Raw genomic sequence first — 57671 nt, 5'->3', positions numbered from 1 at the left:
TCATTGGCGCGGCGCTCATCATCCTCTGAGATCTCTTTTTCTTTGGCTAAATCTTTGATGTCATTCATCATGTCGCGGCGAACGTTACGGATAGAAACGCGGCTGTTTTCTGCCTCGCTACGAGCCAGTTTTTGCATATCGCGGCGGGTCTCTTCAGTAAGCGCTGGCATAGGCACACGAATCACATCGGCACTCATTGGGTTGAGCCCCAAATCAGCTTCGCGAATGGCCTTGTCTACTGCTTGTACCATAGTACGGTCAAATGGCTGCACGAGTAAGGTACGCGAGTCTTCGACGTTGACGCTAGCGACTTGATTCAATGGTGTATCAGCACCATAGTAGCTAACCATAATCCCTGATAGCATGCCAGGATGAGCACGACCAGTACGCACTTTACTAAAGGTAGTATCGAGGGCCTCTAGCGTCTTTTTCATGCGCTCTTCGCCGTCTTGTTTAATTTCTTTAATCATCATATTTCCTTAATTTATCTATACGACAATAGTCATAGTTACTTATTTTGAAGGTATACGGTTATAAATAGTGGACTGCCGATTAATGATAGACACGAGTGCCTTCGTTTTCGCCCATGACGACATTTAATAAAGCGTTAGGCTTAGTCATATCGAACACTTGTAGCGGTACATTATGCTCACGGCATAGGGCAATCGCGGTCAGATCCATGACGCCAAGTTTTTGCTCAAGCACCTCATCAAAAGTAAGGCCATCGTATTTAGTCGCGTCGCTATGCAGGCTTGGGTCTTTATTGTAAACCCCATCAACCTTAGTCGCTTTTAAAATAAGACCGGCCTCAATCTCAATACCGCGCAAGCAAGCGGCAGTATCCGTGGTGAAAAAAGGATTGCCGGTACCGGCTACAAAGATACAAACCTCGCCGTTTTTAAGATAACGAATGGCATTACGGCTACTGTAGCTCTCAGTGACTTCGCCAATAGGCAAAGCCGACATCAAGCGCGTTTTGATATTGCGGCGCTCAAGAGCATCACGCATGGCGAGGCCATTCATGACGGTTGCTAGCATGCCCATTTGGTCACCAGTCACACGGCCAACTAAGCCCTCTTTTTGTAGCTGTGCGCCGCGGTATAGATTGCCACCGCCGACGACGATACCGACTTGTACCCCAAGGCCACGCAAATGAGCAATTGACAGACTCATCTTGTCGAGTACCTCAGTATCGATACCCATGTCTTTTCCGCCCGCTAAGGCCTCGCCTGATAGTTTAAGCAAGATACGCGAAAAACGGGGATTTTTATCAGACATAAGAGCACCTTTTTATCATTAAATATTATCGTTAAATTACCGTCAGAACTGTCATCAAGTCGCCAATAGCCTGAGTAGCAGAGCAAATCGGCTAAATTGCGCTAATTGTAGCAAAAACTATCCCTTATTGGGCAATTTTCATTCACCGTCTCTGTCATTACCCATAATAGATATACGCTTCCGTTCCAAAAATCTTACTCAAACCTAGCCAATATTGACTATTAGATAGGTTTGACGTTTTCTTTCTGCTTCATTGTCACGCGCTATTTCTCATTTGAGACTTAGACTGACCACGACTCCACAGTCTTTTTTAATTGGCGATGGAACTCACCGTCCAACAAACAGGGTTATGCGGCTGTTAAGATGACAGTCGCGTTATTCAAAATATTGATGCTGGCATTAAGGTCACGGTTATGAGAAACCTGACAGTTAGGACAGATCCACTCACGCATTTTCAACGTCAGTTCATCTTTACCAAGGATATGACTGCAGTTTGAGCAAGTTTTTGAGCTTGGGTAGAAGCGCCCGACTGATTTCACAACCTTGCCTTGCTCATTGGCTTTGTAGATAAGCTGTCGCTTAAACTCAAAGAAACCCAAGTCACTGATCGCTCTTGATAGTCGTCTGTTCTTAACCATACCTTTGACGTTTAAATCCTCAATCGCAATCACATCGAACTCATTAATCAGACTTGTTGTGATTTGATGGAGAGAATCTTGCCTAATACACCTGATCTTATAGTGCAAACGAGAGAGCTTGGTTTTCGCTTTTTCTCTGTTTTTACTGCCCTTCTTGGTACGGCTTAGGTTTTTATTCAGCGTTCTTAGTTTTTTAAGGTTTGCCTTTAGCGGTTTTGGTGCTTTAATTTTAGTACCGTCCGATAAAACCAATAAGTCAGTAATACCAAGGTCAACACCCACATTTTTGCCAGTTCTAGCAATTTCTTTAACCCTGTTATCAATCTCAACAGCCACACTGACAAACCACTTACCGCCACGTTTAGAGATGGTGGCTGACATGATCTTGCCGTCAAAACGTAAAGCTTCTTTTAAGCGAACCCAGCCCAAGTTTGGGATACGAATGGATTTACCTTTGATGGCAAATTGGTCGTTGGATAAGCTGAATCTATCGTCACGGCCTTTTTTACGAGCGGTTGGATATTTTGCCAAGTTTTTAAAGAAGTTGTTATAAGCATCACCTAATTGCATGATTGCCGCTTGCGGAGCGCATTTGGTGACTTCCAGCATATAAGGAAATAATTCACGCTTAATAGCGTTCAATTCGCGTCTGAGCTTCGCCTGTGAAGGCTTGTTTAGCTTTTTGCTATCAACCTCAACGCCTGCGGCCAAACACGCATCACGGTACGCCTTGTCAAGCGAATACTGCCGTTGCCACTCATACAAAGCCCAGTTGTAGGCTTTTCTAGCCACGCCGCAAGCACGAGCAAAGTGATTTGCCTGTACGTTGTTTGGTTTGAGTTCGATTGAGTGACCACGGATCATAATAATTTTTTAACTGCCTCTATTAACTGTTGGTTTTTCTTGCTGCGAGAGCCGTATAGCCTCGCTGAAAATACGGTGATAATCTCTAATACATCTTGGGCTAATTCTTGCTCAAAACTCAGCTCCTCGCCCTTATTGATTATTACCACATCCACATCACGCGCCTCGCACAACATGAAAATCAGTTCAGCGCCAAATCGCAAAAGCCTGTCTTTATGGGTGATTACCAGGCGTTCAACTTTATTATCTAGTATGTCATCCAGCAGGCTTTTCAGGCCTTTTTTCTTATAATTCATGCCACTACCAAGATCGGTAATCGTTTCAAAAACCCAACCTTGATTGGCGCAATAAAGTTCCAAAACCTGAGCTTGGCGAAGTAAATCGTCTTTTTGATCACGACTCGACACACGAGCATAAGCAATGGTTTTTCGGTCTAATTTAGGTGGTGTATTTAAAGGATGTGGTCTGATTTCACTTAAATCATATCGCCTATGCCCGTTTTCGGTTCGCTTGGCGACTAACGTGCCGTCCTCATCCCAACGTCTTAGTGTGGATTGAGCAACTCCAAAATGTTTGGCTGCCTCGCCAATACTAACCAGCTTTCCCATAACCCTATCTCTACATCATGATATAATCTGTTTGTTATAAACATAAATGGATAGGTTTAGTTATATTTTAATTAACTGTTCGTAACCCCTTTTATTTAGCCTTAGCTTTGGAAGCTGGCAAATAAATCGTATTCGCTAGCGTCATCGATAGTCACGGTCAAGAACTGACCGACTTGTACCCCAGCGTTAATATTATCAACATAGACGTGACCATCAATCTCTGGCGCGTCCGCATAACTGCGGCAGATAGCGATATTTTCTTCAACATCAATCTCATCGACTAACACTTGCAGGGTCTTACCGATTCTCTCTTGTAGCTTTTGTGCGGAGATTTCTTGTTGGAGCGCCATAAAACGCTCGTAACGCTCTTGCTTCACCGCTTCAGGAACAGGATTGGGCAAGTCATTGGCTACGGCGCCTTCAACTTCTGAATAAGTAAATGCCCCGACCCGGTCCAGACGCGCCTCTTTTAGCCAGTCAAGCAGACACTGAAAGTCCTCCTCGGTCTCACCTGGGAAGCCCACCACAAAGGTTGAGCGAATGACAATCTCAGGACAGATCTCACGCCACGCTTTGATCCGCGCCAAGGTATTTTCGCTGTGCGCGGGACGTTTCATGGCCTTGAGGATCTTATGGCTGGCATGCTGGAACGGGATATCAAGATAAGGCAACAGCTTACCCTCGCCCATCAGCTCAACCACTTTATCGACATGCGGATACGGATAGACATAATGCAGACGCACCCAAATGCCCAACTGGTTCAGCGCTTGGCACATATCATAGAACTTGGATTTGAGCGGCATACCGTTCCAAAAGCTAGTCTTGTATTTTAAATCTAACCCATAAGCTGAAGTATCTTGCGAGATAATAAGCAGCTCTTTGACGCCAGCATTTTTTAGCGCCACCGCTTCATTCATCACCTGATCAATCGAACGTGAGACTAGATCACCTCGCAAGCTTGGAATAATACAAAAAGTGCAGCGATGATTACAGCCCTCAGATATCTTTAGATAAGCATAATGGCTTGGCGTCAGCTTGATACCTGCTTCATCGATCAAATCGATTTTGGGATTATAGTCCTTATCTTGCTCTCTACTAGGACGCGGTACATGCTGGGCGACAGCGGTAATGACTTCGTCATAAGCATGCGCGCCAGTCACTGACAATACGGCTGGGTGCATGGTTCTGATTTTCTCTGCCTCTTTACCCAAGCAGCCGGTGACTATCACTTTACCATTTTTGCTAATGGCTTCACCGATAGCGTCGAGCGACTCTTGTACTGCCGACTCAATAAAGCCGCAAGTATTGACCACTACCAAATCTGCGCCCGCGTAATCGCTAGCTACTTCATAGCCATCACGGCTAAGCTCGGTGATAATGCGTTCGCTGTCGACCAATGCTTTTGGGCAACCTAAAGATACAAAGCCGATCTTTGGCGCGCTTACTGGCGAGCTAGCGTTAACACTACTTGACTGCACACTACCGCTTTGTTCGATGCTACGGTTTTGGTTGTGATTGGCTTTATGGTGATAAGCTTTATTAGTGCTAGATCCTTGTTCACGACTCTCGCTACTAACTTGTGCGGGATTGAATAGGGTAGCAGTAATTTTTAGAGTGGCGTTAGCTGGCGATACTATTGCCGAATCGGCTAAAATAACATCATCTGATGGCGTAGAATTTTTGGACATAGCTGACCTTGCTTGAGATAAAATGGCTGAGCGCATTGTACGTTTTTTTTATGATAACTGCTAGTTTTGCCGTGCTATGCTGTTGATTTATGGTTAAATGTTGCTGATTAAACCACAAAGACGCAAAACGTCGCACCTATTCATTTATTAGGCGGTATCAATGACTACTAATTCAGTAGCCGCGACGGCTATGCCTGACTTAGACTTGCCCGACTTAGACTTGCCCGACTTAGCCTTTATCTCGCAGCAGCTATTCACCGCCGTCTTATGGGTCGATGACGCATTAGATGTCAAGTGGGTGAATGCTCAAGTAGAACAGCTACTGGCCATTAGCCGCGGTAGGTTGTTGGGACAATCCATACTCAGATTACTAGCGCCCGAAGAGTTAGAGCACGCAGCTACAAGCGTATCTATAACAACGGATAATACGCCAAACAGCCCACTGACTGAGCGTTTTTATCAAGCACAGCAGTATCAGCAGCCTTTTGTCACTCACGATCATATGATAGATTTTTCTTCTAATAGTCGTGCAGCCCTGCTCATAGACTATAGTGTAACTCCGGTAATTTATCAGGATAGACACTATTTTATCATTGAGATGTGGGGTAAAGATCGACAGAGCCGCATCACGGACGATCAGCGCCAACAGCAGCAATACGAAGTCGCTCGGCAAATGCTGCGCTCGGTTGCTCACGAAGTCAAAAATCCGCTGGCAGGTATCCGCGGTGCCGCGCAGCTACTCGAGCGGCAATTCAATAAGCTTCATAGCATTAAAGACTCATTACCCAATGAAAGCAATACTATAGAAACTGATGACAACAGAAAAAGTAAAGCTCTCAGCGAAAAGCTGCACGCTTATACCGATATTATCATCTCTGAGACCGATCGCTTAACGCAGCTTATCGGTCAGTTGTTAGGCTCTAACCAGCCTGCCGATTGGCAACTGCTTAACATCCATCAGCCTTTAGAACATGTATTGGCTTTAGTGCTTAGTCAATACCCTCAAGTGGCCGTACAGCGTGATTATGATTTATCTCTGCCAGAGCTTACAGCAGATAAAGATCAGCTGATTCAGGTGTTTTTAAACTTGCTTAATAATGCTTGTGAGTCGATGACAGAATTTGCCCAACGACAAAAAAATCCCAACTATCAGGCGCAGCTAGAGATTCAAACCCGTATCGCTTTTCAGCACACTATCGGTCCACGACAGCATAAGCAAGTACTGCAACTCTCCATCACTGATAACGGCGGCGGTATAGAGTCAAGCTTGCTCGGACAGATATTCTTCCCGATGGTGACGAGCCGCGCGGCAGGTACAGGACTTGGCTTATCGATTGTGCAAGATATTCTCAGCCGGCATCATGGTATGATTGAGGTGCGCTCTAAAAAACATGAAAACGGCAGTTCAACTTGCTTTACGCTGTATTTGCCTTTTACGCAGCCGTTGAACTAACTTGATTTTTAAACACTGTCTACTGCTAATGATGACAATAACGATGAGCTACATAATACTATGACGACTCTTGCTACCTTATGGCTTATCGATGACGATGCCGCGCTACGCTTAGTATTAGCCGACACTTTTACTGAAGCCAATCTGACGGTTATCAGCTTTACACAAGCGCAAGCGGCATGGACGCGCCTCAATGAGGTGTTACAAAAGCGCGCGCCTGCATCCCAGCTACCTGATGTTATCTTGACCGACATTCGTATGCCGATGATGGATGGTCTATCATTCAGCGATTGGGTGCATAAGCACTTCCCTGAGCTGCCTATCGTCATTATGACCGCACATTCAGATCTGACTTCAGCTATTAATAGTTATCAGGCAGGCGCTTTTGATTATCTAGCCAAGCCCTTCGATTTGGACGATGCTGTAGCGATTATTTATAAAGCGCTCAACTATCAGCCGAGTGGCGATACTCATCAAGAAAGCTTAATTGAGAATAATACGGCTATAAATGAAGAGCCTATAGAATCAAACCCTACTCAGAACACGAACAGCCAGCAAGATAATAAAACTCCCAGCCAGGCTAAGACCAAGCCCCCTTCTAAGCCAAGCGTCACTACTAATCCTAGCGGCATCATCGGGCAGTCGCAAGCCATGCAGACAGTATTTCGTGCTATTGGCCGTTTGGCGCATTCTCCGATTACCGTACTTATCACCGGTGAATCGGGCACGGGTAAAGAGCTAGTGGCTAGCGCCCTACATCAACACTCGCCGCGCGCCAATCACCCTTTTATCGCGCTAAACATGGCAGCTATTCCGCATGATTTGATCGAGTCCGAGCTGTTTGGGCATGAAAAAGGCGCCTTTACCGGAGCGACGACTCAGCGTCAAGGCCGCTTTGAGCAAGCCGATGGTGGCACGCTGTTCTTAGATGAAATTGGTGATATGCCGTTTAGTACGCAAACGCGGCTGTTGCGCGTGCTTGCTAATGGTGAGTTTTATCGAGTTGGTGGTCAGCAGCCTGTCAAAGTCGATGTGCGTATTATCGCTGCCACCCATCAAAATCTAGAACAGCTCGTTCAGCAAGGCAAGTTTCGTGAAGATCTGTTTTATCGCCTCAATGTCATCCGCCTACCACTACCACCTCTGCGCGCTCGTCGTGAAGACATTCCTGCCTTAGCCAGGCACTTTATGCAGCAGGCTGCCGAGCAAATGAACACCGCAGTCAAACAGTTAAGTCCTGATGCTCTGCGCATTATGCAAGCCTTTGACTGGCGCGGTAATGTGCGCCAGTTAGAAAACGTTTGTCTCTGGCTGACGGTTATGGCGGCTGGGGATATGGTGCTTACCCATGACCTACCTCCTGAGCTGCTAGCTCAAAAAGCGCCGGACCCAGCGTTTAGTGATAACTCTCAAGCTACTTTTGCGCCTCAAGAAAATCAATACGCGCAACCCTTAGATAATAGTTCGCCTATTCATTCGCATACCTCTACAGCGTTTGCTGAGCCTTCCCTTAGCTGGCAACAAGCCTTAGCAGACTGGGCTAAGCAGTCTTTGCAAGCGGGTGAAACTGACATTCTACAGGCAGCGACCCCAGAGTTTGAGCGAGTACTATTGAAAGCGGCGCTTAACCATAGCGGTGGTCGCAAGGTAGCTGCGGCTCAGCTATTAGGTTGGGGCCGCAATACGTTGACACGTAAGCTAACACTGCTCGATATATCAAAGCCTGACCCTGCTACAAAGGACTAAGCAAGTCTTTGATAAGCTTATCTTTCCTATAAAAAGAGCATAAATTATCATTTAAATACTAAAAAAAATTAAATTAATTTGCAAAAAGGGGTTGCCAAAACTGCCAAACTCTATATAATAGCCAACCACTGAGACGCACTACCGAATCAGTTATCTGTCTGTCAGAGGTTTGAATTTAAGCGCTGACGATGATAGAGTAACGATAATGGGGCTGTGGCGGAATTGGTAGACGCACCAGATTTAGGTTCTGGCGCCGCAAGGTGTGAGAGTTCGAGTCTCTCCAGCCCCACCATTTTCGGATAGTACATCTTAGACCAAATATTAAAGCCTGCTTTTTAGCAGGTTTTTTTGTGTCTGAAGGTTTATTTCATAATTTTAAATCATTCAAAACCTCCTCCATATTCAGATAGCGTTTCTCCACTCGCTTAGCCAAAGCCTTATCCACAATATCTTGATAATGACTATATTGAGAAGGCAATTTGGGAGTAGGCCGTTGGCAATGCTGAATCGTCCAGTCTCGCCATGGCTCATTAGTTGACGACTTAATATTATAAGGTCGCTCGCGCGCCAAAACCTCATACACCATAATCCCAAAAGCATAAATATCGCTTTGCACCGTCCCGCCCTGCCCTTGCCAGCGCTCAGGCGCAAGATAGGCGGGTGTGCCTGCGCTATTTTTAACTTGCACATTGTTTTCAGAGCTATGGTCAATGGGCTGTGCTAAAGCAAAATCCGTTAATAGTAAATCATGCTTTTTAATAATTAATAGATTACTAGGCTTAATATCATTGTGTAGCCATCCTGCTTGATGCAAACTATCGATAGTTTTTGCCGCTTTAACGATAAGTCGGTGCTTTTGTTCCGTAGTTAGTGATTGCTTGAAATACTGCGCCAAACTGCCTTGTGAGTAACAAGGCATGGCTAGCAAAGTTAACCACTGCTTTTGCTCTAGTATGTTAAAACTTAAGGTTTCGTAAGCTAGAACTGGAGGAGCAATAGCGGTTTCATAACTACTTTGCAGCCTGTTCAATACCATCAAAACTTTTATTTCGTGATTCAAAGACGCTAAACCTAATGAGCTATCGGCGCTAAGTTGCCATTTAATCATCACCTTACCAAAGAGATCGTGAGTGGCACGGCTTAAGCCTTGATAGGTTTTTGTAGAATCGTTTTGTTGGCTAAGCCGTTGATGCACTATATCAAGATAGCCTAATTGCGCTAGCTCATTAGCTATCGTAGGTAATAGCTTGTCAGCCTGTCGTTGCAACCCTTGTTTTTTTGACCAATGACTTTCCTCATTTTTCATAGTAAAGTAAAGCCCTTATATTGCTATTGCTTGCATTAAATTTAACCTAAACGATTAGAAAACCTATGTCTGAATCAACGCCGTCCGATCACTACGCCCTACCCGAACCGTTACTGAAATTACTCGGCCAATATCTACAAGAGCGCGTCACGCCTACTATCCAAATCAACCCTGAACAATTGGCCTATCGCTGGGTCGGTGGTCGTACAGGGCACCTTGAGCCGCTAGCGGTCAATTTGTTTTTGAGTTTAGACGATTTGCAAGGTATTGAGACGCAAAAAGCAAAGCTGGTACAAAACACGCGTCAATTCTTAAAAGGTTTTCCTGCCAATCACGTACTGATGACTGGGACTCGCGGTGCCGGTAAATCATCCTTGATTCGTGCCCTATTGCAAGAATATCATAGCGAGGGTTTACGTATTATTGAGATTGCCCGTGATGATCTACAAGTGCTCGATAAGATTCGTGCCGCTATCAATGAGCTGCCTACTGACAGCCAGTGCCGCTATGTGGTGTACTGTGATGATTTAGCGTTTAATGGGCAAGACGAGAGTTATAGAGCGCTCAAAAGCGTGCTTGATGGCGCGCTTGATTCTGAGCAAGATAAGCTACTGGTCTATGCCACTAGTAATAGACGTCATCTGTTGCCACAATTGATGAAGGATAATATCAGTATTTATGATGGACAGACCGATGAGGTCAATCCCTATGAGACGGTGGATGAGACCGTGTCTTTGTCGGACCGCTTTGGTCTCTGGTTATCCTTTCATCCGATGGATCAAAATACTTATTTACAGATTGTGCAGCATTATCTGAGCTTAGAACAAGCGAAAATATCTGGCACTTTAGGAAGTAATAGCGAGGCTAAAATGACTACCATTAGCAAAGAAGATGACCCTATAGCCGATGATATCAGAGCCGCGGCTCTACGCTGGGCATCAGAGCGCGGAGGCCGCTCAGGGCGGGTTGCTTATCAGTTTAGTCGCTACTTTAGCGGCAAAGCACTATTGGCTGCGGCTGATAATCAGGGCTAATATCGGGTCATTTAAAGAGGCTGATTTATTGGCTATTTATTTGTGAGACCTAAATACTGAACGCTGGATTCGGCAGTGTGCTCACTACCTTTGTTATTAGCAATTGAATCGCCTTCGACCGTATATTGTGCAAAGTCCTCAGCTAACCATAAATGACCTTGATAATACCTCTGCGCTTCTAAGCGAATATGGCTCATGTTAGCGGTATCGCTATTAGGATTATCAAAGTTCTGATAACGAGCGCTAAAATGGGTAAGAATTAAATGTTGTAAACCACTATCCTGTGCAAATTGTGCCACTTGCTGAGCGCTACTATGCATGGGATCGAAGCCTACCTTGCCAGAGTTTTTGGCTAAGATACGCGCTTTTACCTCATTAGTATAAGTCGCTTCATGGACAAGTAGATCTGCGTTTTTGACAGCCGTACCCAACAGCTCTGGTCTATCGTTATCCCCTGCCACCACTATCCGTGTGCGCCGCTTATTATTAAGCACATAATCTTCCGATAATAACTGCTGCTCATCGTCCAGATGCACATCATGACCTTGCTGCAATTGCCCCCATAACTGGCTAGCAGGGATGCCCGCCGCTTTGAGCTTCTTCGTATCTAACATCCGCTGACTAATCGTTTGCGTCACCCCAAAAGCATGCGAGGTAACTCGGTGCGACAGTTTCGTGATATCAATCTCGAGCTGTTGCTGATTATCTAAAGCTAGGGGGATTTTAGCTACGTTATCAGACAACACCTCTTCTATCGCTATAAAGTCGATCGCAAAAGGAAAATGTAATTCAGTGGTTGATTTTACCGCGTCAAGAAAGTCGTGAATGGCTTTGGGCGCAATAATGGTTAAGGGTGCGGTGCGTCCTGACATCGCGGCGCTCGCAAGCAAACCTGGCAGGCCATAACAGTGATCGCCATGTACATGAGTGATACAGATAGCCGTCAGCTGATGCAAAGACAGCTTAGTCTGAAGCAGTTGCTGCTGGGTGCCTTCGCCGCAATCGATAAGTAGCCAAGGTCGTGATTTTTTGCGGGACTGATTTCGACTAGACGAATAAGGATTTAGACATTCGATAGCGAGCGCAGTGACATTACGCTGCTTAGTAGGTACACCAGCTGAAGTGCCCAAAAAGGTGAGTTGTAGCATAGCTCGCTGCTTACTCCTTAGAAACAAAAAAGCTAGGGTAACTCACAAATAAACGTGCGTTTTCCTTCAATGATTTGCCCGCCACTAGCGTAACATTCGTTCGCCATATTAGACTCATATGACTTCCAGCCGCCATAAAAGCTTGCAATACAAAGCAGCGCGACGAGTAATTTTTGGCCCCAGGTCTTTAGCGAGATTGGCTGCTGCTCGATAATATCTTGCTCAAAAGGCTCGTCAGTTATTTTATTTGGCTCTTTCATTATCCTACCTTTTTGAAGCGTTTAATTGTATTTTGCTATTAAAAAGTCTACTAAATAGAAAATCATTTGCTAGCCATTATAACCAAAAAGCGCATCATCAACGAATTGAATGACGCGCTTTTTGCTTCTACCTAAAAATCCATTTTACGAGCTTAACCGCTTAGAAATTAAGACGACCGCCCTTCTCTTCGCTGCGTTTAAAGGCAGGACGCTCTTCACTACGCTTTAGCCAGTTTAAGATATTGGCATATTTTTTTCTATTTAGACCTTCACCTGCATTAGCGCCTAATATGGGCAGATGCATTTGAATATCGGCAGCACTGAACTCACTACCCGCAAACCATTGGTTATCTTCTAAGTGCTTCTCCACCATTGCAAATATTGGATCTAAACTTGATTGGATCATGTTTTTTTCGATTTGCGCTTGAATCTTTTTACTCACTGGTTTGATCAGCATTGGCGATTGCTGCACCACTTTGGTAAATACCAAGCGCATCACTAGCGGCGGCATCACTGACGCTTCTGCAAAGTGCAACCAAAAAGTATAATTCTCCCAAGCGGCTTCGTTGTCATCTGCAGGCTTAAACTGCTGCTCTTTATCATAGTGCTTGAGCAAATACTCAATGATAAATCCTGACTCTATCAGCGTCCGTCCGTCTGCTTCTAGTATAGGAGCATGACCTAGTGGATGGACTTCTTTTAGGCTATCTGGGGCGCGGTAAGCTTTGGTTCGATTATAACAAGTGAGCTGATAATCAGCCTCCAACTCCTCCAATAACCATAAAATACGAAAAGAGCGCGAGTTTTCTAAATGATGAAGATGCAACATAAATTCTCCTAATAATATTCTGATAAATTGAGCGAATAGTAGCTTGATGGGTTCTGATGGTAATTGATAACTATAGAGACCAATGACTTAATTTTTACTACCTTAAGATTATCATATCTCAGTCAACTCCCCTTTAATACCAGCAAAGCCCATTACAGTTACCAAAAATAATATCTAACCGGTCAAAGTCTCGCAGCACTAGAGTCTATCTATAAATACGGCATGCGCTCGAAAGACTTGACTTACTTAGTATTTAATTTATCAATCTTGCGCGACATCTTCGCGATTTTTTGTTGATAGCGGCTAATTTTTCGAAAACGCCTAGCTGCGAATATCCCTTCAATACGGCGATTTTTGAGACGTTGACGCGACGGAAAACTATGCACTAATGGCTCATTATAGCCATGTAATCGATCCTCACGGCGACGATATAGATAGCCTCTAGCGCTGTCTATAATCATAATCGCTAAAGCCACTATAATCATGCTATACATAAATAACGAGCCGCCCTCATCAAGACCTTGACTCAATACTGTAATAGAGAATATAAATAAGAAAATCGGCTCTAAATAGCTCAAAGTTCCAAATAATGACACCGGCAATTTACTACTAGCCACCATCGTCAGCGACATTGCAAGCGCGCTAAATATCCCCAATAGCGGCAAGAAATACCAAAACTTATTATCGCTTAGCGCTACACTAAAGCCGCCACTGCTATACAGCGCAAAAAGCACCACCGGCAAAAGTAAAGTCAGATCTGACAATAGACCGGTAATCGGTGGCACGGCAAGCTTGCGGCGCATCAAAAAATATGGCGGATATCCTAAACAGACAAATAAAGTCGCCCACGATATCGTACCGTATTGATAAACATCATACGCAACGCCTAGTGCCGCTATTAACGCAGCTAGCCACTGCAGAGCGCTCATATATTCTTTATAAAAAAACCGTCCTACCATGATCATTACTAATGGTAATAAAAAATAGCCCAAAGTGACATCGAGTCCTAAGCCATTGACCGGTCCCCACATAAATAGCCAGATCTGCCCGCCCAAAATCGGCGTAGGTAGAATAAATATTAGCCACTCTTTTGGGGTTTTTAGAGTTTTTAGGTAATCAAAAACATGCTGCCACTGTTTAGTCAAGCTGACCAATATGCTCAAGCTGATAAGCATCATAATGACCCGCCATGACGCTACTTGCGTGCCCGTTAAAGGCTGCATCAATAAACCAAATAAGAATAATAGCGAGAATAAAAAGCTCGCAAGCGCTCCGGCGATAGTTCCTTGTACGGTTTGATTGGTCTTGAGCATAACAGCAGCCTTACAAAATGAGCTGATACAGAAAACAGCAGGTAAAAAAGATTTAGAACTATAGAAAAAATAAATACCTTGTTAATGAAAACAGTAAGAGCCTCTAACAAGGGTGTCAGAGGCTCTATATAAGAAGTCGTGAAATCAGCAAATTAGTCGCTGAGCGTGAGTGATTATATAAAACAGTTGGAGACTAAAACGAGCCTAATTTAGCAAATATCTAATCGCTACAAGGCTAGACGGCCTCCTCTATTTTCAGCTTGCTTAAACCCATCTCGTTGTTGACAGCGCTTGAGCCAAGCGCTTATTTTAGGGTAACCGCCCTCTGCCAATGCAGTACGAGACTTTGCAGCAATAGCCACAAAGTATACTTGAATATCTGCCGCGCTAAAACTCTCGCCTGCAAACCAAATGTTATTTTGCAAATGCGCTTCCATCATAGTCAAAATAGCGTCAATACTATCCGCTATCATGCTTTTTTCGACCTGCTTTTGAATGCCTTTAGCGACAGACTTTATCAGTCGCGGCGATCTCTCTACGATTTTATTAAACACCAAACGCATGACCAGTGGCGGCATCGCTGAAGCTTCGGCAAAATGCAGCCAAAAAGTATAATGCTCCCACGCCGTCTCATCGCTATCGTCAGGTTTGAAGCGCCGCTTGTCATCATAGTGCTTAAGCAAATACTCAATAATAAAAGCAGACTCCACTAAGGGCCGACCATCGACTTCCAATATCGGCGCATGTCCTAGCGGATGCACCTTTTTTAGGCTATCCGGTGCTAGATAAGCTTTGGTACGCTCATAGCTAGTCAACTCATACTCAACATTCAGCTCTTCTAAAAGCCAAACAATACGAAAAGAGCGAGAATTTTCTAAATGATGTAGATGTAGCATGAGTTATCCTAATTTGAGTCAATTAGCAAAGCGCTATAACACCTTATTATAAGCTAACGACTAGCGCTTATAATTTAAAGCCTATTAATAATAGCTTAGTTATTTAAAATTTGATACTCATAGGCGCTCTGAAATACTGGTATCACTTTATAACTTTCAGGCTTTTTCAGGCTTCTCTTTTAAAGCTGCTGAAACTAACTTTTATAATATTTGAATAAAAAAGTTAAAAACCTCCAACGTTATCGTTGGAGGTTTTTTTGAAAATGTAAAATTAGAATGACAGCTCTTAAGCTAGCGGTTTAGTCCTCGCCCTTAACCTCGCCATCCTCATCGATGCCAGTTTCTATATCATAGTCGTTAGCGATATCGACAGTATCGCTAATATCATCGTTTACGTTGCTGGCAGTTGTCGCATCGATATCTGCCTGCTCCTGACCTTCAACGTCAAAAGTACCATCCTCACGCATAGCCTCAATCAGCTCATTATCTTCTTCTTCGTGCTCGACCCTAGCCATAGCGACTAGCTTCTCATCTTTAGACAGACGAATCAATGTTACGCCCTGCGTATTACGACCGGCACTAGCGACATGCTCGACAGGGGTACGCACTAAGGTGCCTTTGTCAGATATTAAGATAATATCGTCTTCTGGATCGACCTTGGTTGCACGAACTAAAGCGCCATTACGCTCACTGGTTTTGATAGCGATAACGCCGCCACCGCCGCGATTCTGGGTATTGAATTCTTCAATAAAGGTACGCTTACCAAAGCCGTTTTCACAAGCTATCAAAATCTCGCGAACATCATCTTCGATAACGACTAAGGATTTAATAAACTCGTCATCTTTTAAGCGCATACCGCGCACGCCTTTGGCGGTACGACCCATAGCACGGGCATCGTTTTCATCGAAGCGTATAGCTTTACCGCTTGAGGCAAATAGCATCACCTCTTGGCTACCGTTAGTGATACGCGCGCTCACTAACTTATCGCCTTCCTCTAAGCTTACGGCAATCAAGCCATTGGAGCGAATAGTGGCAAACTGCTTGAGCTCTACGCGCTTCACCGTACCATTAGCCGTCGCAAAGAACACAAAAGGCGGCTCGGCAGTAGTGCTGCCTTCTAACAAATCCTCGTCGGTCTCGTTTACCGTAAGCTCATGTTTTGCGGAGGACTCTTCTACCATCTTCGGAATAGGTAGTATCGTCGTCACCGATTCATCGCCACTTAGTCCAATCAAGTTCACTAAAGGACGACCACGCGAACCGCGACTGGCAATCGGTACTTCAAAGCCACGTAAACTAAAGACGCGGCCGGTATCCGTGAAGCACAATACCGTAGAATGCGTTGAGGTCACTACTAAATGATCAATAACATCATCTTCTTTCATCGCCGTAGCAGACTTACCCTTACCGCCACGTTTTTGCGCGACATAATCATCGATAGGCTGGGTCTTAGCGTAACCGGTACGCGAAACCGTCATCACGACAGTTTGCTCTGGGATTAAATCTTCGCGGCTAAAGTCAGTACGCGAATCGATGATATCAGTACGGCGTTCGTCACCAAAGTTTTCACGAATCTCAATCATCTCATTAGAGATAATGGTCATCAGCTTGTTAAAATCACCTAAAATAGACTCTAAATTAGCGATTTCACGTAACAAGTCTTGATACTCTTCGGTCAATTTATCTTGTTCAAGGCCGGTCAGACGATGCAACTGCATCTCTAAAATCGCATTGACCTGCTCAAGCGATAAGCGATAACTTTGCTCGCCTTTAGTCGTATCATCGATAAGACCAAACGGCGCTTTAGGATCTTCGCCTTCGATGTATTCAGGGCGTACCGATTGGCTACCGGCTGCCTTTAGCATAGCGACGACGCTACCTGAGCCCCAAGTATTACCAAGCAAACTCTCGCGTGCTTCACCGCGGCTAGCAGATGCTTTGATCGTGGCGATAATATCATCGATATTAGCTAGCGCTACGGTCAAACCTTCAAGCAGATGACCGCGAACGCGAGCTTTATTGAGCTCATAAATAGTACGGCGCGTTACCACTTCTTGGCGATGACGCACAAAGGCAGCAATCAGTTGGCGCAAGGTTAATAGCTTAGGCTGGCCATTATCGAGCGCCACCATATTGATACTAAAACTAGTCTCAAGCGGTGTCTGCAAAAACAAGTTATTGACGATAACTTCAGCGGTTTCGCCGCGGCGCAAGTCAATAGCGATACGCATACCGTCTTTGTCAGACTCATCACGTATTTCAGTGATGCCTTCAATCTTTTTGTCACGAACCAGCTCTGCAATACGCTCAATGAGCTTGGCTTTATTGGCCTGATAAGGCACTTCGGTGAAGACAATACGCTCACGATCACGGTTGACACCTGTGTCGCTCATCGGCTCAATATGATAGCGACCGCGCACATGTAAGCGGCCTTTACCAGTGCGGTAAGCGTCTTGGATTCCCGCGCGGCCATAGATAATGCCGCCCGTCGGGAAGTCAGGACCTGAGATATGCGTCATCAGCTCCTCGCCCGAGATTTGTGGATTCTCAGCGTATGCTAAACAAGCATTAATCACTTCGGTCAGGTTATGCGGCGCCATATTGGTCGCCATACCGACCGCGATACCGGTCGCACCATTCACTAATAGGTTCGGTACACGAGCGGGCAACACACTAGGCATACGCTCGGAGCCATCATAGTTATCTTCCCAATCGACGGTGTCTTTGTCCAAATCGCCTAGCATCTGATGGGTCAGCTTGGTCATGCGCACTTCGGTATAACGCATCGCCGCCGGTGGATCATCATCAATCGAGCCAAAGTTACCTTGGCCATCAACCATCGGATAACGCAAGCTAAAGTCCTGCGCCATACGTACGATCGCATCGTAGACTGCGCTGTCGCCATGCGGATGGTATTTACCGATGACGTCACCGACCACACGCGCCGACTTCTTATAAGGCTTGTTGTAGTCGTTAGAGAGCACATGCATAGCATACATAACGCGGCGATGGACCGGCTTGAAGCCATCACGGACATCGGGTAGCGCACGCGAGACAATCACACTCATCGCATAATCCAGATAGGACTGCTTTAATTCATCTACAATGCCAATAGGACTGACCGACTCGCTCATATACACTCCTTCACTCATATTCGCTATATTAATTTTGCAGGCTTTATAGATAACTTTATGGGCTAAGCAGATTTTGATAAACGTTACATCAACGCGCAAAATTGCTAGGCAAAGCAACACCATAAAGCGTGAAAAATCTTGGGAAAATGATGATCGTTTTAGTGGTAAATAAAGAGGACTATTTTAGCACAAATCTGCAAGCTTAGGGGTATCTATATGCCAATAAAATCAAGCAAAACAGCTGATTAGCTGGCTTTATTTTATAATAGAAAAATTGTCGTTATATACCTTTCATAAACTGCCATTTTTTTATAAAAATCGGCGGTCCATAAAAAAACTGCACCCTTTTGAATGCAGTTTTTTGTTTACGCTATTTAATAATTACCAACCACTATCTTTTTCAGCTTAAGAGCGCTCAAAGTCTTGCTTAAAGAATTCACGAGTCGCCTGCGTACAAGCTGAACTCACTAAGCTACCATGGTAGTTGCTATAAAATGCTAATAGCGGATTGGCACCTTGTGCCGTAGCATCGTCTTTGACTTTTTGCACGCTATTGCTAAACCTAGTTTGTACGCTATCCACTACGTCGTTAATATCCCACGTATTCATCGATGCTTGTCCAATGGTGATCAGAGTTGTATTGTCTGGGCGACTCTTTTTATTGTCTCTATCAACATCTAGCACAGTAATATTCAGTTTAGCAGCTGGATTACTAGCACTTGCTGCTTGCAACAAGCCCGCCATAGACCCAGTATTAGTATCAAAATAGACAGTCGGATCTTGGTTACCGCCACAAAGTAGTGTCGGCATAGTCGGTACATAGCCACGCAAATCATTGTCTTTTAGCGCTTTACGTAGATTATTTTGCGGATTGGCCGCTGGCAAATTATTACTATCAGCTATTATCAAACCATCAGGTATCAAACCATCAGGATTATTGACAGCATCGGTCACGTAAGCGGCACGAAAATCTGTTTTGATAAGATAGTCACTATCATCATATCCGCCCAATGCGGAAAATATTGAGCCTTTACTCAACCCTGCCAAAGCTGGATCGGTTGGATTGTTTTGGAACAAGGCATTATTGGGCACTTCGCCCGCTGCCACTAAGTCGCCAAACGCCGTATTACTAGGTAGCCGTACGTCAGCATACTTATCTAAAAAGATATCTGAAGGTTGCTCATAAATGTTGCTGTATTTCTCTTTTAAGCCGATACCTAACAGGGGCGCAAATCTAGAAGCGCCGATGTTGACGTTACCTTTAAAGATTTCGTCACCAAAAGCTGCTAGAGCATAAGGCCCTGATAGCGGCGCGATTGCCGTTACTGTTTTGTTTTGCGACTCCAGCAATCTAGCTGTTGCCATAGCGACATGACCGCCTTGTGAGTAGCCTGAGAGGTATAATTTACCCGAATCCTCGATATTGGTGTAATTGACATTGTTCGCCACTTTTTGCTCTTCGATTACTGAGCGAGCACTCTCTAGCGCATCGACCATGTCATTTGATTGCTGCTCAGCGACTAGATACGGATGGTAATCAAGCTCTGAGTCGTCATAACCAGCATAGTTCGGTGCTACGACAATATAGCCTTGGGCGGCAAAGTTGGCTGCTATTAGCGTTGACTCGCCGACAGCAGGATTATTCACATTACCCACTTGCGTGAAGTCATAACCTCTATCGGTAGTAGTACCATGAGCATAAAGCAGTACAGGACGCTCGCCTTGACACTCGTCGCTATCACCCATTGGTAACATCAACGCTGCCGTAGCGTTAGTGGCCTCGCCGGCAGCGCCAACAGTCGGATAGCTGACTTTTTCAACGGTGACGCCGCACTCAGCATCAGGGGTGTCAGCATTCTCTCCAATAAGAGTATCAATCTGATCTGGGTTAAATGTCTTTACAAACTCTGAAGTGGTTGAGGATTCTGTTGATACTTGCGTACTAAAATCATTATCATCGTCGCCACAAGCTGTCAGTAATAAACTACTTGCTACGGCTACTGATAACAAGCAGCGAGACCGCGTTAGATTTTTGGAGAAATTAGAATGGGAGAGAGACATATTCGCTATCCTTAGCAGTAAATATAGAAGTTAGACATCATCAATAGTCGTTGTTATGGTCAGTAAAAATGGCCGTTGTTGATGCTATTACCTTACTGTTTATACCGTATAATAGCCTGAAAAGATACTCTGAAATTTGCAATACAAAGTCATTTGACTAGAGTCTGTTTGATATTTAGCATGCTCTATATTCAGTCAACACTCACTATTTTAATAAAAAACGAGCTTTTATGAGCCAAACCCCAAAACCTTCAGACGATCAGCTTACAGCAGCTCGGGTAGATCGCAGTTTTGAGCCGATTGCCGATCACTTCGAAAAAAAAGTCTATGGCGGCTTAAAAGGAGAGATTAGGCTCGCGGTACTGCGTCGCGATATTTTTGAATATGCAGAAAAACAAAGTCAAAGCTTAGGACGTCCGCTGCGTATCTTAGACGTAGGTGCAGGACTAGCGCAAATCGCTATAGAGCTGGCGGCGCAAGGTCACACGCTTGTCATCAATGATATCTCAACCAGTATGCTATCAAAGGCGCAAACGCAAGTAGTCGCTTTTGAAGCGAATAATAAGACAAAGCTAGATATCACCTGGCTGGTTTGCCCTTATCAGCAGCTACCGGATAAGCTTGCTAAGCAAAGTACTACAGAAAAAAATTTAGTAGAAGAAAGCTTTGAGAAAAGCGATTTTAAAGGCGAGAGCTCTGAAGAAAAGAGTTTCGCAGAAAACAGCGCCGATAAGTTTGATTTAATTCTTTGTCACGCGCTGCTCGAATGGCTTGCAGAGCCGGCTGAGATAATGGATTTTTTTGCGGCGCAGCTAAGTCCTAAGGGCGCGCTATCGCTATGCTTTTACAATCCTGCCAGCTTCGATTATCGCAATCTGATTATGGGGAACTTTAATTTGCTTGATCGCTTACTCGAAGGAAACTATGAGGCCGACAATAAAAAAAGCCTGACGCCCAATCATCCAGTCGCTAGACAAGAGGTCGCAGCGTGGCTACAACAACATGAGTATAAAATTTTGCTAGAAAGTGGACTGCGAGTCTTTCATGATTACGCGCCGCTTAAACGTGGCGGTCATAACGACGCTGAGGCGGTGATAAAGATGGAGCTGCGCTACTCACAATTAGAGCCGTACAAATGGCTAGGTCGCTATTTGCATATCTTAGCGACCGCTGACACTTAAAGTTTTTGTTAAGTCCTTGAGCGCTTAGTCTTGGGCGCTTAATGTGATCTATCGTATTCTGACCACGTGGTTGCATTGACGTCTTTTTCATCAAATACCACCACATGCTCAAGTAACGGCAAGATACCGATATGGCTGCCAACCGCATGGTTATGATGGCTCGCCACTAACGATAATACGGTTTGACCATTCTCTAATTGTAAGCGATACAGGTAGTTAGCACCGCGAAAGACGCGCCCGACTACTAATGCGGTCTGCTGGCTATCATCATCATGAATGATATCATCGGGCCGCACGAGGACTTTGATAGGTGTGCCATTAGGATAGTCATACTCGCAATATTGCGGCTGACCTAATTCATCATACACTTCCATGCGCCGATAGATATCGCCAAGCGCCGTCTCGACATGACCTTCTTTGATAATGCCGTCTATCATCGCCCCTTCACCAACGAACTCAGCGACAAAAGGACTAACGGGTTCATGATAGAGCTCGCTTGGCGTTGCCCATTGTACGAGTTTGCCTTGATGCATAACCCCGACTTTATCCGCTAGCGCAAAAGCCTCGTTTTGATCATGAGTGACTAAGATAGCGGTGGTATTCGTGCGTTTTAGAATATCACGCACGCTCATCGCTAGTGATTCACGCAGCACCACATCAAGGTTAGAAAAAGGCTCATCGAGGAGTAATAATTTAGGCTTAGGAGCAAGCGCGCGTGCTAAGGCCACGCGCTGCTGCTGACCGCCCGATAGCTCAGCGGGGCGCTTATCAGCGTGTTCGCTCAATCCCACTAGCGCTAACATCTCCGCCACGCGCACTTTTTTATCAGCGCCAGACCATTTATTAAGACCAAAAGCGATATTTTTGGCTACGCTTAAATGACCAAACAAAGCGTAGTCTTGAAACACCATGCCCATACCACGTTTGGCAGGAGCCACTGCAAAAGAGTGGCGTTTATCTTGTTCGGTTAGGCGCTGATGGTTTAGCTCAATTTTACCTCGACGGGTGGGCTCAAGACCCGCAATAGCTCGCAGCGCTGTAGTTTTACCGCAGCCGCTATAACCCAAGAAACAACCAATTTCACCTTGTTGCAGGCTTAGCGATAGGCCATTGACGATAGTCAGATTATCATAACCAACAATCAAGTCTTCTACCTTTAAGAAAGGCTCAGTGTTGCTCCCTAAAGCGCGCGGGTCAGGGTAGCCGTCGCCTTGCTCATTACTTATATCGCTACCCACATCCGCTTGTCCAAACGCTTGCGCATTTTGCATAGATTGGCCTTTTTGGGATAACACTGATAAAGGAATCACGGATGATTTTTTGCTCGCTTCTAGTCTGGCTTTGGCTTTTATAAGCTTTGGATCTCGACCCTTTGTAAGTGGTTGACAACTTTTAGAAGAGGGCTGTTTTGCATAGTTCTCCTCGTTATCTAAAGCATCATTAGTCAAGTTGGTATACATAGAAGGTACTCGTAAGCTATAAATGAATAAGACTAGCGACTATAAATATTAGGGGTAATCGCTGCTATTTAAAGGTGCCGAATTTAAAAGGGTTAAACTCAAAGCTGACAAATTTAAAAGTGCTAATGCTAACATTTTAATAATTAACTATTGCCATTTATGCCGATTAGTTATGCTTTTCACTTTGACGTAGTAATATCCATACTGGTATTAACCCCACTAACACAATCAGCAAACTCGGTAGCGCCGCTCTCGCCCACATGCCCTCGCTGGTCATCTCAAACACTCGTACTGCTAGCGTATCCCAGCCTTGGCGACGCGTCATTAAGGTAATCGGCATCTCTTTCATCACTTCCACAAAACCCATTAGCAAGGCCGTCAGCACCCCAGGACTGAGCACAGGTAGCACAACTTGTCGCCAGCGCTGTAACGGGCTAGAGCTTAACAATTCAGCGGCGGCCTCTTGATTGACGGTCAAGCGCTGTAATTGCCGATCGACAGGCTGAAAGCTCACTGTCATAAAGCGTGTTGAAAGCGCCAGTAACATCACAATCACGCTACCGGATAATACTTGCTTGGAGGTAATACCAAAAGCGATCAGCTGATTGTCTAGCCAAGCAATAGGAATAAACACCCCAACTGCCAGCACTGTGCCCGGTACCACATAACCTAAATTAGCTAAAGTGGTCATCAGTTTCGTACTTTTATCGGCATACTGACGCTTAATCCAAGCGATAATAATAGCGAGAAAAGCAATCAGCACAGTCGTCATGCTGGCGATAAGCAGACTGTTGGTGACAAAATCAATGTAGCGTGCATCAAAGTCTTGCCGGTAGTTCATCGCCGTCCAATACAGTAGCTGCAAAAACGGCACTAAAAATGCCATTAAAAACAAAAGGCTACAGAGCAGCGTCATGCCCCACTTGGTCGCGGCGCTACTAGTCAAGCGCTTATTGCTACTTTGCGTACCCTCTTTGCCGCGTCGCGCCTGCCAATACTGCTCAAATATCACGACAATAAATACTACGCCAATGAGTAAAGCGGCTAATTGCGCGGCAGTAGTCAAACTAAAAAAGCCAAACCAAGCCTTATAGATAGCGGTGGTAAAGGTATCGACATTGAATACGGACACCGCGCCAAAATCTGCTAAAGTCTCCATACTCGCCAGCAACAAGCCGCCAATAATCCAAGGCAGCGCTTGCGGTAGTGCTAAACGAAAAAACACCCGGCCACGGCTTAGCCCAAGCATCTGTCCCGCTTCGATAGCGCGGTGACCTTGCGACAAAAACGCTTGGCGCGCTAAAAGGTAAACATAAGGATAAAAAGCAAGCGATAGAATGAAGCCTGCGCCCCAAACGTTGCGCACCGAAGGAACAGCAGTGGCCACGCCCAGCTCTCGCAAACTGGTTTGCAATGGCCCACTAAAATCAACAATACCTACGGTCACAAAAGCGAAGACATAGGCAGGTATCGCGAGCGGCAGCATCAAAGCCCACGAAAAAAACCGCTGGCCTGGGAAGCGGTACATACTGGTGACCCAAGCAAGCGAGGTGCCTAGGCTACCGGAGATGACAGTCACCATCGCTAATAAGATAGCCGTGTTTTTTAGTACTTGCGGCAGCACGTACTCGCCCATATGCGACCAAATATCAGCCATCGGCTGTGTCCATGATAATAGGACGATCAAAATCGGTATCAGCATAAACAACGAAATCAGTCCTAAGACTGATTTTGATAAAACACGCTTAAGAAGGGTACGATCCTTAACGACGACAAGGTCTGGAGATCCTATATCGTCTTGATGTTCGGACGCTTTTGGTATCGTTATCATAACATTACTACCATCTTGTACCCTTTATAGCGACTCTAATGATCAAAGTGATCAAGCCTTACTTATAGCCAGCTTTATCCATCATCTGAATCGCTTGAGTTTGCAGCGAGCCAAATTTTTGTACATTGATATCATCTTGTTTGAAGCTGCCCCAAGATCTTAGCATCTCTGATTCATCAACGCCTTCTTTGACCGGATACTCTTTATCGGAGCTGGCATAGATGCCTTGCGCTTCATCGGATGACAACCATTCCATCAATTTAAGCGCGCCATCTGGATTGTCTGATGCCGCTACTACGCCAGCGCCAGAGATATTGACGTGCGTGCCGGTAGTATCTTGGTTAGCCCAGAATATCTCTACTGGAAAATCAGGGTTCTCGTCTAAAATACGCCCATAATAGTAGCTATTGGCGATACCTACTTCACATTGACCAGCAGCAATAGCTTCTAGCATACTCGTATCATCACTGAACACATCAGTAGCCAAATTATCTACCCAGCCGCGAATGACCTCTTCAGTTTTCTCAGGGCCTAAATGCTCAATCATACTGGCAACCAATGATTGGTTATAGACCTTTTTTGAGGTGCGCAGACAAAGCTTACCTTTCCATTTTGGATCGGCTAGATCAGCATAAGTCGATAGCTCCTCGGCATCAACCTTGCTAGGATCATAAAAGATAGTGCGAGCGCGTAGCGACAGACCCGTCCAGTTACCCGCTGGATCACGGTACTTCGCCGGAACATTAGATTCTAGCACGGTAGAAGCCACAGGCTGCAATAAGCCTTGTTCCCCTGCTTGCCATAAGTTACCGGCATCAACGGTCAAGAGCATGTCGGCTGGCGTGTTATCACCTTCTGCTTGCAGACGCGCCATCAGTGGGCCCGTTTTATCAGTCACCAACTCAATCTCAACCCCAGTCTCTTCGGTATAACGATCTAATAATGGCTTAATCAGCTGCTCATTACGCGATGAATAAATCGTCACCGTTTGATCGCCACTGGCCGTCGCCGCCTCAGTCTCAGTCGTTGGCGTCTCACCTTCAGCCGTTTGGGTTTGATTACAACCGACCAAACCTAACATCATACTAAAGATAGCAACAGATAACGTGGTTTTTATGGGCTGACTTACCGCGACTGAATCATTGAGCGCTTGTAACGACATGGCTTTCTCCAAAGCTGGATTATAAATAAAAGAACATCAATAAAAGGATATAAAAACGAGATAAACGGCTTAAAACTAGAAACCACATACTAATAGAAATGAGATTAATTATCAATAACTTTATTCGACTCGCTCTGTCAGGTATATCCTATCAAAGGCTCGGTTTTACAGCATTTATTAGCGATGTAAAAGCCACTGTCCGACAATGACATTGACCGCCGCTTCAGTACGCAATATTCTTGGGCCGATAGTGACCGCTTGGCAGCCTTGCGTAGATAGCAGCTCTATCTCATAGTCGATCCAACCACCCTCGCTACCGATAAAAACCACCTTAGGCAAGCCGCTATCCATAGAAGATCGCTGTAAGTATGCTGACAGCGATAATGCGCCATAAGGATGAGCCACAATCGCCTGTCCCTTTGCGGCGGTAAGCAAACCTGGCAGCTTATCTTCCACAAAAGGTTTGAAGCGTTTCTCTAAAGTAATAGACGGTGCGATAGTATCGACACTTTGCTGCAATCCTGCTAGCACAAATTCATCAAGGCGATTGAGCATGGGGCTTTGCCAGTAGCTTTTTTGGCTGCGATAGCTGTTTATTAAGATGATGTTTGCCACCCCAAGAGCGGTCATATCCATAATCAAACGGCGCAGCACCTTTGGGCGTGGCAGCGCTAAAATAACGGTTAGATCTAACTTAGCAGGCGGAGCAAGGGTGAGCTTTACCTCGCGCAGATGAATGACTGTCGGCGTTATATTATCGATAATAGCGCTACCAAGCTTGCCGCCTAATTGCCCAATCTTTAGGCCATCGCCCACTTTCAGCCCTAATACTTTATCAGCATGAGCGATTTGTAGAGGCGATTCAATGCGGGCAAAAGCACCTAAAAACTGAGTTTCTGGCAATAAAATACTATTCATAAACTGCCTTATCAAGGCTCTGCTCAACGACCTGCTCAATCATTGCTAGCTGCTGCTCTAGCACTGATTGCTGCTTGGCGGTCATCTGCGCTCCTGCTTGTCCGGCCGACTTGGCAGAAGGCAGATGATTTAACCAAAACGTTAGCTGCTGATAAATAAGCTCATTATCAGTAAGCGTTTTAGAAGCTGAAGTAGATTTACTTTCAGCTTCTAAAAAGGGAAAATTGTCACTATTAGAGTGGAAAAAATCATTATTCGGCTGATATAGCGCGCCTACCTCTGCCAGCTTATCCACTACGCTTTGACAAGACTGCGTATATCTACCCATCAGTACAGGCGTTGCTACGCTCGCCGGCTCCACCGGATTGTGTCCGCCAATATCGACCAAAGAGCCGCCCACTAAGGCGACATCGGCTTGCTGATACCAGTGCATCAGCTCGCCCATCGTATCAGCAAGATAAACTTGCGTTTGTGCGCTAACAGGCTCATCTAAGCTACGCCTAGCTAACGTTAAACTGCCAGCTTTGATCAGATCAGCGACCTCATCGAAGCGCTCAGGATGCCGCGGCACTATGACCAATAGAGTATCGGCTAATTTGGTATCCGCTAATAAGCGCTGCTGCATAGATAAGGTAGCCTCCTCCTCGCCTTCATGGGTGCTAGCTGCTACCCATAACGGTCGATTTAACGCTTTAAGTGCTACAAGGTCGGTTGCGGCGGGCTCAGCTTGCTTAGCAGAGGTAGGCGTATTAATCACCCATTTTAGCGAACCGGCTACTCGAATTTGTGCGCTTGACGCGCCAAGCTGACGAAAGCGCTTTGCCGATTGATCATCTTGCGCAATGATTAAGCTTAAGTTTTGCATCATGCTAGCGCTGACAGCGCCGATCTTTTGATAGCTGTTAAAGGACGATAAAGATAAGCGTCCATTGACCAAAATACTCGGGATACGCCTTTCGGATAATTTGCTCAAAATAGTGGCCCACAGCTCGGTTTCTACAAATAAAGCGGCGATAGGCTGCACGTGCACCAAAAAACGCTCAATGACGACCGGACTATCGACGGGGACATAACTGTGACTCAAACGTCCTTGCGCGATGTCATCAGCGAAGCGTGTCGCGCCGCGGGCAAAGCCAGTTTGCGTAGTATTCGTCAGCCAAATAGTGTAGCCCTTTGCCATTAACGCGTCTAATAAAGGGGCAGCAGTATTGGTCTCCCCTAAAGATACCGCATGACACCAAATCACTTTTGGTGCTTGTTTAGCCGTCATCATCTGTGACGGCTGCGGCGGCGCAGGATACGCCTTGCCGAAACGCTGAGCGACCTCTTCTTGATAATTATCACGCTTGTGCGAACGGCGCCAAACTTGCATGCGATATAAGGGCTTAAGAGTGGCAATAGCCACTCGATAGTACCAAGGCGGCGCTACAAAAGAAGAGGACATGAGAGGGTCAGCTTGGGTCAATGAATAGTATAAAAAGCAGCAATATTACCGCAAATGATTAGAATAACGCTATCATTCAAACAAAAATAATCAATACTAAGGCGACTAACACCACCATGCCAATGAGTAGCTGATAGCGTTTTAAGCTATGCTGCTCTTGGGCTTTAGTTGTCATCAGAAGCTGTGCTTGCTGCCATTGTTTATCGATAATCATCGCTTCAGGATGGCCATTAGCGGCTGCTTGCTCGAGCCAATATTTGCCCATAGCCATATCCTGTGTAAGCCCAAACCCTTGATAGTACAGCTTACTTAACAAGCGCTGGGCGCGGCTATCATGGGCATCAGCTGCTTGCTTGACTAAGTGTATACCTTTGTCTTTGCTAGCTTTATCTCTATGGGCCGGACTCTCAGTGTTTATGCTCGGCTCAGTCATGCCTTCGCCTAATAGCTCATACATCGCCAGTCGCAACATAGCGCCAGTATGGCCTGCGTTGGCTGACTTTTGCAGTAAACCTAATGCTTGCCGGCGAGCAGCCTGATGAGTATCAAAAAACTTGACCTGCGCGCGTGGTTTACCCTGCTTAGCGATATGACGCTCGAACTGATCGAGTATATGACAAGCTTGCTCATATTCTTTGATACCGGCATTTTGTGCAACCTCAATCTCATTAAGCTCGTTTAATAGACGAGTAAACAGCTCAGGCGTCGGTTGGGCGTTTTTATTAGCAACTTTGTGATTTTCGGGTTGGCTATTAAGGCTTTTATGAGCAGGGTTATCAGCTTCACTACGCGCGGCAATTACGGAATCATCATCATTCTCAGCTGGCTTTGACTGCGCTATGGTTGACGGCAAGACAGTATCGACAGGCGGCTTAGTGTTTATCTTCGCTGAGTGATCTTTCCCCAAGTTTTGCTGATATTCTGGCTTGTTTTCTGTGTTCGCCTGCGACTTTTGAATGGTTGCTGTGGTATTAGCCGTCTGAGAGGTTCGAGAAGGCGTCTGAGGCAAACGCTCTTTAACCGCCTGATACAGGCCATTAGCAATTTGACCACCTTGAGCGGCGACAAACTGCCGATCAATATGGCCAAACAGACGTAAACCGATTGGCTCTAAAGCAAAAAATAGCGCCGCTGCATGAGAGCTTACCTCATTTAAATTGTCGTTTACTTGAGCACTGTCTTCTTGATAAGCCACTGCCATGTCTCGATAAAAATCATCGACAGTCAAGCTCAGCTCAGGATAGCGGCGACGCAGCTCAGACTGACTGTACCAATGCGGTAGGCTTTGCCACTCACGGGCCAAAATGCGTCCGGCATAAAACGCGAGAAACCACAATAAATGCCGAAAGCGATCGTCAGCCAATAAGCGCTGCTCTGCTACTGCGTTTTTCGCATGGTCTCGGCGTATTTGCGATAATAGCGTATCCACACGCTGCAAGCTCGCTAGCGTCTCATCTAGCTTACAAGCCTGCAGCTCAGCTTCATAAGCGATACCGCCAGCGATAGGGCGCTCTCCTAAAAAGTCTTGCCAGTATCCTTCAGCGATATAATCAAGTGAAGTCTTGGCTACAAAAGAATCAGAGCTGGCAGACATAACGAAATGTATCCTGTGGGTGAATAAACGCCTTAATTATAACAAGGGACTAAACAAGCGTATCACATTATCAAATAGGCTTTTAGAACGCGGGCGCTGCTGCCAATACGACAACTCTAAAAATTGACAATTCTCTAAATAAGCATTTTGACATTTTAAAACTTGCGCCACCATCTCTGGGGTATAAATTGCCAAAGTCACTTCCATATTCAGATAAAAGCTACGCATATCAATATTCACCGTGCCAAACAGACAATAATCATCGTCAATGACCACCGTTTTGGTATGGAGCAAACCGCCTTCAAAGCGTGCAATCTTCACGCCCGCCTCTAACAGCTCTTGGTAATAAGCCTGCGATGCATGCTGCACCAAAAACGAATCCACCTTTTTAGGTACAATTAGCGTCACATCAACGCCGCGCCTTGCAGCTGTGGTTAGCGCGCCAGATAAGGCTTCGTCTGGCACAAAATAAGGGGTAGTAATTTGAATACGAGTATTAGCCCGGTGAATAACCGTTACTAAAGTATTATAAATGACATGCCCTGTCAGCTGCGGCGCTGATGGAATCAGCTGAGCTATGACATTATCTACTGCAGGCATAGGCGCAATATCTATCAAGCTCGTCCCTGCTAACGGCTGCACGGCACTTTCTTGTGCTCCGACATTATCGTCAAGCACTTGCACCCGGCTATTCAGATCATTGATAGTAGGATGCATCACATAGAGCTTACGCGTGTAATTATTTACCCGTTTATCAAGCTCATAGAGATTATCTTGACTCTCAGCGCCGATATCGGTGACCACCACTTTAGTCATAGCAGTAGCGACACTAATCGGTTGCACGCTAGTACTACGAATCATCACATCGATCCACTGTCCGACATTTTTATCTTGTTTAAAAAAATTGGGATCTACTAAATTAAAGCTACCGGTATAGCCTATATACTCATCGATGACAATAATCTTACGATGATTACGCAAGTCTGAGCGCTTAAATAAGGTCTTAAACAGCCCTACTGGCAGCGACTGATGGACAAAGACACCCGCTTTTTCTAATGCTTCATGGTGCTTGCGATTAACAAAGGCTAGACTACCGACGCTGTCAGCTAATAGGTGACACTCTACCCCGCGCTTTGCCGCACTGATCAAAGCTTGCAACACCTCGAGCACTTGGCCTTTAGGATAGATAATATAAAATTCCATATAGATAGTGTGAGCGGCGTTATGGATATCGGCAATAAGCTGATCAAAAATAGCGCTTGGACTTGTCAGCAGCTGCATTTGATGACCGGCAAACACGCCAAACCCAGTTTTTCGCGTTCCGATCAAGCTAACACCGCGATAATGATCGGACAATAGATCTTGGCCTTGATCAAAAACCAAACGCTCACGAGCCGCCATGTCGTTGGTCAATAGCTGCGCTTGATCGACTCGTTGCCGATAGCGCCGCCCAATCATCGGCTCCCCTAATAAAAGATAAGCGATAAACCCTACCAAAGGCAGCGTATAGAGCATCGCAATCCAAGCAATTGAAACACCGATATTGCGCTGTACTGTGACGATGCGCAAGGTCATGACCACCATCAAAGTAATATGCAATACTAAGCCTAGACCGGCCAAATCGATCCAAGACCAAGGCGCAAGCGTTTGTTGTGTCGCTAAAGGATCTATGATGGGCTCCAATATTTGAGGATCTTTAAGTTTGTAACATGTATTAGCGCTATAAAAGACTTATGCCGTTAGTCTATACGCGTTAAAAACAGACCGCTATAGTAAGCCTCTGCACCGTGATTTATCAAATACAATTTATTTATAATTCACTATTTTCGTTAGCTTTTGGGAGCACTGGTTATTTATTTGTCGAATTTATGAAATAGTATTTGACAGCCCTTACTAAATCTATATAATACACACCCACAGCAAGGGGCTTTATTGGCTCTGAGTTGTTAGAAGTTAATTAAGAGGTGACAGTCTTGATTAGCTAGATCTAAGAAATTCGTTAGCATTTATTTAGATGCAGAATTTCTAGAATTTTCCCTTTAAGGAAAATTCAGTAACATCTAGTGTAGGCAGAGTTTTATAGAATTTACGACAATGTAAATTCTCTTGCGCTCGGACGAAGCAGTGCTTCGTTATATCCTCGCTCAGGGTGATTAGCTCAGTTGGTAGAGCGTCTGCCTTACACGCAGAATGTCGGCGGTTCGAATCCGTCATCACCCACCACTTATTAGCTTGTGTTAAAAAAGCTAGACGACCTAAGCAGCGGTAGTTCAGTTGGTTAGAATACCGGCCTGTCACGCCGGGGGTCGCGGGTTCGAGTCCCGTCCGCTGCGCCATATTTAAAACGAATTTAGACCTTTGGGTTTAAGCAAGTTTCGCCTCAAACATTAGCTTGTTTGGGGTTTTTTTGTGTCTGTATTTCTCCTTAAAGCCTTTATCTATAATCGCTAGATACTTTCTCTGTATTTATTTTTGCTAAATAGTCTACTCTTTAACAATGCATGAATAATAGGTTTTTGCGCATGACCTCTATCTTTTAAAAATCGGTGACCACCTACTCGGTGACCAAACGGTGACCCTTTCTGAGCAAGCACTTCAACGCTAGAAGGATTATTATTTTGCCAAATTAAGTATGTTAAGCGTGCAAAAAATGAGTACTAGCTCGAAATTAGTTTAATTTTAAAATATAAATCAAACCTATAGATATCAATAAAACCTTCTGCTATAGTCGATAAATAGTCGCTACTTTTAACGAAGAAGCCGCCAATTAGACATAGGATGTGTCTAATATTAAGAAGGTTAACCTTAGCGTGGAAGCTTTATCCCCTATATCCGCAAATAAAAAATCGACCTTTGATTCTGGGCATCATTTTGATGCCAGCCGTCACTGGGCGGCTTCCTTGACACTGGGCTTCGATACTAGAGCCGATGGTGATACCTCTATCACCCGCATGCACAAAGCTCATCATTACGGGCCTCTACGCGTACAAAGACCGTTTTATCCCGAAGGCCGTGACGGCTGCTGTCATGTTTACTTGTTGCATCCTCCTGGCGGCATTGCCAGTGGTGATTCACTCAATATCGATGTCACTATCGCTGCCAACGCACACACCTTATTGACGACTCCTGCTGCCAACAAACTCTACAAAGCAGATAGCAACGGCGTCGCTTGGCATCAGCATACTCATCTAAAAATCGCCGCCGGTGCCACGCTAGAGTGGCTACCGCAAGAGACCTTGGCTTTTGATGCCTCAATTGGCGAGCAAACTATCATTCTTGACTTAGAAGACAACGCCAAATGTCTAGGCTGGGAGATTCTTGGCTTAGGACGTCCTGCCAGCGACTTGCCTTTTGCAAATGGTCACCTCAAGCAGCGCTTCGAACTCACTCGTAGCGGTCGTCCCTTATGGATCGAGCGTCAAAGTATCGAGCCTACGCACGCGCGGTTTGACGGTATGTGGGGGCAAGGCGGTGCGACAGTACATGCGACATTGTGGGCTGTGGGATTAGAAGAGCCCTTAGATGCCATTACCGCTCTACGCGAGCAGATACCAGCTGGCAGGCATTGGGCGGTGACCTATCGCCGCGGCGTGTTATTGCTACGCTATTTAGGCAAGGAGCGTAACCAAGTTTGGGAGTTGTTCCAGCAAGCGCGAGAAGTGCTTCGTCCTAGGCTTACTGGCATAAATGCCACTACCCCGCGTATTTGGTTAACTTAAATGCCTTAATTTTAAAGGCCATAATCTTACATACAATAATAAAGGAGTCGACAATGGAGTTAACGCCAAGAGATAAAGATAAGTTGTTATTGTTTACCGCCGGTCTGCTCGCTGAGCGTCGCCGTGCTAAAGGCATTAAACTCAATTATCCTGAGTCCATCGCCTTGATTAGCTGTGAGATTATGGAAGGCGCGCGCGAGGGCCGCACAGTAGCTGACTTGATGGGCGCTGGCCGAGAGATTTTGACGCGGGATGAGGTGATGGATGGCGTGGCTGAGATGGTCGAGAGCATACAGATCGAAGCTACTTTCCCTGACGGCACCAAGCTTGTGACCGTTCACAACCCTATTGTATAAGGAGAGCGCTATGATTCCTGGTGAGTATAAGCTAAAAAACGAGGATCTTGAGCTGTGCGTGGACCGTACAAGCTTCACTATAAACGTGTCTAATACCGGTGATAGACCCGTACAAGTCGGCTCTCACTATCATTTCGCTGAGACTAACAAAGCACTAAAATTTGATCGCAAAAAAGCTTATGGTCATCGCCTAGCGATTGCGGCAGGAACAGCGATACGATTTGAGCCGGGACAAAATCGTGATGTGCCCTTACTTCCTTTTTCAGGACTGCGTCGTATTTATGGCTTTCACGGAGAGGTTATGGGTCCGCTAGACTCAGACGACACTCAACACAACAAACAAGAGGGCAAGCAAAAACAGAACCAAACATCAGACTCGGGGGCATCATCATGAAAATTTCTCGCCAAGCTTATGCAGATATGTACGGCCCAACGACTGGTGATCGCGTGCGCTTAGGCGATACTGAGCTGTGGATCGAAATAGAAAAAGATCACACCCACTATGGCGAAGAGGTGATGTTTGGCGGCGGCAAAGTCATCCGTGACGGCATGGGTCAAAGCCAGCGCTATGATGAAGCGGTCATGGATACCGTCATCACCAATGCTATCATCATTGATTGGTGGGGTATCGTCAAAGCTGATGTCGGACTCAAAGATGGACGCATTGCCGCTATTGGAAAAGCAGGCAATCCAGATACGCAGCCCGATGTCGATATCGTCATTGGTCCAGGTACCGAGATTATCGCCGGTGAAGGTCAGATTCTAACCGCAGGTGGTATCGATACGCATGTCCATTATATCTGCCCGCAGCAAGTCGATGAAGCACTCATGAGTGGTCTGACCACGATGATTGGCGGCGGTACGGGGCCTGCGACCGGATCGATTGCAACCACGCAAACGCCGGGTCCTTGGCACATGGGTAAGATGATGCAAGCGGTTGATGACCTTCCTATCAATATTGGCTTTTTGGGTAAAGGCAGCTCAAGCAATCCTGAGGCACTAGAGCAACAAGTCAAAGCAGGCGCTATGAGTCTAAAGATTCATGAGGATTGGGGCGCAACTCCTGCTTCTATCAGTAACGCCCTAGACGTCGCTGATCGTTATGATATCCAGGTCGCTCTCCATGCCGACAGCTTAAACGAATCGGGGTTTGTAGAAGATACCATTAGCGCCTTCAAAGGCCGCTGCATTCATACGTATCACTCTGAAGGAGCAGGCGGCGGTCATGCGCCTGATATCCTCGTTGCCTGTAGCCTCCCAAATGTCCTGCCCTCTTCTACTAACCCTACTAGACCATATACTATCAACACCGTTGACGAGCATCTCGATATGCTCATGGAGTGTCATAACTTAGATGCCAGTATCCCAGAAGATGTCGCCTTTGCTGATTCGCGTATCCGCCGAGAAACCATCGCTGCCGAAGACATCTTACAAGATTTAGGGGTCATTTCTATGATGTCGTCTGACTCACAGGCGATGGGCCGTATCGGTGAAGTGGTGTGCCGCACGTGGCAAACGGCGCACAAAATGCGCTTACAACGTGGGTTATTACCAGAGGATCAAGAACGCGGTACTGATAATTTTCGCGTGAAGCGCTATATCGCCAAATACACGATCAATCCTGCTATCACCCATGGCGTTAGTCATGAAATCGGCTCGGTTGAAGTGGGTAAGTTTGCTGACTTGGTGTTGTGGAAGCCTAAGTTTTTTGGCGTCAAACCTTCTATCATCCTAAAGGGCGGCATGATCGCAGGCGCCGCTATGGGTGATCCCAACGCCGCTATCTCCACACCGCAGCCTGTACATTATCGCCGGATGTTTGGGGCGCTTGGCCGCGCTGCTGCCGCGACTCGCATCACCTTTGTCAGTCAAGTAGCAATGGATACGGGACTCGAAGAAAAACTGGGCTTAAAAAGCCGCTTGGTCGCTTGCAAAAACGTCCGTCAGATGCGCAAAAGCGATATGAAGCTCAACGATGCATGCCCAGAATTGACGGTGGATCCGCAGACGTATGAGGTGCATGCAGATGGCGAACTACTCACTTGTGAGCCATCATCCGAGCTGCCACTCGCCCAGCTTTATCATTTGTTTTAAACAGAGGCTAATATGCTTGAATTAGTAACGAGAGTCGATAGTGATCAAATAGACAAGAGTAAACAATACGATACTTTGACACTGCCTTATGAGCTACGCATTCGCGGTCGTCTCAAAGCGACCACGGATCAAGGGCAAGACGTTGGCCTATTTCTTGATCGTGGTCCTGTAATGCGCCATGGGGATTTGCTAGGTACCAGTAGCGGCGAGATTATTCAAGTGCGCGCGGCTGACGAACCTGTCACGACCGCTTATATTGAGAACGGTCTACCGCTTGGGCGGCTGTGTTATCACTTAGGTAATCGTCATGTATCGCTCGCTATTGGTAGTGATAGTGATGGTCGTCATTGGGTGCGCTTTGCGCCCGATTATGTCCTAGAAGAGTTAGCCGAACTGCTAGGTGCAACGTTGATTCATCATGAGGCGCCATTTGATCCTGAGTCTGGCGCTTATGCGCAAGCGGGTCGTGAGCACGCGCACAGTCACAGTCACGATCACAGTCATAGTCACTCTCACAACGACGGCCATACTCATGATGAAGGAAGTATTCATAATGATGGACACAAGCACGCACATTAAAGAGTCTACCAGTACAATCAGTGATCTGGGATTACTTGGCTTGATGCAACTGATTAGCCCTGCGCTGCCTATCGGCGCATTTGCCTGGTCACAAGGGCTTGAGAGTGCTTTTGAGCTGGGCTGGGTCACTAATGAGCAAGAGCTTGGTGAATGGCTGACGGGCGTACTTGGCGATGGTCTGACGCGCTGCGAGCTGCCTGTATTATCTCGCTTGCAAGCTTGCTGGGCTGCAAACGATAGTGACGGCTTAGCTTATTGGAATGACTGGATACATGCTAATCGAGAGACCGCTGAGATCAGCGATGAAGACACCCTTTTGGGTATGGCGCTCATGCGTCTGTTAGTCAGCTTAGAGCTGCAACCGAAGACGCAGTGGGGTCATGCCAAGCTGCCGGATAATCCGGGTTATGTCACGATGTTTGCTTGGACCGCTCATCAGCGTCAAATTCCTGTACGTCAAAGCCTACTTGGCTTTGCTTGGGCTTGGCTTGAGAACCAACTGGCGGCTGCTTGTAAGGCATTGCCTTTAGGCCATACCGCAGCACAGCGCTTAAACGAACAGCTACGCCCACAACTGGTGGCGGCTGTCGATACTGCGTTGGTATTAACTGATGAAGAGCTAGGTCCGATACTTCCAGGCTTAGCGCTGGGTAGTGCGCATCACGAAACCCAGTATTCAAGGTTATTTAGAAGTTAGTTTTTAACATAGTAATGATTTAATTTTACAACTTTTTGGTTTTTATATAAGGACAAGTACCATGAAACATTGTTTACGAGTAGGCGTCGGTGGCCCAGTGGGCTCTGGTAAAACAGCGCTGCTACGCCAGCTATGTAGCGCCCTAAAAGACCATTATGATATCGCCGTAGTCACCAACGACATCTATACGCGTGAAGATGCCGACTTCTTATTAAAGCACGATGCCCTGCCTGCCGACCGTATTCTTGGCGTCGAAACAGGCGGCTGTCCGCACACTGCTATTCGCGAAGACGCTTCTATGAACCTAGCCGCGATTGATGACTTACAAAGCCGCCACCCTAATCTAGAGCTGGTGTTAGTAGAGTCAGGCGGCGATAATTTAGCGGCGACTTTTAGTCCAGAGCTTTCTGATTTGACCCTTTACGTCATCGATGTCGCTGCTGGTGATAAGATTCCGCGTAAAGGCGGCCCTGGTATTACCAAATCAGATCTGCTCATTATCAACAAAATTGATATCGCTGAATACGTCCATGCCTCGCTCGATGTCATGGAGCGCGACTCCAAAAAAATGCGCGGCGAACGGCCGTTTATATTCACTAACCTCTATGACGGGATTGGCGTAGAAGAGATCATCAGCTTTATCTTAAAACAAGGTATGCTACCTGAACGCCGTCCTGGAAAAGTAGCAGACAATGCTTAATCCATTAAGATTAAGAACGATAAAAAAATATCTATTAAAAAACCACTATCCACACAGTCTAGAGTAATCAAAAAAATAACAGGGAGAGGATGATGAATAAAATGACTGGTTTACCGACGAGTAAGATCACAAGTAAGATACTGATGACCCTAGGTCTCATGCTCACTGCGACTCTAGCCTTTTCTCATCCTGGGCATGGCGAGCAGGTGAGTAATGGCTTTCTTAGTGGCTTACTCCATCCGCTGATGGGTCTTGACCATTTATTGGCAATGGGCGCTATTGGTTTTTGGAGTATTCGCCAAAATACTACTATGAAGCGCGGAACGCCTTTATTCGTTATCGCTGGCATGATCGTGGGTGCAGGATTGGCTTGGGCAGGCGTAAGTTTGGCCGGTGTAGAGACGGGAATCGCCATGTCAGTACTACTAGTCGGCGTGCTCATTGCGACGCTGGCTAAACTACCAACGGCTGTAGGCGGTAGCTTAGTGGCGCTGTTTATGATCGCTCATGGCTATGCTCACGGTACTGAAATGGCGCAGGGCTCCAGTATGCTGCTGTATATGTCAGGGTTTGTCATTGCTACATTAATCATTACTTTTGTGGGTCGCGGTCTAGGTCAGGCGATGCTCAAAGCTGATAACCGTATTACTCGTGCCTTAGGCGGCGTGGTTGCTATCATTGGTGGTGTATTAGCTGCTGGCTAATCTCTATTAATAAAACACCAATCATTACTACCCTCAAAAGCCGCACGGGAGTCCTGCGGCTTTTTGAATTTGTAGATATTTATTCGATTTAAAGGGTTTTGCAAGCGATAAACCATAACGTTTAGAACTTATACGCAACACATATCCATAAAGGAGTATATCGATATGAATAACGACATAAAAAAAGTATCAAAAAATACGGATAGTGCCCCAAAAAATGTCGCATCTAGCCAAACGGTGGCATTTTCTCATTACAACTATATCTCAGCGCAGCTCCCTCTCAATACTACGACCAATGATTTGGTCGCCAATAATATACGCGTGCAAGCCACTCAGTGTCTAAAAAATATCAAATCTATCGTTGAAAGTATCGAGCACGATATGAATGATGTGCTCAAAATTAAAATATATCTAAAAGAAACTGCCAATATCGAAAATGACATCAAAGCCATCGATACGATCTATGCCGCATTTTTTCAAGGATATCTGCCCACAAGGACCATTGTGGCAGTATCGGCACTGCCTAGAGATGCTTTGTTACAAATGGATGCGATGATCTCAAATGAAGAAGGTGTACACCCACAAGCCACTGATGAGATGGTAAAGGTCAAAAACGACACTGAAAAAGCACCTAAGCGCTCTGTGTCCCCTCAAACTATTGCTTTTTCTCATTACAATAATATCTCGGCCCAATTGCCAGTCGATAATGACACCGGAGAGATCATAACAGGAGGGGTAAAAGAACAAACCAGACAGTGCTTAGAAAATATCAAGGCTATTTTAGAAGATATTGAAGTCCCCTTACACGAAGTGGTTAAGATAAACATCGCTATAAAAAACCTCTCCGATATGGCCGATGTCGATGAGGTATACAGTAGCTATTTTCCAGATTCGGCAAGTGGCGGCTACGTTCCTGCGCGCACGATTATGGTAGCTTCATCCCTGCCTATGGGCGCTTTGCTACAAATTGATGCTGTGGTATCACACGAGGATGGCACCTCATCGACAGCGACTGAAAAAGACTATGATACTGTGATCAAAGCGAATAATACTGACCATGCCCCAAAGAGCTCATTATCAACGCAAACGGTCGCTTTTTCAGATTATAATCATCTCTCAGGTCAGCTTCCTATCGACCCTAAAACAGATAAAATAATCGACGGCGATATAAGCGCGCAGACCAAGCAATGCTTAGAGAATATCAAAGCTATCGTAGAGAGTGTCGATCATGTCATGGATGATGTCGTAAAAGTAACTATTCAACTTAAAAATATCGAGGATATCGACGCGGTAAACGAGGTTTACACCTCTTTTTTCCATGACGACTTGCCTGCTAGAACCGTCGTTGGCGTATCGGCAATTCCTATGGATGCATTAATTCAGATTGAGGCTATCGTCTCTAACGCTGAGGGTACACCGTTAGAATAACAACGCCATTGCTAGCGATGATCTAAAACGCTTAATGACTGCCAACACTTCTAGATTGAAAAAGTTAGCGTACGTTTCTTCATAACATCTATACCACTTTTGCCTCAAGTATTAGCGTACTTGGGGTTTTTTCTCTTTAAACTTTTCTTTTTTACTGCTTACCGATCTCGATTATAAATGGAGTGTTTGGCTCAAAGCATTGAATATAGACAACACAAATTATACTGATACCTAACTATCACTATCCTAAAATCTGCACCTTTAATATAGGGCTCAAGCGTGAATGAGCCTTATTTAACCTCGGTCAATACTACCAAATAGACTTTTGGTAAGTCAGCAGTGCTAAGCAAAGGTACTGATGTAACCGCCATTGGCTAGTCTTTTTATATGAATATCAAAACATGTGATAAGTATAATCACATGCCAAGGAAACGCTATGGCTTTTCGCCCCCCGTTAAAACAGCTACATATCAAGACTCAAGATACAGGATTTTTTGAGGGCCTCAACCGCTTTGTGGTGTTGACTGCTCTATTATTAGTGACCTTAGTAGTGGCTTGGATATTAAGTGATATCGAGCGCTCTGGTATTACGCTCAGCGCCATAAAAAACTGGTCTTATGCCAATCTCAATGGTTATTACACTTACGCCATCGCCTTTTATATTATCGTTTGTTTAACCGTCATACTTTGGCCCTCATTTGGGCGAACTAAACTTGGCAATGACCCCAATGGCAAGCCTGAATTTTCAAACTTTTCATGGTTTTCAATGATTTTTGGTGCCGGTATTGGTATTGGGGTATTGACTTATAGTGCTGCCGAGCCGCTTTGGCATCTGGCCAGTAACCCCGAGACTATCATGTCAAAAGAGCTGATTATGACTGCGCTAAACAGCAATGGCATCAAGCTACCTGAAGGTGCGGACGTCTTTGCTGTTTATCAAGATCAAGTTGCCGCTAATACGATAGCGCCGATTGAGGGTGTGGTTATGCCTAGAAGCGAAGAGGCATTAGCAGCAGCTTATCGCTATTCTTTTTTGCATTGGGGCGTTGCTGCTTGGGCAACATATAGCTTAGTCGGTATCTGTTTGGCGTTTTTTAGTTATGCCCGTGGCCTGCCGCTGACGATGCGCTCTGCGCTGACGCCATTATTTGGTAAACGTTTAGAGGGTAAGCTTGGCGATATCATCGATATCTCGGCGGTGATTGCCACTATCTTTGGTATCTCACAGACCATTGGGGTGGGGCTGAGTACCTTTGCGTCAGGCCTATACAGCATTACCGGAGCGGAGTGGCTAGTGACTAGCACGGTGAGTCCTGAACCGACCACTGGTGCGCTGCTACTGTCTTTATTTATAGTTATGTGTTTATCGACTGCCTCTGCTCTATCGGGAGTGGGACGCGGGGTAAAATGGCTCAGTAATATTAATATGGTATTGTCTATCCTACTACTGGCTTTCTTTTTGATCTTCGGCGCGACGATGTTTGCTTTAGAGATGCTCGGTAAAGGTATTTTCAACTATATCGTCAACCTACCGGCGATGATGTTTACCGTTTGGGACCCAAATACCGAGCTTGGCGGTTGGCAGACTAGCTGGTCTATTTTTTATTGGGCGTGGTGGATCGCGTTTGCGCCATTTGTCGGTATGTTCTTAGCCCGTATCTCTAAAAATCGTACCATTCGCGAGTTTGGCTTGATAGGTATCGTTGCCCCTAGCCTGACGCTATTTATTTGGTTTTCTTTAATCGGTGGTACGGGTATCGATTTGGAGCTAAGCGGTATCGCAGGAGGTCAGATATTCGACTCAGGCGTAACTGCCCAGCTATTTGAAATCATTGGCTTTATGTTACAGCCAGCTGTGGCTATCGGCGTCTCCGCTATGGTGGTGGTACTACTGCTCACTTATTTAGTCACCTCAGCCGATTCGGCAATACTAGTCGTCAATATCATCAATGCCGCAGGCGAGATCAAAGTTAAAAACAGAGCCAAGCATATTCTTATTTGGATTGTTGCTTTGACCGCCGTGATTGCCGCGCTGCTTCTCGCAGGTGGACTAGACGCCATTACTTCTGCCATGATTATCGCGGCTGTACCCTTCTCGTTTATCATTATCTTAATGGCGATCAGCTTATTAAAAGCGCTTATTGTCGATCTTATACAAGCGCGTAAGTCCTAGAGTCTTATATTTAACAACATCGATTTTCAGAGTTTATAACCTCAAGTAGGAATCTGCTTGGGGTTTTTACTTTTATTTAATAACATCTTTTAAGCCACCCTTCTACTCCCTCTTAGCTTAATATTTCGTCTCCCCTTAATCACATCATTACAGCTGACTATTTTTTATCATTATCTGTAAAAGATAACTAAACGCCCTTACTCTTTGTAAATCATCTATTTTATTTACAAAAAAATAAAGCTGACCATTTGGTCAGTTATTCTTTATAAATCATAAACTTAGTAATCGATCTCTTTTTCAATTATCTATATGGCTGATTTCATTCATTAATTTAGTATTGCCAGCACCTTTAGAACGTGATTAACTGTTTCAGATTGTTAATAAATATTGCAATGAGTAACTGAGAATTTTTTCAATTTACTGCGATTTGAGTTACTAGCGTTTTTAGCACTCTACCCGTTATTAGGATTCTTCACCGCTATTAACTCATGGTCTGGCAGTGCTTAACAGCCATATAGTTAATCCAATTTGAAAAAACCCAGTGCAGCTAGGATGAATTCTGCGCCGGCTCTGTCATAACAGCCTGTAAGGAAAATTTATACTAACTGCACGATTACATTAGCGTATCGATTTTATTTCGAACTGACTATATGGCAAAACAGACAAAAACTTCGCTCCGAAAGCTAAGGATTAGCTTTTATATTGATTGAACTTTTGTAAATTGAAGTCGCTTACGTTAGCCAAATACGACACCCAACGACTGTACATAAAGGAGTATTACTGTGCGTTATCACACCTCAATCGACCTACCTTCTGTGGCCCAACTCAAAAAGACTCGCTTAAATATTAAGCGCTCTTTTGCCAAGCCTTTAACCACTGCTCTCGTCGCAGTTGTGGCTTTAGCAGGTATGAGCCACTCACAAGCCAAGGTATTATTTTCAGATACGAGCGTCTCACTGCTGTACGGCGAGGATTACGAGTTGGCAAAAGATGGCGAGCTGACCACGCTTACTCTTGAACATGCCTCCACGCATACTTGGGGCGGAGTGTTTTTCTTTGTTGATCGCCTGCAAGGCGCTAGTGATAATGAGAAAAGCCGCGCCAAAGATATCTACGGTGAGCTGGCTCCTAAATTTAAAGTGGCGAGCTTTGATGATAGCTTTATCAAGCAAGTCAATTTTGCCGCTCAATATGAGTTTGGTTCTAATTCTAGCGGTTTTAGCCAAGACAACTATCTGGTTGGGGTCGGTGCTGATCTGGACGTGCCGATCCCAGGCATGAAGTATGCTTCTGCCTCCTTGTATCATGTCCTTAATAACAACTCTGGCCCTAATGACGCCGATGATCAGCAAATCACGTTGACTTATGGCTGGGAGAAAAACAACTTCGTTATTGATGGCTATGTTGATTACTCTTTTAACAATGATGACTTAGAAGATCAGCTGCATATAAACCCGCAGATTAAGTACAACTTACAACAAGCACTAGGTATCGACAACCGTGTCGAAGTCGGTATAGAGTACAGTTATTGGAGAAATAAATTCGGTCTAGATGGCGTCAATCAAAGCGTGCCAAGTGCGCTGGTAAAGGTACACTTTTAAACCTGAGTCTTTTTAGTACTTTAATAGCATAGATAACCCTCATTCATCTTAAAGGTTGAATGAGGCTTTTTTTTACTTCAAAATGACTTCAGACTCATTATAAAAACGGACTGATTAGATTATGACTGATAACTTACCAAAGGCCTCGCTAGGCTACTTCCCTACGCCCTTGATTGAACTGACACGCTTAAGCGCAAAGCTTGGCGGCCCAAAAATCTATATGAAACGCGATGATAATACCGGACTAGCACTCGGTGGTAATAAAACCCGTAAACTTGAATACATTATGGGTGATGCCTTAGCAAAGGGCGCGGATACAGTGATTACCGCAGGCGCTATTCAGTCCAACCATTGCCGGCAGACCGCTGGCGCTGCAGCAAGCTTAGGGCTTGAATGCCATCTGGTATTGGGCGGCAAGGAGCCTACTCGGCCGCAAGGTAATCTACTATTAGATAAAGTATACGGCTGTCATATCCACTGGGCAGGCAAGAACCGTAAAGGTGAAGATATTCCAGCGCTCGTTGAGCAATTAAAAGCTGAGGGTAAAAAACCCTACGTCATTCCCTATGGCGGCTCCAACGAGCTTGGTGCGGTGGCCTTTGTTGAGGCTTATGAAGAGTTAGACTCACAGCGTAGAGACATGAATGTAAGCTTTACTCATATTATCTTTGCTTCTAGCTCTGGTGCGACTCACGCCGGCTTAATGCTTGGTAATAGAATTTTAGAGACTAACTGTCAGCTAGTCGGTATAAATATCGATAAAGGTGAGATGGATAAAGTACCTTTTGATCAGCATATTGTTAACCTAGCCAATAGCACTGCTCGGTTGATTGAAGCCGATTATCAGTTTACTGCGAACGATCTGATACTCAACTCTAACTATGTCGGCGACGGTTACGGCGTAATCGGCGAGCTTGAAAAAGAAGCCATCGCAATGACTGCGCAAAATGAAGGCATCTTGTTAGACCCTGTGTATACAGGACGGGCTATGGGCGGACTCATTGACATGGTACGTACCGGGCAAATCACGTCAGAGGATACTGTGCTGTTCTGGCATACCGGCGGCGCGCCTGCACTATTTGCCTATGCGGAGGATTTAGATATACGTTAACGAAACTAGCACAGCGGATAAAACCTTCTAAATTGAAAAAATAGCAATGGGCTAGTATCTTCTTTGCTTAGTAATTGGATTTTTTAAACAACTCTATTTTTAAAGGTTTTTCATGGGTCAGATCAGTGACTGGATACTCTCTATCATGGCGAAGTTTGGCTACTTTGGCATTATCTTCGCTATGTTTGCCGAAAACGTCTTTCCGCCTATTCCCTCAGAAGTCATCATGCCCGCCGCTGGGTTTGCTGCGTCGAACGGTGAGCTTAACCTCATACTCGCGATATTAGCAGGAACGCTTGGCGCGGTACTTGGTGCTTTACCGCTCTATTATTTAGGCCGAGTGTTTAATGAAGAAAGGCTGATATCTTTTACCGAAAAATACGGCAAATTTGTCTTTGTAAAGCCTGATGATATCAAAGCTACTAATGAGTGGTTCGATAAACATGGCAAAAAAGCGGTGTTTTTCGGACGTATGGTGCCTGGTATTCGCTCGTTTATCTCTATTCCTGCTGGCATGAATAACATGGCGATGCTACCGTTTTTGGGACTCTCTGCACTTGGCGCTAGCATTTGGACGACAGGCCTGACACTAGCGGGTTACTACTTGGGCCAGAACTACGAGGTGATCGAATCGACGCTCGCCCCTTACTCGACAGGGATTGGCATCCTGATTGTAGTGCTTATTATTGGCTGGTTCGTTAAGCGCCGTTTATCTAATAAACACTAATAACCGCTAATGCCAATAAAAGCTGAGTGCCGATGTATTGATTTATTTATCAATAGCGTCTAGACCTAAGCGCATCCACTCTATAGCTTGCTCTTGATGCTCCGTCATCGCATTCCAGATGCCATCCTCACTGAAGATAGAATGAGTCTCGCCAGAGTGCTCAATGGTGACATCAGCCTCGCGGTCTTGCGCCCACTGCGGGCTAAGATAATAACCTTGCACCTCAGATAGCAACGCCTCTGCCTCTCTCCAGTCTTGCTGCGCTTGTAGCAGCTTTGACTGTAGAGCAGACCAACGCTCGAATTTTTGTTGTATGTCTTGTGGATCTATGGCTTCGCTCATAATATAACTCCTATTTTTTAGCTCTAAATAAGATGGCTTTAACTTAACAAAAACCGCTAAAACTTTATGAATTTAGCGGTCTGTTAAGTTAGATGATAGTCAAAATAATTCTACAAAATAGCCGCTATCTTACTAAATTAACGACTTAACTCTTCGCGGTTATGCGGCTCATTAAAGTCGATAACGGGGCCAAGTGGTACGATCTCAGTCGGATTGACATTATCATGGCTAGTATAATAATGCGCCTTGATATGCTCCATGTTAACGGTCTCGCTAATACCTGGCATTTGGTACAGCTCTTTCAGATAATTCCAAAGGTTAGGGTAATCGACAATACGGCGAATGTTGCATTTGAAATGACCCACGTAAACAGCATCAAATCTTACCAAAGTGGTAAATAGTCGCCAATCAGCTTCAGTGATGCTATCGCCTACGAGATAACGACTCTTTGCCAGACGCGCCTCTAACTTATCTAAACCATCAAAAAGTTCAGTTACTGCCTCTTCATAAGCTTGCTGAGTAGTCGCAAAGCCTGTTTTGTAGACACCATTATTCACTGACGAATAGACAAACTCGTTAATCTCATCAATCTCGTCTTTCAAGTCTCGTGGCAGCAAATCAAGCGGTTTTGCCCCTACCTCATCAAAGGCAGAATTGAACATGCGGATGATCTCAGACGACTCATTACTGACGATAGTATTGGTCTTTTTATCCCACAATACCGGTACCGTCACGCGTCCGGTGTAATCAGGCTTCGCCGCTGTATAAATCTCATACATATAATCGGCATGATTGATCGGGTCTTGAATAACACCGTCGCCCTCTTTAAAGGTCCAGCCATAATCGCGCATAAACGGATGCACTACTGACAGCGATATCATATCCTCAAGCCCTTTAAGCTTACGATATATCGTGGTGCGATGCGCCCAAGGACAAGCTAAGGAGACGTATAAATGATAACGATTCGGCTCAGCTTCAAAACTACCTTTCCCCGTTGGGCCAGCACTACCATCGGCGGTTACCCAGTTGCGAAAACCGGACTCTTCGCGTTTAAAGCGTCCGCCAGTCGCGTCAGTATCGTACCACTGGTCCTTCCATTGTCCTTCTACTAATAATCCCATGATATTTTCCTTATCTAAAGAGTATGTGTCTAAATGAAATTCATAAATTCTGCTTATTTTAAATTTAAGATGAGCACTAATAGATATACGTTCATTTTACCTTGACTGACTATAACATCTTAATCGTACTCTACAAATTAGTGCAAACGATTACGACCTTCAATCCTCAAACTCATTTATTATAAAGATAGAGATATAAGACGATATACCAATTAAATTGGCTGCTAAACACCTAATAAATAACAACTTCTTACATAAATTACCCGCCGTTACACTTAGGCTATTTTTACGACAATTCTTGTCTAATTCAAATTATCAAACCATATTATTATGAATTTCTATCTGAGTATTAGTTTTTTCATTGCATTGCTTCCTTATGCTCAAGACTATAAAAACAATTTTAAAATTATAACGATCAATAACTACTCATATTGGCCATAAATGGCGCGGATGCTCAAGGACAGATCATGACCGTTAATAAAGTGACTACTTTTACGCCTCATTTAAATAATAACCATCAACTAAATAATAACCATCAACGCCTCAACTCTCGTGATGAGAGTTTAGACGATGATAACGATACGGTTCGTTTAAGTTTTCAGATTATGACTCGTGCTGAGCCGCTTGAAGTAGTCGTAGCGACTATTGAGTCTTTGCTAGCCATTAAGTCGGCTGATGATGAGATTCTCATTATCGATAACAATCATACTGACAAAGCACTGTATGAACCTCTAGGCACTTACTGCGCCAATTTGGCAGGCGAGCTTAAGGTGCGCTTTTATCACGTCGATAAAGTAGATAATTTTAAATCAGGGGCGCTGAATTTAGCGCTAGAGTGGATGGATAAGCACTGTAGCCATATCGTAGTGGTTGATAGTGATTATCAAGCGCTACCTTATGCCAGAGACGCTATAGTCGATGCCATTAAAGACTATCCTACTCATGCTTTATTGCAGTTTCCGCAGTTTTATCGCGATAAAGGTCTTGATGATGTGCATAGCGAATTGAACCACTATTTTAATTATCATCTGTATCGTCCTTTTAACCGTCAGCGCGCGTTATCGACCGGGACTTTTGCGGTCATTTGTAGGCAAGCGCTTGTAGATCTAGGTGGTTGGTCTGGGGCTTCCATTACTGAAGATGCGCAAATGGGTGTCTTAATGCACCGGCAAGGGCTCAAGAGTCAGTTCATTCCAAAAATCATCGCGACGGGTCTGTTGCCAAATACTTTACCGGATCTCATTTGTCAAAGACAGCGCTGGATCTATGGCAATATGCAAGTATTGTCGTCTTACTTCGCTACTGATGAGCAAGCCTTGATAGCGGATAAACTACCTTTTAAGCCTCACAAAAAAGCTGAGCGCTTATCTTATATCAGAGCGCATTTATCGCAGCTTAGCGCTTGGGTGAACTTTACTGGCCTATTTATCTTATTGCAGCTAGCGACTATTTTTATAGTTACTGGCGCTCTATTACTCGATTTTGAAGCTCATTTTCAATTATTACTCGCGCCGTTATATGCAGTTTTTACCAGCTATGCGCTATTTTTAGCCCGACGTTTTTGGGCTTACAGTCAGGATAGCTCACCCCTTAATCAACAAGTCAGCAACTCTAAACAAACCAGCAATAATGCTAATGCTCTTCTACAAAAATTTAAGGGCCTAAAAAGACAAACGCGAGCTTGGCTGCTGCATCTAAACTTCTGGGAGTTTGGCGCTCTATCGTGGCTGCCAGTATTGTGGGGCCGTGACAAACCTTTTATTTGTACGCCCAAACAAGTTAATAGTAGTACCTCTCGCTCGACCTTTATAGCGAATATTAGGGCGCTACCTAAGTTATTGCTGTCGCTTAACTTGGTCACTTTACTACTAGTTGCACCTTTTTCTCCCCTTTATTCGCCTGTGCTATTTATTGGCGCTTTAGCTATTTGCTTGATCAAAGTGCTAGCGGCAAGCGTAGCGCTAGAAAATTATCGCTATCAGCAGGTAGATGCGCAAATTATTAACTTTAAAGCGCGTCGTCGTCCTAAAAATATTATTAAGCCAAACAAGCCAGCGATCTCATTATCGAAAGTAAAATCTATCAATCAGCATGCTATGAACAACCCCTATAAAGATAAGAAAACAGCTAATTCATAGTTGGTATTAAACTTAAAGAAAAGCTTAGAAAAAGACCGATACTTTCTTTGCAGACGTCAAAGGCCTGATATTTATTACTTTTTAACGTTGTAACCATTGCACTTAACTGGACGCTTTATGTCACCAATGAACCCACACGCTTTAACAGAAAGAACTTACGCAAGTAATAACGGTACGCCTCTAAAAATCGCCATTATCGCTCATTCGCTGTATCCGATTGCGCAGCCTTATGCAGGCGGTTTGGAGATGATTACTCAGCTACTATGTGACGAGCTAGTCGCGCGCGGCCATGACGTTCTGCTTTATGCCCATGAGGACAGCCAAACGCAGGCCAATCTACAACCGCTTATGACTCGCGAGCAATTTGATGCCCTAGTCTATGACAATGAGCATGACGCTGTCGGCATGAGCCGTGAGGATATGTATCAGTATCTCGTTTATCAGCAAGCGCTGGGTAATATCATCGCACGAGATAATCGCGGTGAGATTGATATCGTTCATAATCATAGTCTTTATCATGTACCGATGCTAACAGGACAAGTATTTGGCGAGCGCTTTTTTACCACTTTTCATACGCCCATTTTTCCGCACATACGCTTAGCTTTGTTAACTCTGCAACAGGGCACAACTACTCAATTCACCGCCATTAGCGCCCATCAGCAGCAGCTGTTTAATGAATTTGTACCATCACATGTGGTCTATAACGGTATCGATGTCACTTCCTTCAAAGCCAATATCGAGCCTATCCATGAGGAGGTTTATTTTTGGTATGGGCGCATTTGTCCCGAAAAAGGCACGCATTTAGCGATGCAATACTGTCAGGCGGCAGGCAAGCGCTTGATTATCGCTGGTCCTGAGAGTAATAAAGAATACTTCGATACCGAGGTCGCGCCGCTATTAGCAGCTGATGCAAATAAAGCCGACGGTGAAGCGCTGTTTACTTACGTCGGTCACCTAAGTAAAGAACAAATCAACGACTATCTGTGCCAAGCGGCGGCTATGCTATTTACGAGTACTTGGGATGAGCCGTATGGTTTGACCTTGGCTGAGAGCTTGGCTTGCGGTACGCCAGTGATAGGCTTTGATGTCGGCGCTGCCGCTGAGATTATTAACGATGAGACAGGTATTATTGTACCTAAGTGTGATGAGCAAGCTTTTGTAGCGGCTTTTGATGGTATTAAAACGATCTCAAGAGCGGCTTGTCGTGGGCGCGCTGAGCAATTTTGTTCAGTAGCGGCGATGGTTGACGGTTATATTGATTTATATAGGCAGGCTTTATCGCCGGAATCTTTAACACACGTTAACACTGTGAATGCCCATACTAGGTCTGAGCTCAAAGCTATTGCTTTCAATGCTCGTCAAATAAAAGATAACCTTAGTAAAGATGAGCAAAGAGCCATTTAGTGCAGCAATTATCTTTATAAAGCGTTTTAACTGAGTTGTTGTTAATACAATGAATTATCACTAAAAGTTTTTGGATATTACTCTTATGCGTATTGGCTATTATGCTCACCATCATGGCTCAGGTCATTGCCGACAAGCAGACAAATTGGCGGCACTCTTACCTGCAAGCTTACGCAAAAACTTTATCGTCTTTACAAGTCTTGCATCTGATGCCTATACCTTTACTACTGTAGCTGCAAGCCAAATTATTCGTCTTAGCCCAGAAGATGAGCGGGAGGACGATGTTCTGCTAGGCCGTGCAGGTCAGCATTGGCAGCCTGCCAGTTTGCACTACTCGCCCGTTGGTAATCGCGATATTCAAACTCGAAGTTGGCAGATTCTTAACGGTATTCAAGAGCATGACATTGATCTAATGATCATCGACGTTAGCGTCGAAGTCGCTACGCTCTGCCGCGCCGCTAGCGTGCCCTATCTCTACGTCAGGCTTGCTGGTATTCGCGATGATACGCCGCATCTTAACGCTTTTGCAGGAGCGCTTGGCCTGCTTGCACCCTACCCTAAAACCTTAGAAGCCACTCAAAGGGACGACTGGCTTCAACAGAAAACCTTATACTTAGATTTTTTACCTAATAAAAGTGCTAGGTCTATCTCCTATGCTGAATTTATAGCTTCGTTAGCTGATTTGACAGATGATAATGGACACAATCAAGAGAGTTCTAAATCCATTCGAAAACCTAATACCTATGAAAATAGCAAACAAAAACTAAAAATCATTACGGTGATTAAAGGCTATGGCGGGCATGAAGCCATCGATGCTAAGTTACCAAAACTGCGAGAGATGCACCCTGATGCCTTGATTGTATCGCTTGGGCCAATCGCTGATAATAAACGTAGCTATGTTGATATCGCCACGCAAGTAGCCGATGTCTCGCCTTTTCTCATGCATAGCGATCTATTGATAATGGCGTGCGGACTCAATGGTATCGCACAAGCTTATCATCATGAGACGCCATTGGTGGTATTGCCAGACGAGAGGCCGCATCATGAGCAAGAAGTGATGGCTGCAGCTTTGGTTGCACAAGGGCGCGCATTAAGTTGGCAGCAATTTATTGAAGTGTCTAAAAACTCACGCAGCTTTGACAATTTACTCCCTTTACCTACTAAACCGGATATCCATCAAACTAGTGACAACGTAAATAAAGCAAATACAAAAACAGCTGCCCAAGCTTTGATGGATAGCTTTGTTGATTATACGGCTAGCAAACCTTGGTTTCAGGACTGGTTATTGCCGCAATTGGCTACTGCTCCTGAACGATTAAAACAATAAGAATAAACTATGAATCCTGCAACTAAACCTCAGTCTAAAACTATCGACGTCAGCGTGATTACCACTTGCTATGGTCGTAATCGACATCTTTACAACCTTCTCAGTAGTTTAGCCAATGGTAGCGTGCAACCTAGTGAGGTTATTATTGTCAACGATGATGCTGACCCTGAGCGCTTGGCTCAATATCCACTCAATATCGTGCAGATCCCCACTTCGGAAAGTCGTTTAGCGGTAGCTAGTCAAGAAGGTTTGATATCAGATAACGAAGACAAGAAAACAAAAAAAACAGGTTTTGACATCGGTCGTAACCGCAATCTTGGTGCGGCTAAAGCCAGTAATGAGCAGCTGATATTTTTAGATGTCGATTGCATAGTATCGGCGACTTTTATCGAGCAATTCAGTGCAAAATTAACTGCTCATCCTGATGCGTTGCTAATGGGACAACCGCTCTACTTGACGCGTTCGCTAACCGATGAGGAGTCTCTACAGTTACAGCAAGGTGATTTGAGCAATACTAAATTAAATGCAATAGCGGTAACCAATCCTTATCGTCATAACCTTATCGACCAAGCTGTCGAACAAGCCATTGAGACAGGATCAAGTACGGTAAATACAACTCAAAGTACTAGCGAGCGTACGCAAGACTATGGCGCGTTTTGGAGCTTGTGTTTTGCCATTACTCAAAGCCAGTTTCAGCGTATAGGCGGCTTTGATACCCATTACGTTGGTTATGGTGCAGAAGATACCGATTTTGCTTTTATGGCACGCGCGCTAAATATTGAGTTTTATCTTACCAGCGATGTGGTTTTTCATCAGCAGCATAGCGTCTATCGTCCGCCGCTCAATCACCTATCAAGCATCGTTATCAATGCCAATCGCTTTTATGATAAATGGCAGCACTGGCCTATGGGCGGCTGGCTTAAGAGCTTCGCAAATATGCAATTTATCGACTGGCAGCCTGAGCAGCAAAACTCGATTACTCTCATTCGTCAGCCTACAGATAGTGAGATTGAGTCGGCTCATTGTGCCGATGCGCCTTACGTTTAAATTATGACTTAACCAAAATCACTTAGACTTTACAATAAAAAAAGCATCCTGACTCGGATGCTTTTTAGCTTTTGCTTCATTTTAGAAACAAACATTTAATCGTTAAGCTTTGATCTATGCCACTTCAATCGATGCCAATAATCACTTTTAAAAAAAGGCATAATCAGATCCGCTCACCAGCCAGTCAAGGACACGGCACTACGCTGGGTGATAAAACCATCTGGCGTTTGCCCGTTAGCCGCTTGCCAGCTCTGAAAAGCCTTGCGCGTATTGGTACCTATGATGCCATCAGCGCCTTTGGTATCGTAGCCAGCGCTAGTCAAACGGCGCTGCAAATTAGTCACTTGTAGAGTCGATAGCGGACGCTCGTAACGCGGCCAAGACTTGCGTAGGCCACTTTGACCTGTTATGGCTTTGCCGAGCAAGCTCACTCCCAAAGCATAGTTAGAAGAGTTGTTATAGACTTTGATCACATCGAAGTTTGGGCTTAGCAGCAGGATAGGACCATCTTTACCGGCTGGTAACCACAGCTCCATTTGTGTATTAGCATCTAGATTAACATCTTCTATAGTGTCGAGACCCATTGACGCCCATCTCGCAGCTGTTTGCTTAGTGCCGACTAAAGAGTAATCGAATGAGGCGGGAAGCGTTGCTTCATAAAACGGCGCAAGACCGCGTACCCATCCTGAGGCATTTAGATAATTGGCTGTAGAGGCTAAAGCATCCTTTGTGGACCAAGGGTTACGATGACCGTTGTAATCGCCATCGACGCCGTAATCCAACCAAGTCTTAGGAATAAATTGGGTCTCGCCCATACCGCCTGCCCATGAACCATCAAGCTGCGACCAAGAAATATCACCTCGCTCTAACAAGTCCGACAAAGCTAGTAACTGCTCTTCAGCAAACGGTTGGCGGCGACCATCATAAGCAAGACTCGCCAGCGAGCTTGGAATATAGCTGTTACCCGTGACCGCGCCAAAAGAGGACTCCATACCCCAAATGGCCGCAATGATCTCCGCATTGACACCATAACGCGACTCGAGACTAGATAAATAAGAGCGCTGCTCGTTAAATTTGCGCTGGCCAGTACTGACCCTACCATTTGATACCGCAGAATCGGCATAGTCCCACGGCATTTTTGAAAACTCCGGTTGGCTGGAATCAAGCGAGATCACCTGCTGGTTTAGATTAGCTGATGCTAATAAACGCTGAATATTATTGGGGTTTTTGCCCGCAGAGATCGCGCGCATAGTGAAATCTGATTTCCAGTCTGAGAAACTAGTATAGCTTGGTTTTGGTGCAGGCGTTACCACCTGTGGTCTGACTACTGGCTTGGGCTTGACGGTGATGGTCTGCGTTTGGGTGACTTGCACATTACCTTGGCGTACAGGCTTAGTCGGCTGAGTGGCAGGCTTTTGACTAGCACAGCCGATGATCATTAGCGTAGGTAGCAAGATAGCGATATGGTGTTTTTTAAATATCATGAGCGTCTCGAGTATTAATAACAGGAAAAATAAGGCAAATATAGGACAATATAAAACGAAGGCAGCAGTAGCACAATCCATTGCTCGCTAAAAATCACTTTAGCAACAAATAATAATAAAGTCGATAATATCAATAAATATTATAAAATATAAAAAAGGTCGCTACCTTTGGATAACGACCTTTATATCACTACGTTTATGGATAGAGTTTTGCTATCAAAAACTACCTTGCCAAATAGGCGGTCATATCCTCTACCCCATGCAAAGTCATCGGATACATATGATTGTCAAAGATTTGTCTTATCTCAGTAATGGTTTGCGTATAGGACCAAAACGCTGCTTCTTCAGGATTGAGCCAAGCGACCTTATCGAAATGCGCCAGCACCCGCTTGAGCCAAACCACTCCTGCTTCGTTATTCATATACTCGACACTACCGCCAACTGAAAACAGCTCATACGGCGACATAGACGCATCCCCTACAAATATTACTCGGTACTCACGCCCGTATTTATTAAGCAGCTCATAAGTTGGCATAGGGTTACTATGACGGCGGTTATTATCTTCCCAAACATAGTCGTAAAGACAGTTATGAAAGTAGAAAAACTCTAAGGTTTTAAATTCATTTTTCGCCGCTGAGAACAGCTTTTCTAAGGCTTCGACATGGATATCCATACTGCCGCCGACATCGAATAGCATCAAGACTTTGACACGGTTACGACGCTCAGGCTGCATATGGATATCGAGCACGCCCTTCTTAGCAGTGCGCTTAATGGTTTCATGAATATCTAGCTCATCCTCGCTACCGGTACGCGCAAACTGACGCAAGTTGCGTAGCGCCATTTGGATCTGACGCGTGCCAAGCTGCTTGTCATCATCGAGATTACGATATTTGCGCTGCTCCCAGACTTTGACCGCGCTGCCTTTACGCGACTCACCGCCGACGCGTACGCCTTCTGGATGATCGCCATAAGCGCCAAAAGGAGAGCTGCCACCGGTACCGACCCATTTACTGCCGCCTTGATGGCGCTCTTTTTGCTCTTTGAGGCGCTCCTCTAAAGCTTTCATCAGCTCCTCTAGCGAGCCATATTTGTCTAACAAACGGCGCTGCTCATCGGTGAGGTTCTTGGGATCGAGCTTGAGATCGAGCCACTCTTTAGGGATATCGGTCAGCTTATTCATCAGCTCGTCGATATTTAAGCTATCCACCCCTTCGAAATAATCCGCCATCGCCCGATCGAACTTATCAAAATGGCGCTCGTCTTTGACCATGCATAGTTTGATCAGTCGATACATATCTTCGCGGCTAGCGAAAGTAGTTAAGCTAGAGTCTTCAGGATGCGGCTGCATCATCAGCCCTTTATCAAGCGCAGCATTGAGATCGAGTAGTTCACGAGTGCTGACGGGTACGCCGTAACTACGCAAAGTATAGAAAAGTTTGATAAACATGGTTATGCCCTTAACTTGGAAGCATCGTCTATATTTTTTATTGGATGAATAAGCGGTAAGTTCGTATTCCAAAAATGATTGCTTTCAATAGTATCAATCACAGTCTCTAAACTCTCTACCGCCACACTATGAGTATTATTGTGAGTTTCATTATTATTTACAATGTTAAAGAGATACTGTTTATGTTCATTTAAAATGATAACCAACTCTTCAAAAGATAGTTTTAAAAACCCATCTATATATTCATGGTCAAACTCTAAGGTGGTATCCACAATCCATGAATGAATGCTAAATTTAGAGGGGTCAAGCCCTTGGTTAGGTAGAAAAACTTCTTTCACGTATTTAGCTTTTCGAGATAATTGATAAGCTGCTTTGTTTAACACAAAGTTTTTATATTCATATATTTCTTTAACACTACTTTTTATATAAGTAGATTTCAGCTCAATAATCAAAACTTTGTTATCTGATACGGCAATCACATCTATCTCACCAACGCCCGCCTCTAAAGGCTCATACTGACTATAGACTTTGTCTGTACACTTGCTTAATAATGCAGCTAAATTTTGCTCCATCAAATCGGTTTCAGACTTTAAATTGGCTCTATTTTTATACAGTTTTCTAAACGTATTTATGGTGGCTGTATTAAAGTTTTTCTGAAAAGTTATCCATGGTAGAGAAAACATATAGCCATCAAGCTCATAAAAAGACTTCTCTCCATAAAAAGAGCTTTCACCTTCTCGCAAATCTTGTGACCAAAAGCCTAAAATACGACTCATTTCTCTAACTCTTTTATTTTTACCACCTTTTAATATCCAATCTGACATATTAATAGCTTTATCTTTCATTCTTGAATGGTTCAAAGGCAATCTGTCTTGACCCGTTAAGACTCCTTTCATTACTAACTGTCCCAACGCTATAAAAGGATGACTTTCAGAATCATAAGCTAGCTTTTTAAATGGTTGAACAAAATTGTATTCAAAATGTGCCTGAATCATCAGCATAGTAAAGACTAAAGTAGATAAGTCGTATGCCTCATCAAAGTCAGCATTCTCTATACCATAAATTTCTCTTAACTGTAGAACAATACCTTGAGTTTTTGCTAACGCGGACAAATTAGCTTCAAAATTCACTCCTTTATCCAGCCGAGCCAGATAAGGACTCTGCTCCAAAGACTCAAAACCCCTATACAACCAATAACTTGATAAAATCGTTAATTTGTCTAAAAATAAGTTTGACTCTTTAACTTGTTCATTAAGTTTCAATTGACCTTTTTCTATAAAATAATCTGTACCTAAGTCAAAACAATAGCCATTGATAACTTGATCTAGATACAAATCAATTTCCACTTGATAAGCCACTAATTTTTTAAAATTATCATAACGGCTTATAAGCTGCTCCGTGAGTCCTTTACTTGTTAAAAAGGGCATCATAACGTTCTTAAAAGTCAATGCTAACGCCTTTTCTGTAAGCGCCTTTTTTTGAATATTAGCAGTAGTAATTATATAATTGAATGCCTTCCATACATTCTCAATTGAAACGTATGCTTTGCTATAGTCAATCCACAATAAAAGAGATACAACCCATATCATGGAAGAGTTTAGGTAGATTATTCTCCATCCATCCTTG

46 protein-coding genes and 3 tRNA genes (1 of these 49 running past the window's edge) are annotated in these 57671 nt (G+C 44.8%); 24 read left to right on the top strand and 25 right to left on the bottom strand.

Annotated features, from left to right (window positions below):
* The 5 genes from frr to rimO form a co-directional block, all read right to left on the bottom strand.
* Window positions 1–470: the 5' portion of a ribosome recycling factor gene (frr, locus tag ACS8FD_RS03130; protein ID WP_439274496.1), read on the bottom strand. 85 nt of this gene lie to the left of the window's left edge; 470 of the gene's 555 nt are visible here — the first part of the coding sequence; it begins with the start codon at window positions 468–470; its stop codon lies beyond the left edge, outside the window.
* 82 nt (window positions 471–552) lie between these two features.
* On the bottom strand, window positions 553–1278 hold the full coding sequence (pyrH, locus tag ACS8FD_RS03125) for a UMP kinase (protein WP_439243121.1): 726 nt from the start codon (window positions 1276–1278) through the stop codon (window positions 553–555).
* Between the two features lie 347 nt (window positions 1279–1625).
* Entirely contained in the window at window positions 1626–2780 is a 1155-nt protein-coding gene (locus tag ACS8FD_RS03120; protein WP_439274419.1) for an RNA-guided endonuclease InsQ/TnpB family protein, read from the bottom strand.
* The gene (locus ACS8FD_RS03115; protein WP_439274418.1) at window positions 2777–3388 is read right to left on the bottom strand and encodes an IS607 family transposase; all 612 of its coding nucleotides are present in this window, start codon (window positions 3386–3388) and stop codon (window positions 2777–2779) included. Before ACS8FD_RS03115 ends, ACS8FD_RS03120 begins: the two co-directional genes overlap by 4 nt.
* Window positions 3389–3489: 101 nt before the next feature.
* Window positions 3490–5076, bottom strand: coding sequence for a 30S ribosomal protein S12 methylthiotransferase RimO (rimO, locus tag ACS8FD_RS03110; RefSeq protein ID WP_439274417.1), 1587 nt, complete (start codon window positions 5074–5076; stop codon window positions 3490–3492).
* Between the two features lie 190 nt (window positions 5077–5266).
* Between rimO and ACS8FD_RS03105 the strand changes: the two genes are divergently transcribed.
* From ACS8FD_RS03105 to ACS8FD_RS03095, 3 genes are all read left to right on the top strand, one after another.
* The gene (locus ACS8FD_RS03105) at window positions 5267–6529 is read left to right on the top strand and encodes a two-component system sensor histidine kinase NtrB (RefSeq protein WP_439274495.1); all 1263 of its coding nucleotides are present in this window, start codon (window positions 5267–5269) and stop codon (window positions 6527–6529) included.
* Window positions 6530–6589: 60 nt separating this feature from the next.
* On the top strand, window positions 6590–8275 hold the full coding sequence (locus tag ACS8FD_RS03100) for a sigma 54-interacting transcriptional regulator (RefSeq protein WP_439274416.1): 1686 nt from the start codon (window positions 6590–6592) through the stop codon (window positions 8273–8275).
* Between the two features lie 207 nt (window positions 8276–8482).
* A tRNA-Leu gene (locus ACS8FD_RS03095) sits at window positions 8483–8567 on the top strand.
* Between the two features lie 75 nt (window positions 8568–8642).
* Here ACS8FD_RS03095 and ACS8FD_RS03090 read toward each other — a convergent pair.
* A complete protein-coding gene (locus tag ACS8FD_RS03090; protein ID WP_439274415.1) occupies window positions 8643–9581 on the bottom strand; it encodes a protein kinase domain-containing protein in 939 nt (312 codons plus the stop codon).
* A 65-nt stretch (window positions 9582–9646) separates the two neighbouring features.
* On the opposite strand from ACS8FD_RS03090, the gene ACS8FD_RS03085 reads away from it, so the two are divergent.
* Window positions 9647–10615: an ATP-binding protein gene (locus ACS8FD_RS03085; RefSeq protein WP_439274414.1), complete on the top strand. Its 969-nt coding sequence runs from the start codon at window positions 9647–9649 to the stop codon at window positions 10613–10615.
* Between the two features lie 32 nt (window positions 10616–10647).
* Here ACS8FD_RS03085 and ACS8FD_RS03080 read toward each other — a convergent pair whose 3' ends face one another.
* The 7 genes from ACS8FD_RS03080 to ACS8FD_RS03050 form a co-directional block, all read right to left on the bottom strand.
* Window positions 10648–11763: a ribonuclease Z gene (locus ACS8FD_RS03080; RefSeq protein WP_439274413.1), complete on the bottom strand. Its 1116-nt coding sequence runs from the start codon at window positions 11761–11763 to the stop codon at window positions 10648–10650.
* A 32-nt stretch (window positions 11764–11795) separates the two neighbouring features.
* Complete coding sequence (locus ACS8FD_RS03075) at window positions 11796–12023, bottom strand: hypothetical protein (RefSeq protein ID WP_439274412.1); 228 nt, start codon at window positions 12021–12023, stop codon at window positions 11796–11798.
* Between the two features lie 160 nt (window positions 12024–12183).
* A complete protein-coding gene (locus ACS8FD_RS03070; RefSeq protein ID WP_439274411.1) occupies window positions 12184–12852 on the bottom strand; it encodes a glutathione S-transferase in 669 nt (222 codons plus the stop codon).
* A gap of 242 nt (window positions 12853–13094) precedes the next feature.
* Complete coding sequence (rarD, locus tag ACS8FD_RS03065; RefSeq protein ID WP_439274410.1) at window positions 13095–14165, bottom strand: EamA family transporter RarD; 1071 nt, start codon at window positions 14163–14165, stop codon at window positions 13095–13097.
* Window positions 14166–14392: 227 nt separating this feature from the next.
* Window positions 14393–15061, bottom strand: a complete 669-nt coding sequence (locus tag ACS8FD_RS03060) for a glutathione S-transferase (RefSeq protein WP_439274409.1) — start codon at window positions 15059–15061, stop codon at window positions 14393–14395.
* 299 nt (window positions 15062–15360) lie between these two features.
* Complete coding sequence (gene gyrA / locus ACS8FD_RS03055) at window positions 15361–18195, bottom strand: DNA gyrase subunit A (RefSeq protein WP_439274408.1); 2835 nt, start codon at window positions 18193–18195, stop codon at window positions 15361–15363.
* Window positions 18196–18600: 405 nt separating this feature from the next.
* A complete protein-coding gene (locus ACS8FD_RS03050) occupies window positions 18601–20256 on the bottom strand; it encodes an alpha/beta hydrolase family protein (protein ID WP_439274407.1) in 1656 nt (551 codons plus the stop codon).
* Window positions 20257–20486: 230 nt separating this feature from the next.
* Here ACS8FD_RS03050 and ACS8FD_RS03045 point away from each other — a divergent pair, with 230 nt between their 5' ends.
* Window positions 20487–21437: a methyltransferase domain-containing protein gene (locus ACS8FD_RS03045; RefSeq protein ID WP_439274406.1), complete on the top strand. Its 951-nt coding sequence runs from the start codon at window positions 20487–20489 to the stop codon at window positions 21435–21437.
* A gap of 38 nt (window positions 21438–21475) precedes the next feature.
* On the opposite strand, the gene ACS8FD_RS03040 is transcribed toward ACS8FD_RS03045, so the two are convergent.
* From ACS8FD_RS03040 to ACS8FD_RS03010, 7 genes are all read right to left on the bottom strand, one after another.
* Window positions 21476–22582 (bottom strand): ABC transporter ATP-binding protein, encoded by a 1107-nt coding sequence (locus tag ACS8FD_RS03040; protein WP_439274494.1) that lies wholly within the window; start codon window positions 22580–22582, stop codon window positions 21476–21478.
* A gap of 481 nt (window positions 22583–23063) precedes the next feature.
* Window positions 23064–24728 carry an ABC transporter permease gene (locus tag ACS8FD_RS03035; protein WP_439274405.1) on the bottom strand — a complete coding sequence of 555 codons (1665 nt, stop codon included), beginning with the start codon at window positions 24726–24728 and terminating at the stop codon, window positions 23064–23066.
* Between the two features lie 58 nt (window positions 24729–24786).
* Window positions 24787–25890: an extracellular solute-binding protein gene (locus ACS8FD_RS03030; protein WP_439274404.1), complete on the bottom strand. Its 1104-nt coding sequence runs from the start codon at window positions 25888–25890 to the stop codon at window positions 24787–24789.
* Between the two features lie 177 nt (window positions 25891–26067).
* Complete coding sequence (locus tag ACS8FD_RS03025) at window positions 26068–26808, bottom strand: 16S rRNA (uracil(1498)-N(3))-methyltransferase (protein ID WP_439274403.1); 741 nt, start codon at window positions 26806–26808, stop codon at window positions 26068–26070.
* Window positions 26801–28252, bottom strand: a complete 1452-nt coding sequence (locus ACS8FD_RS03020) for a 3-deoxy-D-manno-octulosonic acid transferase (RefSeq protein ID WP_439274402.1) — start codon at window positions 28250–28252, stop codon at window positions 26801–26803. Before ACS8FD_RS03020 ends, ACS8FD_RS03025 begins: the two co-directional genes overlap by 8 nt.
* Window positions 28253–28328: 76 nt before the next feature.
* Window positions 28329–29846: a tetratricopeptide repeat protein gene (locus ACS8FD_RS03015; protein ID WP_439274401.1), complete on the bottom strand. Its 1518-nt coding sequence runs from the start codon at window positions 29844–29846 to the stop codon at window positions 28329–28331.
* 36 nt (window positions 29847–29882) lie between these two features.
* Window positions 29883–31529 carry a cardiolipin synthase gene (locus tag ACS8FD_RS03010; RefSeq protein WP_439274400.1) on the bottom strand — a complete coding sequence of 549 codons (1647 nt, stop codon included), beginning with the start codon at window positions 31527–31529 and terminating at the stop codon, window positions 29883–29885.
* 464 nt (window positions 31530–31993) lie between these two features.
* On the opposite strand from ACS8FD_RS03010, the gene ACS8FD_RS03005 reads away from it, so the two are divergent.
* The 15 genes from ACS8FD_RS03005 to ACS8FD_RS02935 all read left to right on the top strand — a co-directional run bounded on the left by ACS8FD_RS03005 (window position 31994) and on the right by ACS8FD_RS02935 (window position 45735).
* Window positions 31994–32069 (top strand) — tRNA-Val (locus ACS8FD_RS03005).
* Between the two features lie 36 nt (window positions 32070–32105).
* Window positions 32106–32182 (top strand) — tRNA-Asp (locus ACS8FD_RS03000).
* Between the two features lie 474 nt (window positions 32183–32656).
* The gene (locus ACS8FD_RS02995; protein WP_439274399.1) at window positions 32657–33565 is read left to right on the top strand and encodes an urease accessory protein UreD; all 909 of its coding nucleotides are present in this window, start codon (window positions 32657–32659) and stop codon (window positions 33563–33565) included.
* A gap of 53 nt (window positions 33566–33618) precedes the next feature.
* Window positions 33619–33921, top strand: coding sequence for an urease subunit gamma (gene ureA, locus ACS8FD_RS02990; RefSeq protein ID WP_439274398.1), 303 nt, complete (start codon window positions 33619–33621; stop codon window positions 33919–33921).
* 10 nt (window positions 33922–33931) lie between these two features.
* Window positions 33932–34315 (top strand): urease subunit beta, encoded by a 384-nt coding sequence (locus ACS8FD_RS02985; protein WP_439274397.1) that lies wholly within the window; start codon window positions 33932–33934, stop codon window positions 34313–34315.
* The gene (gene ureC / locus ACS8FD_RS02980) at window positions 34312–36015 is read left to right on the top strand and encodes an urease subunit alpha (protein ID WP_439274396.1); all 1704 of its coding nucleotides are present in this window, start codon (window positions 34312–34314) and stop codon (window positions 36013–36015) included. The genes ACS8FD_RS02985 and ureC overlap by 4 nt, the downstream gene beginning before the upstream one ends.
* A 12-nt stretch (window positions 36016–36027) precedes the next feature.
* A complete protein-coding gene (gene ureE / locus ACS8FD_RS02975; protein WP_439274395.1) occupies window positions 36028–36594 on the top strand; it encodes an urease accessory protein UreE in 567 nt (188 codons plus the stop codon).
* Entirely contained in the window at window positions 36569–37291 is a 723-nt protein-coding gene (locus tag ACS8FD_RS02970; RefSeq protein WP_439274394.1) for an urease accessory protein UreF, read from the top strand. Before ureE ends, ACS8FD_RS02970 begins: the two co-directional genes overlap by 26 nt.
* 61 nt (window positions 37292–37352) lie before the next feature.
* On the top strand, window positions 37353–37991 hold the full coding sequence (gene ureG / locus ACS8FD_RS02965; RefSeq protein WP_439274393.1) for an urease accessory protein UreG: 639 nt from the start codon (window positions 37353–37355) through the stop codon (window positions 37989–37991).
* Window positions 37992–38083: 92 nt separating this feature from the next.
* A complete protein-coding gene (locus ACS8FD_RS02960) occupies window positions 38084–38695 on the top strand; it encodes a HupE/UreJ family protein (protein WP_439274392.1) in 612 nt (203 codons plus the stop codon).
* Between the two features lie 165 nt (window positions 38696–38860).
* On the top strand, window positions 38861–40123 hold the full coding sequence (locus ACS8FD_RS02955) for a RidA family protein (protein ID WP_439274391.1): 1263 nt from the start codon (window positions 38861–38863) through the stop codon (window positions 40121–40123).
* Window positions 40124–40559: 436 nt separating this feature from the next.
* The gene (locus ACS8FD_RS02950) at window positions 40560–42296 is read left to right on the top strand and encodes a BCCT family transporter (RefSeq protein WP_439274390.1); all 1737 of its coding nucleotides are present in this window, start codon (window positions 40560–40562) and stop codon (window positions 42294–42296) included.
* Window positions 42297–43078: 782 nt separating this feature from the next.
* Window positions 43079–43897 (top strand): DUF5020 family protein, encoded by an 819-nt coding sequence (locus tag ACS8FD_RS02945; protein ID WP_439274389.1) that lies wholly within the window; start codon window positions 43079–43081, stop codon window positions 43895–43897.
* A 121-nt stretch (window positions 43898–44018) separates the two neighbouring features.
* Entirely contained in the window at window positions 44019–45008 is a 990-nt protein-coding gene (locus tag ACS8FD_RS02940; protein ID WP_439274388.1) for a D-cysteine desulfhydrase family protein, read from the top strand.
* Window positions 45009–45120: 112 nt separating this feature from the next.
* The gene (locus tag ACS8FD_RS02935; protein ID WP_439274387.1) at window positions 45121–45735 is read left to right on the top strand and encodes a DedA family protein; all 615 of its coding nucleotides are present in this window, start codon (window positions 45121–45123) and stop codon (window positions 45733–45735) included.
* Between the two features lie 42 nt (window positions 45736–45777).
* On the opposite strand, the gene ACS8FD_RS02930 is transcribed toward ACS8FD_RS02935, so the two are convergent.
* Together ACS8FD_RS02930 and ACS8FD_RS02925 are read right to left on the bottom strand one after the other, a co-directional pair.
* On the bottom strand, window positions 45778–46077 hold the full coding sequence (locus tag ACS8FD_RS02930; RefSeq protein ID WP_439274386.1) for a DUF4298 domain-containing protein: 300 nt from the start codon (window positions 46075–46077) through the stop codon (window positions 45778–45780).
* 137 nt (window positions 46078–46214) lie between these two features.
* Window positions 46215–47198 carry a glutathione S-transferase family protein gene (locus ACS8FD_RS02925; RefSeq protein ID WP_439274385.1) on the bottom strand — a complete coding sequence of 328 codons (984 nt, stop codon included), beginning with the start codon at window positions 47196–47198 and terminating at the stop codon, window positions 46215–46217.
* A 467-nt stretch (window positions 47199–47665) separates the two neighbouring features.
* On the opposite strand from ACS8FD_RS02925, the gene ACS8FD_RS02920 reads away from it, so the two are divergent.
* From ACS8FD_RS02920 to ACS8FD_RS02905, 4 genes are all read left to right on the top strand, one after another.
* Window positions 47666–49336, top strand: a complete 1671-nt coding sequence (locus tag ACS8FD_RS02920) for a glycosyltransferase family 2 protein (protein WP_439274384.1) — start codon at window positions 47666–47668, stop codon at window positions 49334–49336.
* Between the two features lie 117 nt (window positions 49337–49453).
* Complete coding sequence (locus ACS8FD_RS02915; protein WP_439274383.1) at window positions 49454–50740, top strand: glycosyltransferase; 1287 nt, start codon at window positions 49454–49456, stop codon at window positions 50738–50740.
* Window positions 50741–50825: 85 nt separating this feature from the next.
* Window positions 50826–52067 (top strand): hypothetical protein, encoded by a 1242-nt coding sequence (locus ACS8FD_RS02910; RefSeq protein ID WP_439274382.1) that lies wholly within the window; start codon window positions 50826–50828, stop codon window positions 52065–52067.
* Between the two features lie 9 nt (window positions 52068–52076).
* Window positions 52077–53114 carry a glycosyltransferase family 2 protein gene (locus ACS8FD_RS02905; RefSeq protein WP_439274381.1) on the top strand — a complete coding sequence of 346 codons (1038 nt, stop codon included), beginning with the start codon at window positions 52077–52079 and terminating at the stop codon, window positions 53112–53114.
* 173 nt (window positions 53115–53287) lie between these two features.
* Here the strand turns inward: ACS8FD_RS02905 and ACS8FD_RS02900 are convergent, their stop codons facing one another.
* From ACS8FD_RS02900 to ACS8FD_RS02890, 3 genes are all read right to left on the bottom strand, one after another.
* Complete coding sequence (locus tag ACS8FD_RS02900) at window positions 53288–54598, bottom strand: lytic murein transglycosylase (protein ID WP_439274380.1); 1311 nt, start codon at window positions 54596–54598, stop codon at window positions 53288–53290.
* A 223-nt stretch (window positions 54599–54821) separates the two neighbouring features.
* Complete coding sequence (locus ACS8FD_RS02895) at window positions 54822–56045, bottom strand: vWA domain-containing protein (protein ID WP_439274379.1); 1224 nt, start codon at window positions 56043–56045, stop codon at window positions 54822–54824.
* 2 nt (window positions 56046–56047) lie between these two features.
* Window positions 56048–57671 (bottom strand): nuclease-related domain-containing protein (locus ACS8FD_RS02890; protein ID WP_439274378.1); only part of this gene is annotated, 1624 nt, incomplete at its 5' end.

The sequence above is a fragment of the Psychrobacter sp. 1U2 genome, from assembly GCF_051847575.1.
The sequence above is the reverse complement of the archived record's forward strand: the minus strand, read 5'-3'. Positions and strand labels throughout refer to the sequence as shown.

Bases quoted from the DNA above. Each gene is read 5' to 3' on its own strand.
- ACS8FD_RS02910 (WP_439274382.1), top strand. From the start codon at position 50,826: ATGCGTATTGGCTATTATGCTCACCATCATGGCTCAGGTCATTGCCGA.
- ACS8FD_RS02930 (WP_439274386.1), bottom strand. From the start codon at position 46,077: ATGAGCGAAGCCATAGATCCACAAGACATACAACAAAAATTCGAGCGT.
- ACS8FD_RS02970 (WP_439274394.1), top strand. From the start codon at position 36,569: ATGATGGACACAAGCACGCACATTAAAGAGTCTACCAGTACAATCAGT.
- rimO (WP_439274417.1), bottom strand. From the start codon at position 5,076: ATGTCCAAAAATTCTACGCCATCAGATGATGTTATTTTAGCCGATTCG.
- ACS8FD_RS02950 (WP_439274390.1), top strand. From the start codon at position 40,560: ATGGCTTTTCGCCCCCCGTTAAAACAGCTACATATCAAGACTCAAGAT.
- ACS8FD_RS02940 (WP_439274388.1), top strand. From the start codon at position 44,019: ATGACTGATAACTTACCAAAGGCCTCGCTAGGCTACTTCCCTACGCCC.
- ureG (WP_439274393.1), top strand. From the start codon at position 37,353: ATGAAACATTGTTTACGAGTAGGCGTCGGTGGCCCAGTGGGCTCTGGT.
- ACS8FD_RS02915 (WP_439274383.1), top strand. From the start codon at position 49,454: ATGTCACCAATGAACCCACACGCTTTAACAGAAAGAACTTACGCAAGT.
- ACS8FD_RS02935 (WP_439274387.1), top strand. From the start codon at position 45,121: ATGGGTCAGATCAGTGACTGGATACTCTCTATCATGGCGAAGTTTGGC.
- ACS8FD_RS03085 (WP_439274414.1), top strand. From the start codon at position 9,647: ATGTCTGAATCAACGCCGTCCGATCACTACGCCCTACCCGAACCGTTA.
- ACS8FD_RS03030 (WP_439274404.1), bottom strand. From the start codon at position 25,890: ATGTCGTTACAAGCGCTCAATGATTCAGTCGCGGTAAGTCAGCCCATA.
- ACS8FD_RS03015 (WP_439274401.1), bottom strand. From the start codon at position 29,846: ATGTCTGCCAGCTCTGATTCTTTTGTAGCCAAGACTTCACTTGATTAT.
- ACS8FD_RS03020 (WP_439274402.1), bottom strand. From the start codon at position 28,252: ATGTCCTCTTCTTTTGTAGCGCCGCCTTGGTACTATCGAGTGGCTATT.
- ACS8FD_RS02895 (WP_439274379.1), bottom strand. From the start codon at position 56,045: ATGTTTATCAAACTTTTCTATACTTTGCGTAGTTACGGCGTACCCGTC.
- rarD (WP_439274410.1), bottom strand. From the start codon at position 14,165: ATGCTCAAGACCAATCAAACCGTACAAGGAACTATCGCCGGAGCGCTT.
- ACS8FD_RS03115 (WP_439274418.1), bottom strand. From the start codon at position 3,388: ATGGGAAAGCTGGTTAGTATTGGCGAGGCAGCCAAACATTTTGGAGTT.
- ACS8FD_RS02920 (WP_439274384.1), top strand. From the start codon at position 47,666: ATGACCGTTAATAAAGTGACTACTTTTACGCCTCATTTAAATAATAAC.
- ACS8FD_RS03075 (WP_439274412.1), bottom strand. From the start codon at position 12,023: ATGAAAGAGCCAAATAAAATAACTGACGAGCCTTTTGAGCAAGATATT.
- ACS8FD_RS03105 (WP_439274495.1), top strand. From the start codon at position 5,267: ATGCCTGACTTAGACTTGCCCGACTTAGACTTGCCCGACTTAGCCTTT.
- ureE (WP_439274395.1), top strand. From the start codon at position 36,028: ATGCTTGAATTAGTAACGAGAGTCGATAGTGATCAAATAGACAAGAGT.
- ACS8FD_RS03120 (WP_439274419.1), bottom strand. From the start codon at position 2,780: ATGATCCGTGGTCACTCAATCGAACTCAAACCAAACAACGTACAGGCA.
- ACS8FD_RS03045 (WP_439274406.1), top strand. From the start codon at position 20,487: ATGAGCCAAACCCCAAAACCTTCAGACGATCAGCTTACAGCAGCTCGG.
- gyrA (WP_439274408.1), bottom strand. From the start codon at position 18,195: ATGAGCGAGTCGGTCAGTCCTATTGGCATTGTAGATGAATTAAAGCAG.
- ACS8FD_RS03070 (WP_439274411.1), bottom strand. From the start codon at position 12,852: ATGTTGCATCTTCATCATTTAGAAAACTCGCGCTCTTTTCGTATTTTA.
- ACS8FD_RS03035 (WP_439274405.1), bottom strand. From the start codon at position 24,728: ATGATAACGATACCAAAAGCGTCCGAACATCAAGACGATATAGGATCT.
- ACS8FD_RS03050 (WP_439274407.1), bottom strand. From the start codon at position 20,256: ATGTCTCTCTCCCATTCTAATTTCTCCAAAAATCTAACGCGGTCTCGC.
- ACS8FD_RS03100 (WP_439274416.1), top strand. From the start codon at position 6,590: ATGACGACTCTTGCTACCTTATGGCTTATCGATGACGATGCCGCGCTA.
- ACS8FD_RS02960 (WP_439274392.1), top strand. From the start codon at position 38,084: ATGAATAAAATGACTGGTTTACCGACGAGTAAGATCACAAGTAAGATA.
- ACS8FD_RS03025 (WP_439274403.1), bottom strand. From the start codon at position 26,808: ATGAATAGTATTTTATTGCCAGAAACTCAGTTTTTAGGTGCTTTTGCC.
- ACS8FD_RS02985 (WP_439274397.1), top strand. From the start codon at position 33,932: ATGATTCCTGGTGAGTATAAGCTAAAAAACGAGGATCTTGAGCTGTGC.
- pyrH (WP_439243121.1), bottom strand. From the start codon at position 1,278: ATGTCTGATAAAAATCCCCGTTTTTCGCGTATCTTGCTTAAACTATCA.
- ureA (WP_439274398.1), top strand. From the start codon at position 33,619: ATGGAGTTAACGCCAAGAGATAAAGATAAGTTGTTATTGTTTACCGCC.
- ACS8FD_RS02925 (WP_439274385.1), bottom strand. From the start codon at position 47,198: ATGGGATTATTAGTAGAAGGACAATGGAAGGACCAGTGGTACGATACT.
- ACS8FD_RS02905 (WP_439274381.1), top strand. From the start codon at position 52,077: ATGAATCCTGCAACTAAACCTCAGTCTAAAACTATCGACGTCAGCGTG.
- ACS8FD_RS02900 (WP_439274380.1), bottom strand. From the start codon at position 54,598: ATGATATTTAAAAAACACCATATCGCTATCTTGCTACCTACGCTAATG.
- ureC (WP_439274396.1), top strand. From the start codon at position 34,312: ATGAAAATTTCTCGCCAAGCTTATGCAGATATGTACGGCCCAACGACT.
- ACS8FD_RS03090 (WP_439274415.1), bottom strand. From the start codon at position 9,581: ATGAAAAATGAGGAAAGTCATTGGTCAAAAAAACAAGGGTTGCAACGA.
- ACS8FD_RS03060 (WP_439274409.1), bottom strand. From the start codon at position 15,061: ATGCTACATCTACATCATTTAGAAAATTCTCGCTCTTTTCGTATTGTT.
- ACS8FD_RS02955 (WP_439274391.1), top strand. From the start codon at position 38,861: ATGAATAACGACATAAAAAAAGTATCAAAAAATACGGATAGTGCCCCA.
- ACS8FD_RS03080 (WP_439274413.1), bottom strand. From the start codon at position 11,763: ATGCTACAACTCACCTTTTTGGGCACTTCAGCTGGTGTACCTACTAAG.